Genomic DNA, 54,701 nt, shown 5'->3' with positions numbered 1-54,701 from the left:
AAGCCGCGGGCTTGGAGCCGCTGGTGATCGAGACCGACGCCGCCTACACATGGGAGTTCGAGCGCATCGGATACGAGCAGATGGACAGCCTGCTCCAGGCAAAAGCTCTGCCACGCAAAACCATCCTGTGTGCCAATGACCGTCTCGCCTTCGGCGTTATGTCGGCCGCCTTCGGGCACCGGCTGAAGGTCGGGCGAAAAAAGGGTGACGATCTGCGTGTCGCTGCCCATGACGACCATCCCCTGAGCCGCTACACCTGCCCACCGCTGACGACGATGGCACAGGATTTCGCCGCGATGACCGCAAACAGTGTCAATGCGTTGCTGACGCTGCTGGGCGACATGGATGAGCCGGTTCAGTCGATCACACACAAGGTCACCCTGGATGGGACATTGGTCATGCGGCAATCGGCTTGAAATGGAGCCGGCGACCCGTCTAGTTCGCATGTCCCCCGAAGGAATGCCAAGCCGCCACGGCTCCTGACGCACCTTATGGGCTCGCCGCGCCTCGACGCAATCCGAACCATGGCTCACGGTTGAGTTAAAGCATCTTATTTCTTGACGCGCGATAAATTTTTATGAAACATGTGCGAATTCTGGCGCGGAAGTATGGAGGATGCCAGTCTTTCCTGGGAGGGAAATCATGAGCGACCGATGGGCGATGCTCGGCAGGGGCATTCTCGATATGCCAGCCGTGATCGACCTCGTCTCCGCCGCCCCACGCTTCAACGGCTGGCTGGTGCTGGAAGAGGAATCCGAGACAGCGGCGGCCGATCCCGCCGCAGCGCTCAAGGCTAACCGCGCGAGGATGCGCGCCTACGGGGCATGAGGAAGCAGACCATGATCAAGAAGGAAAATCGCCGTCTTCGCGTCGGGGTGCTCGGATGCGGACCGATCGCGCAGTTCGCGCATCTGGAATCCTGCGTGAAGGCGGGGAATGCCGATCTCTACGCGATCTGCGACGCCGCCCCCGATCTGCTGGCGCGCATGGGCGCGACCTACGAGCCGCATAAGATGTTCAGCGACTATGACGCCATGCTGGCTGACCCCGAACTGGAGGCCGTGATCGTCGCGACGTCCGACGCCTATCATGTGCCCATGTCGATCAAGGCGCTCGAGGCCGGCAAGCATGTGCTCTGCGAAAAGCCGATCGGCGTGTCCGTCGAGGAGGGACAGCAGCTTGCCGATGCCGTCAAGCGCTCCGGCAAGATCCTGCAGGTCGGGCATATGAAGCGCTTCGATCCGGCGCTTGAAGCAGCGCGCGATTTCGTGCGCGACGATATAGGCCAGATCTTCGCGATGAAGGCGTGGTATTGCGACTCCACCCACCGCTATACCAATACCGATGCCGTGCAACCGCTTCCGGTCACCAGCAAGCTTGCGCGCAAACCATCAGGCAATCCCAAGGCCGACCTAAAGCAATATTTCATGCTGGCGCATGGCTCGCATCTGGTCGACACCGCCCGCTTCTTCTGCGGTGAGATCGTCGCGGTTCGCGCCCGCTTATTGGAACGTGCCGGCGCCTATTGCTGGTTTGTGGAAACCGAATTTGCCAATGGTGCCCTCGGCCATCTCGACCTGACGGTGGCTGTCCGCATGGATTGGCACGAAGGCTTCCAACTCTATGGCGAGAACGGCTCCGTGCTCGCGAAGACCTTCAATCCCTGGTATTTCCGCGCAAGCGAGGTCGAGATCTTCCACGAGAAGGATGCAACCAGCCGAAAGCCACTCGGCGCCGACGGTCATTTCTTCCGCCGCCAGCTTGAAGGGCTGGCCGACACGGTTCTAAACGGCGCTCCCATGCGCGGCGCCGATGTCGAGGACGGCATCGCTTCCATCCGCGCAATGGTCGCAATCGCTCGGTCGGTGGAGACTGGTCAGCGCGTCGAGCTGGCATCCGTGTCGGGAGCGGTTTGATGCAGCTCGGAATCTTTGCGAAAACCTTTTCGGGAACCGATCCGTTGAGCGTGCTGTCGGCGGTGCGCGACAGCGGCTATGCCATCACCCAATTCAACCTCGCCTGCTGCGGGTTGCCATCCATGCCCGACTCGGTACCGGACGCCGTTACGGCCGCGATCCGCAAAGCGGCGGAGGCGACTGAAGTGTCTCTGGTCGCACTATCCGGAACCTACAATATGGCCCATCCCGATATGACAGTGCGGCAAACGGGGCTGCGCCAGCTCGCCGTGGTGATCGAGACCGCGGCGGCACTCTCCATTCCGCTCGTCACGCTTTGCACGGGCACGCGAGACGCCAACGACCAATGGGCCTATCATCCCGGCAATGCCGACTCTTCTGCCTGGGCCGACATGGCGACGGAAATGTCGAAGGCCTTGGTGCTGGCGGAAAAGCATGGGGTCGATCTCGGTATCGAACCTGAACAGGCCAACATCGTCACCTCGGCTATAGATGCCAAGCGGCTGATCGCCGAGATGGGGTCGGCGCGACTGCGCATCGTCCTGGATCCGGCCAATCTTTTCGAAAAGGCAACACCATTCGAGGCGCAGGCTGTTGTCGAACGGGCAGTCGAGACCGCGGCCGGGCACATCGCAATGGCGCACGCCAAAGATCGTTATGCCGACGGACGGTTTGCGACCGCCGGTCGGGGTGTCGTCGATTTCCCCGATTTCATCGCCCGGCTGAGATCGACCGGCTTCGATGGCGCGCTTGTCACCCATGGCCTATCGGCAACGGAGGCCCCTGAGGTTGCCCGCTTTCTGCAGGAGCTGATTTAGTGGACGCAACGGCATTTCATGCGCGCGACGATGCAAATCTCGCCGTCTTCGACAGTGGACAGGGATTACCGGTGCTCTTTCAGCATGGCTTGGGCGGCGACGAGGCTCAAGTTGCGCAGACTTTCCCCGAGATAGGAGAAACGCGGCGGATCACGGTTGAATGCCGTGGACATGGAATGTCGTCGCTCGGCAGTGCGCGACCCTTTTCCATCAAGATGTTTGCCGAGGATATCATGGCTGCCGCCGCCGAACGCGGGCTCGAACGTCCCGTCGTCGGAGGCATTTCGATGGGCGCTGCCCTTGCCCTGCATCTCGCCCATCATCATCCGAGCCGCGTCACCGCGCTCATTCTCGTACGCCCCGCCTGGACTTTCGAAGCGGCACCGGACAACCTGGCGCCGATCCGGGAGATAGCAGCCTTGATCCGATCGCATCCGATCGAGAAGGCCCGCGATCTATTTGCCGGTTCCGAGATCGGCCGGGACATTCAGGTGAACGCCCCCGACAATTTCGCTTCCCTGCTCGGCTATTTCGACCGGCCGGACGCCATTGCTTTCGCATCGGTGCTGGCCGACATCGCCGCTGACGGGCCTAATGTATCGCAGGCCGCAGCCGCCGCCCTTGCCGTCCCCACACTCGTCATCGGCAACCGGCAGGACGCGATCCATCCGCTCGCCTGCGCGCAGACACTCGCCAGCATCATGCCGGGCGCAGAATTCGTCGAAGTCACCCCCAAGGCAAGCGACAAGCAGCGGCATTTTGCCGAAGTCCAGGCCGCGATCGCGCATTTCCTTGCATCCAAAACAATCCGGAGCCTCGTTCCATCATGACGTCCAAACCCCTTTCCGGCCGGGCTGCCATTGCAGCTCTTCCCCGCAACCGGCTTCTGGGCGAATTCTCGCTCTGGTCGGCCGATCTTGCCAATATGGAGACCGACCTCAAGCGCATAGAACCCTATGTCGACCTGCATCACATCGACGTCGCCGATGCCCGCTTTACGCCGGGATTCCTGTTCTTTCCGGATTTTGTCGCGCGCATCGCCAAGTCCACGGCAAAGCCCATCCATGTCCATCTCATGGTCGAGGCAGAAATCGTCGAGGAGCAGACGCGCCAATTCATAGAGGCGGGCGCCGATCTGATCAGCGTCCATGCCGAAAACGGCGCTGCCGGCTTGCGCGCCATTGCGCTTGCCAAGAAGCTGGGGGCTGAAGCCGGCGTGGTGCTGCGGCTCGAAACGCCCGTTTCGGCGATCGAGCCTTTCATCGATCATGTCGCATTCGTGACGCTGCTTGGCACCTCGATCGGCGTCAAGGGACAAAGCCTTTCCGAAAAAGCATGCGACCGGCTGATCGAGGCGCGTTCGCTCCTCAAAAAGGCAGGCCGCGAGGATCAGATCATACTCGCCGCCGATGGCGGCATTCGCGAGCAGACCGTGCCGCTTCTGCGCGCGGCCGGCGCGCAGACGGTCGTTCTCGGATCGCTGGCATTCGGCGACAAGAACCTCGGCGACCGGATCGCCTGGCTGCATGGATTGGAGAGCCGTATTTCGTGAAAAAGGTCGCTCTTGCATTCGATCTCGGGGGAACGGAGCTGCGGGCCGCACTTGTCGATGACGAGGGATGCCTTCTGTCGTTTTCGGCGGTGTCGACGCATGCGGTCGGAGGGCCTGCGGCCGTCATCCAGCAGATCGAGCTTCTGGCAGCCACGGTGCTGGCGCAAACGCCTGATCTTTCCCCGGTCGGGATCGGCATCGGCGCACCTGGCCCGCTCGATCCGGAAGCCGGTATCGTCATTGCGGCGCCGACCCTGGTCGGATGGCACGAGGTTCCTCTGGCGGACATTCTCTCCAGCCGCTTCCAGCTGCCGGTACGGCTCGAAAACGATGCGAACGCGGCTGCCCTCGGCGAATGGCGATACGGTGCCGGTCGCGGTGCAGGGTCGATGGTGTTCGTCACCGTATCGACGGGTATCGGCGGCGGCGTGATTGCCGATGGCCGGATTCTGCATGGCAGACGCGGTCTGGCCGCGGAGATCGGCCATATGACGATCACCAATGAAGGTGAGCGCTGTTTTTGTGGCGCAATCGGCTGCTTTGAAGCCGTCGCCTCGGGAACGGCACTTGGCAGACGGGCGACCGCGCGCACCCGCCCGTCCGACGGCTCGATGCTGCGGACGCTGTCGAACAACGACGACGTCAGCGGGCGGCATGTCGTCGAGGCCTCGCGAAAAGGCGACGCGGCGGCCCTGGAATTGCTTGATATCGAGGCGCGGTGGCTGGGGATCGGTTTCACCAACCTACTCCACCTCTATTCCCCTGACGTGCTCGTCATGGGCGGAGGAATTTCGCATGGCTTCGACCTTCTGCATGATCAGATGGTGGCCATGGTGCGCGAGCGCGCCATGCCGGCCTATCGCGAGGTGCCGATTGTTGCCGCACAGCTTGGACGACATGCCGGTCTGATCGGCGCTGCCAGTCTGATCTTTGGCAGCGACGGCGATCGCAGAATACCTTGATATGCAATGACAGCTCGTTGATATGATGCTTCGAACAAGTCGAAGCGCGCCATCGATGATCTGTTCGAAGCGTTAGCACAGGAGGTCGATCTTGACTGGGTCTCGATCGATTCCGCCTCCGTCGGTGCCCAGCCCAAAAGCGCGGATCTCACTTTCGGAACTCCGTCGACGCTTTGCCGCTTGCGATCCTCATAGTGGTCGTCAAAGGCAGCGCTCATGGCTCCTACGCCTTGCGGCCTCTTGCAGAACTCGATCTGGGGCGACCGGTCTTTTCCGGCGCCTCCACCACAGTCTGGGCTAGACGAAGCGCACGAAGTCTCTCCGTCTTCTTGTCCCTGACGGCAGCTTCAGCGTCCAGGATGTTCCGCGCGTTGGCATCGGTCTGCGCCAACTTCGTTTCGGCCGTGGTCTTACCCGATTTGAAAAACTGGTCTTTTGTGGCAGTCATGGTTTATCTCCCGAGTGAAGGGTCCACTGCGTGCGCAGGGAGTTACCAAGAGCGGGACGCTCAGCGCGCACTTCCAATTGTCTTCTTTTTGGACGCAGGAAGAAGGCCCTCTCGCTGTGCCTGTTTGCGGGCCAGCTTGCGGCTCCGGCGGATGGCATCGGCTTTCTCTCTCGCGCGTTTCTCAGAGGGTTTCTCATAAGCGCTGCGAGCCTTCATTTCTCGAAATAGGCCTTCCCGCTGCATTTTCTTCTTTAAGACACGAAGTGCCTGGTCGACGTTGTTGTCTCTTACATCTACTAGCAAGATTGCTCCTTCGGTTAGCGTTTTCTGATGCAGATTGCGCTCGAATTGACCCAGCTGGAGAGCTTCCCCTCTGGCATGGAACGCGTTTCCTGTGTCGGTGACGCCGATGCCGCAACGTCAATGTCAACCTGGAGTATGCGGCGTTCGAAAGTCTCGGCTTCGAACTGAACACGATATTGTGCAGTGCCCTGGGCCTCGGGCAGACATGAGAGAATTCGACCGCGTCCCGAAGGACCGGAACTTCCGAGAACGCCAGTCTTCAATAGGATTGTGTCGCCGATCCGATAATGCCACCTTTGCATATCGTTCTCCTTTGGGCAAAATAAAAGGCCGGGCATTACCCCGACCTCTCAGCACCATTTACCTTCGCTGCCAGTACATCCGTGGTCAGCGCTAGCGAATGACAAATTCAAGCAGCCTGAAGATTATCGGCCGAACTCTTGCCGGACTTGCGATCCTGCACAATATCGTAACGGATTTTCTGACCGTCACTGAGCGAGCGCATACCAGCGCGCTCAACGGCCGACACATGAACGAAGACGTCCGTGCTGCCATTGTCGGGTTGAATGAAGCCGAAGCCCTTCGTGGCATTAAACCACTTAACTGTACCAGTATTCATAACGATTTCCTTTCGAAGCAATCGTTGTTGCTCCCGCGATACCTTGCGGGATTAGATCGATTATTTGAGAGGGAATCCGAGGAAGAACGCGAAGGCTCTCGAGCGACGTCACAAGCAATGGTCGATGAAGCCAATATAGGCTCTATTTCTGATTTTGCAATGGATGTTCAGCAGTAAACAGATGGAGATGTTTCCCAGTCACGGAACTCCATCGCCGGACGAGCGGAAAGCAGCTCGCGAAAACCGGCGGCATGACCTCGACGCGCCCCTCGTCGAAATCAGCTTTTCAGATCCATCTTTAAGCCGACGGAACAACTTGCGCGGATGATGATTTTCAAGTCATGATCAATACGCTGCGCTGTCTTGCGATCTCTATCGCTTTGATATTCTCAGGCCCGGCTGTCGCCGCTCCCATAGCCGCTCAGGATGTCAATGGCGCTGCGGTGGCGTCCATACAAACGGAAGTGCCGGTCGAGAAGCCGAAGAAACCTGATGCGGCGATCGTCAAACTCCAGGTCCTGCTGGATCGAGCCGGCTCTTCTCCTGGGGCTATCGATGGTTACGCCGGAGAGAACCTCAGCAAAGCAATCGCGGGATTTGAAGCTTTGCAACGGCTTCCCGTCGATGGAAAGCTCGATCCAGCGGTGCTCGGGCGGCTTGAGGATCAGGCTCCCGCCATTCAGGCGTATGCCATAACAGCGGACGACGGGAAGGATCTGGTGAAGAGCATTCCCAAAGACTATGCCGAGCAAGCCAAGATGGATCGTCTCGGCTATACGAGCATCGGCGAAAAATTAGCCGAACGTTTCCATATGAACATCGCTCTCCTGAAAGCGCTCAATCCGGCAGCGTCTTTCGTCCCCGGAGAAACAATCATGGTTGCGATGCCTGGCGAGGTAAAGACCGGCGTGGTGAAGCGGATCGAGATTCACAGGAAGTTGAGCCAGGTGTTCGCTTTTGCGGAAGATGGGTCGTTATTGGCGGTTTATCCTGCCACTATCGGCAGCGAGGAATCGCCCTCCCCTTCCGGCATACACAAGGTCAAGGGTGTCGCTCGACTGCCGCCATACACCTACAATCCGAAGATCAACTTTCAGCAAGGTCACAACAAGAGGATCCTGAAGCTGCCAAGCGGGCCGAACAATCCCGTCGGCACAGTCTGGATCGATTTGACAGAACCCACTTACGGCATCCACGGAACGCCGCAGCCAGACCTCATCGGCAAAGTCGGCTCCCATGGATGCGTCCGCCTGACAAACTGGGATGTGGAAGAGCTGGCAAGGATGGTGAAGCCGGGCGTGGTCGTTGAATTTGTCGATTGACCATCGGCGGATATTGACCCTTGGGTGACAGGCTAAAGTCTACGCCCAGCATCAGCTATTATCCGCTCGATTTCGGAGAATTGCCCGATCCCAGTCCTGGAATTTTCAATGCACTCCGTCCGATACAACTCGGCCATATTTGCGCCGCGATCGGTGAAGAATGCTGACGCGGAGCGGACGAGGAAATGAAGGGCGGGCGAATAATCTTTCTGCGACGGCCGTGATTTTCCATCTCCGTTAGCTCGTCGTTCAGCAAAGCAGCGCACAATTATGATTTCTGGATCCGAGTACATGGCAGCCGGGCTTGTGTGGGCAGGCGGACTGCCAAAATCGCCGTTGCCGGCAGCGTCGCATAAAGATCCGGAATATTTGACAGGAGATTTAATTTCGTGCGGTTGAGATATGCCCTTCGAAGCGTCGCCCAGATGCTCAGCCTTTGCTCTCTTACCATCATCATCCCTTCGACATCGCAATCTCTTGCTGCTGAGCGTCAGTCAGATCTTCCGGTGTGGCTGAATGCCTATGTCGGCGAAGGCGACGGTCAGATTGCCCGACCGATTTTGCAAAGGGCACGTGCGCTCTACATGCAGAAGATAAGCGAAGGCACGATCAGGAACCCCTGCTATTTCGCGATGGATGCAACCCGCCCGAACGTTCCGGCTGACGGCAAGTCCGCGGGCCGTTTCTACATCGTCTGCGAGGCGACACAGACGTTCCGTGTGGTTTCATCGGGCCACGGCAGCGGCCGCGATCTCAAGGGCGTCGTCGACTTCGGCAACGGCCGGATGTGTGCCAAGAACTTCGGCAATGCGATGGATTCGAACCTGACGGCCGGTGGCTCCTATGTGACGGAAGAAACGAAAACGACCTTCAAGGGTTACTATCGGGTTTCCCAGACCAAGGATGCCGCTTTCCTTCGCACCTTCGTGCAGTTCGACGGCGTTGGCGAAGCCGCCAATGCACGCGCCCGGGCGATCGGCGGCCATGCGGCTGCAAAGGTCGCCGGCATCTGCATGAAGAAGGATCCGCAGAGCCCTTATGCCAATCGCGACGGATACGTTCCGCTCGGAAAGCTGGTGGAATATGCCGGCGGCCGCAGCGACGGCTGCACGAGCTGGTCGGCATCGGATGCCAATCAGATCATCTCCATGGTGAAGGACAATCCGACGACCCTCTACATCTATCCGGAATCCTCGGACATCAAGGCGGTCGCCAAGGCCGTTGCAGCCGGGCGCTCTCCCGCGCAGTCCGGATTGTATTGGAGCCAGTCCTGCCTGAAGGAGATCGGCGCTCCGAAGTTTTGGCCGAAGGAAACCCTGGAGCCGATCATCACCCAATACAAGAACGATCATCCGGCACCTCCGCCGCGGCCGATACCTATTTGCGATCAGCAATGACGTCAGCGTAACAGCAAGTGCGGAAATCTGGTACGGGATCGGAGGCCACGGGCATGGGGCTGCTCCGTCCTGTTCTGAAACGATTGGGCATGCTGACGAACAGCCTATTCCGTCGCTACAGGTGAGAAGGCCGTAGCGGTACGAAAGGCCGACATAGCTTCCGACGGCAGATTTACTTCAATGAAATCAATCTGCTAGCAAGTGATGAAATTCAGTCGAAACGATCGAATTCGCGAAAGGAGATACCCTTACTGCCAGCAGATTTCCGTGTTTTTATGCCCTTTTTGCCGGCAAATGTCCACCCTTTCCGGCTCCATACTCATGGCTGCGATGTCCTCCACCTGAGTGATCCGATACAGAGTAAATTATCGCTCGCTGCGGAGGCGTCGAGATATTCTGAACTACACGCGACGCCAGAGCTAATTCGTCGTGGTGCCAACTGAAACCGAACATCAGAGCCTCAGTGCCGTTTACGGGACATGCTAAGCGATCTTCCGCATGGCTGGGGCCATATTCGCCCGCAGAAGGCTCATGAGCATGGGACCGATGGCAAACTCTCCTTTCTCCGTGCGTCGCGTCAGATCGCGAAGATAGGCGCCGGCGGAATTGATGTGGGAGCTACGTTGAAGGATGCAGGCGATAACGGTTGCGGCATTTTCCGCGCCCATGGCGGCACAGGCCTCCCCGTAAGCTCCCGGACTAATATCGAGCATCGATTTGACGATGAGCGAAGCAGCGAGCAGATCGCGCCAGCTCTTGATCTGTCCTATCGGGCCGTAGCCGGTAATTTCCGGGCATGCTCGTAAAATGAGGTCGAGCGGGAAGGACTTCAACTCTCTTCCCGTGCTGGTCTCCGGGTGGCTGTTGTCAGGCGTAGAAGACACCGGTGCTCGAGCTTCAGAAGCTGGGGGAGTGTTGACGAGAACTGGAGTTGTCCGCGGAGCGGAGCTTCCTGGGCAGGCGTTTTCGGTGGACACGGCTTCAGATTCAATTTGGGATTCGGAGTCTGAATTCTGTATGTGCCGCTCATTTTGATAGGGATTGGCGCTTAGTTTCGTAGTTTCTGCATGCATTTCCAATCGGTTGACGATTTCATCGCGCAGGCGGCCGAGCGTCTCCAGCAGCGTTTCCAGCTGCACCATATTGGGCGAACGCGGAAGGTCATCGATGAGCGCGCGAAAGCCCGAATGAACGGCTTCCCAGGGACCCTCAATATTCTCGGCAATGGCGGTTTCGATGAGTTTGGCGATATCACGCCGGTGGAGGCTGATGCGTTCCCGCAGGCCCTGCATCCGCAATCGTTCGGCAACGACCTCGGCCGCGAGATGCTCGATTTCGTCGGCGCGGGATAAAAGAGGCGCCAGGGAGAAGCCATAGGCTTCATTGAGGGCCCCTGCCCTGCTCCGACGAGCATAGCGCTTGCCGTTGGGGCTATCCCTGCGGATAAGCAGCCCGGCGGCGATCAGCACGGCGAGGTGGCGGCGGATTGTCTGTTCCGCCATGCCATGGGCGCGCAGCGATAATTGTGCGTTCGAGGGAAATACGATCAGGTTGGCATCATCCGAGAGTTCATTCTTCGGATAGAAGCTCAAGAGCGCATTCAGTACGGCCAGCGCTCGATCCGTTACGCCCAACATAGGCTTGGCTTCGCAGAGCGCACGATAAATCTTCCATTTGTCGACGGACCTGATGGACTTCCCATGATCGGCTCTTCTTTGAGCTATCAACATGGCAAGCGTCATCGGCCGCCGCCCAAAAGGCGTCGTCACATGTTCGGCTTCCATTTTCTTTCACCTACGTTGTGGCAAAAGAAATCTGCTCACCAAAACGATGCCAAAGACTCTTGACTGTGATTCGGGGAAATGCGATTCTCGATTTGCTTAAGATCAGAGAAGGGCTTCCACGACGGCGTCGTTTGGGGGCCTTTTTCTTTTGCGGGTTACGTATCCTTTCCTTCCTGAAACTCGTTGAAGAGAGATTGCAGTCTCTCCTGTACGAACTGATCGAAACCGGGCGCGACCTTGCTGTCGAAAACAAAGGTTGCGCGCGCCGGCGTTCGCTTAAACGTCACCGGAACACCGGCGATCGATGATGGCGTAACCGCCGCCTTGGTGGATGTGGGCTTGCCGATTGCAAGAACCATTGCCTGCTGGAAACGCTCGTCACTGGACAGCAGGCGATAGTTGTCCGCGGACAACTCCGTGACGATCGGTTCCGAGGCGACGCTCTCGAGACGTTCTCCCAGCTCCAGCCAGCGCCTGCGGCCGATGTCGGGGGCAGGGCCGATCGCGCTGATGAGAGCGAGAGGCACCTGTCTGGTAACGATGAGCATCTTCGAAAGAGCCGCCTTGTCTACGCCGAGTGCGGCCATGATGACATCACGACCGAAGCCGCGCTGCTCGAGGCGCAAGGCGAACAGCGCGCGCTCGATATAGGATAGGTTCGTGCGGGCACTATTCTCCTGGCCTTGGCTGACCACCAGCTGATCGTCGGTGAGCTGACGCACGACGGCGCGCACCTTGATGCCGAGCTCTTTCGTCGCCGCCAGTCGACGATGGCCGTAGGCGACCTGAAAACGCCCGCGGGATTCCGGGTGCGGACGCACGAGGATCGGCACTTGCTGGCCGTGTTCGCGTATCTGCTCGACAAGCTGAGCAAGCTCGATCGGATCTATTTCGAGGCGATCGGTAACGAACGATCCGTCGACAAGCTCGGGATCGATATCGACGACCGTCTGACCTTCCGCCAGCTGCCGCTCGAGGTCGCTGGCTCGTTCCATCTTCTCGGTGATATTTCCGAGCGTCCTGGTGATGCCGCCCACCGGAGCGGAGCCTCTTGCCTGCGGCAGGAAGCCGGCGATCGGGCGATTATCCTTCGCGACCGGTGTCTCCGGGCGGCTTGTATTCGGCGCTGAGATTTCAAGAAGGTTTTTGCGCGCCATCTATCTATTTCCTTCCCCAGGTTAGGCGGATATGCGTCTCGATCTCGCTGTTGACAAGATTGAGCGAATCCAGAGCGCGGTCATAGGTGCCCCTGGTGAACTGGGCACGCTCGACTTCATAGAGGGTCTGCTTGGTGACGCCGGCATCGGCAACGGCCGTCGACTTGACCATCGCGTTGTGGAGCATGCGGTTGCCGAAGATCGCCTTCATGAAACCGGTCATCTGGCTCTGCGGTCCGTCGTTTGGCTCGAAGCGCGTGACGAGGTAACGCATCCAGTCATAACTGGTGCGTCCCCCTGCTCTCTCGACAACGGACATGAGTTCGCTGGTCATCGTCAGAAACTGCGACATGGACATCACGTCGAGCATCTGCGGATGAACCGTAATGAGGATCGATGTCGCGGCGCAGAGCGCCGACATCGTCAGAAAGCCGAGTTGCGGCGGGCAATCGATGACGACCACATCGTAGAAACTTTCGATCTCGGTCAGGACTTCGCCGATGCGGGCAAAGAACATCGTCTCGGCCCTGCCGGCCGCCATCGCGCGCGGCGTCTCGTGCTCGAATTCCATGAGCTCGAGATTTCCGGGGATCAGATGCAGATTTGGCGTATAGGTCGAGCGAACGATATCGGTAATCGGGCGAGGGCCTTCATAACGGATCGCGCCATAGAGGGTTTCGTTTTCACCGACGTCGATCTCGGGCTGGTGCCCGAACAATGCGGATAGGGACGCTTGCGGGTCGAGATCGATGGCAAGTACGCGGTAGCCCCTCAACGCCAGATATTGCGCGAGATGGGCTGCGGTGGTCGTCTTGCCGGAACCGCCCTTGAAATTCATCACCGAGATAATCTGCAGCTTTTCGGCGCCTCGGCGCCAGGGCACATATTTCGGCGTCCCGTTTCGTTCGTCGAGAACCCTGCGGATCCGATCCATGTCTTCGGCCGTATAGAGCCGCCGCCCATTGGCAAGCGGATCTGGCCCATGGCCTTCGGCTGCGATCTGGCGGAGGTAACCTTCCCCGATGCCGATAAATGCGGCGGCTTCGGCCGGCGAAAACATCCGCATAGTTTTCTGTGACTGAGGCGGAAAGAGCTTTGCCTGATGTTGCTGGAGCTGGTAAGACAGCTCTTGCGCATCTGTTGCCAGAAGCGTTGGTAGATGCTCTTGATCGTCTTGGAGCACGAGACTCGGCTGCATGGTTGTTTTCCCAATTAACTGCGCAATTGTGACGGAATGCCGCTGAACTACGCAGTTATAATATGCTCCGATTCGTGGCCGTTTTACAAATGCTTAAACAAAAGGCAGTTTTTGGCTGCTTTTTGCGCATTCGCAGAACGTCTTTCAGTTTGAGCGGCCATATTTTCCCCATCGATACTCTTGCTGCGCGCACCGTTGACGACGTGTTCGGAGGCGGGCGCCGAGCAGCCTTCTGCGGAAGTAGTCCGCGGACTACTTCCGCCATTCACTCTATGATGCCGCGATGGCAGGTGGGGATGAGAAGAAGGGAGCGCTGCACTCTAAGGATCCGTAGTCCGCGGACTACGCCGGTCGATGGACAAGTTCCGGCGCTCAGCGGCATCCAGGTGGATGGCATTAGAAGCGAGCGGTGCCGTGGTAAATTTACGAGGAAGTAACGGGAGGCCGTCGAGGATGCGGTGGCCCCGCCCGGGGCATCAGCGCGCGAGATCCGAGCGCTTGCTGCGGCCGAGAAGGGATGCCCGAATTAGTTCGGCCTTGCTCAATGCCGGCGGTGGCGGGCTTGGTTCCTCATGATGAGGGCTTGTCTTGGTCTGCGTCTGGCGAAGCGTGATCAGGCGCTGCTGTGCCGCAAGCCTGTCTTCGTCCGATAGCGGTTCGACGGGGTTGCCGGCGAGATCGTGTCGCATCGAGCCCGGCTGCGCGCAGGCCTGGTAATATCGCTTGGAATGAAGAAATGCGCTGGTGGCGCGGCGAAGTGACATGACCGGCACGTCGGGCTTCAGCAGGGGGCGGATTTCATTCCAAAGGCCGAGGGCGAAAGGACGGATTGGGTCGCCGGCTTTGATGGGCAGAATGTCGATAGGGCGAAGCAGGAGCGCATTGATCGCGGCCGCCTTTTTGACATCGAGCTCGGTCGCAATGATCGGCTCGCGATCGGTCGTCCAGGGTTCTTCCATGAAATCGTTCCTCTGCGTGCAAATCCATTACGGATTGATTGTGAAGTGATTTTGACGAGACGGCAAAGAAATCCGCCTGCGTCTTCTCGCCTCATGCCAAGCTGTCGACCATATATGAGGTGGCGTCTCCCACAGCAAGTTTGGTTAACGGGATTTTTATGACTGGGAGGATAGCTTGCGTCGAGCCGCGAAAAGTACCGGGTACGCGGCGCACCTCTCTCCTAAATCAGTAATCCATGAGAACCGAGCTCCGCTTGAGAGGGGTTGGTCCTTGTCTTTCGCTCCCTCTTTATATGGCGACCGGCCTACGAGAGGAATGGGGCGATGTCGTCGGCTGGCCACGTACGCTCGATCGCTTACGGAAGGCTCCTTCGCCACTCCATCCTCTCCTCATCCGAGGTGCATCCTCGGGCAACTCCACCGACTTCAGGGGCGCCGTCTCTCGGAGCCGCATCGGCCAACGCGCAGACCATCGCCTGATCGGCGGGCAGGGCGCTGGCGGCTTCTTTAGCTACAGCGGCGTCCAGGGTCCGAAGTCAAGCCAGCATGAAGTCATGCGAGACGCACGCACAGGATCAGGCCACTTTTATGCCAGGCGCCGTCGTTACGCGGGAGCAATATCGAAAAACTGGAGATAACGACAATGGATGGCTTGGCGGCGAGTCAGCGTCGCGATACATATGGCGGCGCTGCCAGCGAAATATCCATGCGCGCTACGATGAGAGCCGCAGCCAAGCATGCCTGAATGGCGGAAGCAAAGCTTGATATAGCTTCAATTAAGTGAAGCATTAACCATGATCTCAAGCTATTGCTCGGTTCGATATTTGGATGCCTGGGCGCCGTGCTCCACAACGAACTTGAGCGGATTGGCTACGGCGGTTCGCATAATCTCGGTTTCCTGAAGCCGCAGGCTCCCGTTTTCCTCGAAAACGAGAAGGGCTGCCACGCCGCCATCGCTCGCAGACGGCTTCGCGCCTAAGGCTAGCCATTAGCTGTATCTCTTTCATCTTCGGGCGGTACGGCCCGGAAGGTCCGTTGATTTACCTGGCATGCCCCTTTATTTCTCACGCAGAAAGAAGAGGTCAGCCAGCCATGGATAATGAAACGAGCCTCCGAAACGAGCGCAAGCGCGGCTCCGGCGTGAAGGTGGTCTATGATATCCTGCGGGACGAGATTCTGGACCTAGAGCTGCCGCCCGGCAGCCCCATCGACGAGGTGCAGCTTTCCGAACGTTTCGGCATGTCGCGCACGCCGATCCGCGAAGCGCTGGTGCGGCTTGCGGGCGAGGGGCTGATCGATACGCTGCCCAACCGCTCGACCATGGTGTCGCAGATCGATTTCCTCAACATGCATAACTATTTCGATGCGCTCGTGCTCATGTATCGAGTGACGACGCAGCTTGCGGCGAAATATCATCGGCCAGAGGATCTGGAAGCCGTGCGCGCGCTTCAGGCGGATTTCGCCGCCGCCGTCGAGGCCCAGGATGCGCTCGCCATGATCTCCACCAACGCCGCGCTGCATCTCGCAATCGCCGAGTCCGGCCGCAATCCCTATTTCACCAGCCTTTTCTCGCGTCTGTTGAACGAGGGCCGGCGCATCCTTCGCCTCTACTATCAATCCTACAATGACCGCCTGCCGCGCCGCTTCGTCGAGGAGCATCACGAAATCATTGACGCCGTCGCGGCACGCGACGTCGAGCTTGCCGAGCGTCTGGCGCGCGAACACGCGGAACAGATCGTCACCCAGATCCAGAAATTGCTGGTGCGCGGAGACCGCCTCGATGTGCAGATCTAGTCTGCATATTTCTTGTCGACAAAATAAATACAAAGATATATTAATGCTGCAAAGACGGTGAGGCGCGGCGGCGGATGCGGCCGGTTGCCGATCCATCCGCAAGCCCAAGAGGATAGACAGATGGTATCAAGCATTTTCTCCGGCGTGATCCCCGCTTTGATGACGCCGTGCAAGGCCGATCGCAGTCCCGATTTCGATGCGCTTGTGCGCAAGGGCAAGCAATTGATCGCCGAGGGCATGTCGGCGGTCGTCTATTGCGGCTCGATGGGTGATTGGCCGCTTCTCAGCGATGCACAACGCATGGAAGGCGTCGAGCGGCTGGCCAAGGCGGGCGTGCCTGTTATCGTCGGCACCGGCGCCATCAATACGGCATCGGCCGTCGCACATGCCGCTCATGCGCAGAAGGTCGGCGCCAAAGGGCTGATGGTGATCCCCCGCGTGCTGTCGCGCGGTTCGGTGATCGCTGCCCAGAAGGCGCATTTCAAGGCGATCCTGTCGGCAGCGCCCGATCTTCCGGCCGTCATCTACAACAGCCCCTACTATGGTTTTGCAACGCGCGCCGACCTCTTCTTCGCACTGCGCGCCGAGCATGCCAATCTCGTCGGCTTCAAGGAATTCGGTGGGTCGGCCGACATGCGCTACGCCGCGGAAAACATCACCAGCCGTGACGATGATGTGTCGCTGATGATCGGCGTCGACACGGCTGTCTTCCATGGCTTCGTCAATTGCGGCGCGACCGGCGCCATTACCGGCATCGGCAACGTCCTGCCGAAGGAAGTCATTCATCTCTGCAACCTCGCCCAGGCTGCAGCCAAGGGTGATGTCGATGCGCGTCAGCGCGCGCTTGAGCTCGAGCAGGCGCTCGCCGTCCTATCGTCCTTCGACGAAGGTCCGGATCTGGTTCTCTTCTTCAAGCATATGATGGTGCTGAAGGGCGATAAGGAATATGAGCTGCATTTCAACGAAAGCGACGTCTTGAACGACAGCCAGCGCGGCTATGTCGAGGCACAGTTCAAGCTGTTCAACACTTGGTACGCCGAGTGGAACAAGCTTCCGGGCGCCGTGGAAAAATACAAGGCCTGAGACGGCTGCCGTCACGATTTACGTTCAAAATGTCAGAGGCCCCGGTGAGGGGCCTCTTTTGCTGTCTTACGTTGGCCTTCAATTACGTTTCGATGTCGCTCAAGTTACGGCGTCGAGGCCAAGCTCCTGCAGGCGGTCGAGCTGGCGGATTTCCTCCGCGGTCAGTGGGATGCCGTCCTTTTCCGCACGGGCGCGGGCGGCGAAGCGACGCTGCGAGGGCAGGCGCGCGCCTTGGCCGACGATCGCCTCGAACAGTACTTCGGCACGGGCAAGCGGATTTCCGGGCCGGCCGGCCGCGAAAGCCTCCGGCGAGAAGGCGACGATGAGTTCGCCGTGCCGGGGAGCAAAAGCCGTCGAACCGAGATAATCGAGCGCTTCGCGGCTGGTGAAATCGCCGATCATGACACCGGCCAGAAGCTCGATCATCGTGCCGATCGCCGAACCCTTGTGGCCTCCGAACGGCAACATTGCGCCAGCCAGCGCAGCCTCCGGATCCGTGGTCGGTTGGCCGTCAGTGTTGATCGCCCAGCCCTCCGGCAGCTGCTTGCCAGCGCGTCGGTGCAGTTCGATCTCACCGCGTGCGGCGACCGAAGTCGCGAAGTCGAAGACGTAAGGCGGATTGTCCAGGCGCGGCCAGCCGAAGGCGAAGGGGTTCGTTCCGAGGAGCGGCGCCGTACCGCCGGCGGGCGCCACCGTGGAATAGCTCGGGCACATGGCGAAGGCGGCGAGGCCCCGATTCGTCAGAGCTTCCACTTCCGGCCACAGGGCGGCGAAATGCGTGCAGTCGTTGATGGCGAGTGCGGCAATGCCGAAGCGGCGAGCCTGCTCGGCAAGCACCGGCATGCCGAGCTCGAAGGCGGCATTGGAAAAGCCGCTCTTGGCGTCCACCCGGACGATGGCGGAGTGGTCGTTCTGTTCCAGCACCGGCACGACATCCGGCCGCGCCTTGCCGGCTTTCACCGCGCGCAACACGCCTTCGATGCGGTAGACGCCGTGGGATTTGCAGGCATCTCGCTCACCGGCGACGATGACCCGCGCGATCGCGCCGGCCTGCTGCGCGTTGAAGCCGGCCTTCGAAAGGATTGCCACAACGCGGCTTTGCAGCGCATCCGGCGTCAGGGTGGTCACGTCGGTCAATTTTGGTTCTCCCATGTTATGCTCGCTTGCATCATAGACTTGGAAATTATAAATACAAAAAGAATACAAAAAATCGACAGACGAACCTGTCGCGGCGGCGGCAGGTTGGTGTTTCAGCTGAGGAAGGCCAGTGGATTTATCGTCACCTGCAGATACCAGGCTGCCGCAAGCCGAAGAAATGACAGTAAAGCAGATCCATGCCGGCATTGCCGAGGTGTTCTCGATCCATCCGGCAAGAGTGCTTGCCATGTCTCCGGAACATATGTTGTTTGCCAAAGCGATATCCGCGCTTGATCCAAGCCGGGAGGATGGGGTGACCATGATCTGCGTGACGCGTGAAATGGCCTTTGCCCGCAATGTCTCGGATCGCGCCGCCTATTTCCATCAGGACGTAGTGGTCGAGATTGGTAAGCCGGAGCATTCTGAAGCACAGAAACCTCTCGCGAGCGTCCATTGATGGCGAAACCCGACGTTATCGTCATCGGAGCCGGCGTGATCGGCCTTTCCGCCGCGATTGCGGCCCAGTCGCGGGGCCTTTCCGTCGTGGTCGTGGACCGTGAGGGACCGGCCGCCGGTGCTTCCGCCGGGAATGCCGGCGCCTTTGCCTTCACGGATATCCTGCCGCTTGCTTCACCCGGCATTTTGAAGAAGGCGCCGAAATGGCTTCTTGATCCGCTCGGGCCGCTGTCGGTGCCGCCAGCCTATGCGCTGCAGATTGCGCCCTGGATGTTCCGGTTCTGGCGCGCCTGCCAGCCATCGCGCGTCGCCCATTCCACGGCAGCGCAGACAAGCCTGATGGATCTTTCCAAGGCAGAGCTTGAGCGTTTCCTTGCCGCGACCGATACGCTCGCGATGTTGCGTAAGGAGGGCAACCTCCAGGTCTATGAAAGCGAGGCGGAATTCCGCGCTTCGCTGCCAGGCTGGGAGGTGTGCCGCAATCACGGTATCGAATTCCAGCATCTGAAAGCCGACGAGATGGCGGCGATCCAGCCAGGGCTGGCAGCGCGTTTCATCCTCGGCACCTTCACGCCCGGCTGGTACTCTATCGCCGATCCCAAGCTCTATACGCTGGCGCTGGCCGCGCATTTTCGCAGCCGTGGCGGCATTGTCGAGATGGCGGAGGTTTCGGCGCTCCGCCCTATCAACGGCGGCGTCGAAGTGGTGGCGACGGATGGAAAGCTGCGTCAGGCCGGCAAGGTCGTTCTGGCGGCGGGCGCCTTCTCGCACTGGATAGCCAGCACACTTGGCGAGCATATCCCGCTCGAAACCGAACGCGGCTATAACACGACGCTTCCGGCCGATGCTTTCGACCTGCGCACGCAGATAACCTTCGGCGGCCATGGCTTTGTCGTCAGCAAGCTCTCGACCGGTATCCGCGTCGGGGGTGCGGTGGAGCTGGGCGGGCTGGCGCTGCCGCCGAATTTCCGCCGGTCCGAAGCCATGCTGCAGAAGGCTCGCACCTTCCTTTCCGGTCTTAAACCAGAGGGTGGCGTGCAGTGGATGGGTTTCCGGCCGTCGCTGCCCGATAGCCTGCCCGCCATCGGCCGCGCCAAGGCGACACGGAACGTGATCTATGCCTTCGGCCATGGCCACCTCGGCCTGACCCAGTCGGCGGGCACGGCACGCCTCGTCGCCGACCTTTTGACGGAACGGACGTCGGCGATCGATCTCACGCCTTTCTCGCCGCAGCGCTTCTGAGGCAACAGACACGCCGATGCGGTTTTTCGCATCGGCGCCCATGACCCACTCGCGCGCGGCGTGCCAGTCGCCGTTGCTCCATCTCTCGCTAAGCGAAGTTGACGGTTGAATTTCCTGAGCCGATTAGTCGGCTCGTGGGATCGGCTGCAGGAAAAAGCGCTCGTAGCTGGCAAACGGCGGATTCTCTTTGAAACGCGCGTTCGCGGCAATGCCATCCGGGTCTTTTGCAACCTGTTCACGGTACTGCAGATAGGTCGTTTCATCCGGAAAGGTGAATAGTGCGATCGCCATGTCGCCGGCTCCGTTCTCGCCAACGCCGGGAAAGCTTATTCCACTCTCGGCCGGCTTGTCGCGGGGTATGAAATAGCCATGGTGTTTTCCCCCATAGCGCTCGATGAGCTCGATCCAAATCCGAGCGTAAGCTTCGAACTCCGAAATCCGGTTTTGATCGACGCGGTAGCGAACTTCGCAGGTGACGGGGCTTTTGGGCACGCCGGATTCATCCCTTTATATCGCAGGCAGACGCGAGGATTCCTGCGTTTGATTGGCCGCAATATCTTATGCCATGGCCAATCTTTCCGGAACAGGCCGCCCGCAACTGCTGCTTCCGCCGGAAGCGGTTGATGATTACGTGGCTAGACGACCGTTTCACCGCCATCGACGACGAGGATCTGTCCGGTCATGTAGGAGGATCGGTCGGAAACGAGAAAGAGGATCGGGTCGGCGATTTCCGAAACATCGGCCCATCGTCCGAGAGGGACCTTTTCGGCGATATAGTCTTCGATGGCGCTGCGGCCGCCCATCTGCGCAATGAACGGCGCGTTGAAGGGCGTATCGACCCAGCCCGGGCAAAGCGCATTGACCCGGATACCGAAGCGGGCATAGTCCCCCGCCATCTGCCGGGTCATGGCGATGACCGCATGCTTGGAGGTGGTATAGGCGATCATCTCGCGATCATAGAGCACGCCTGACGATGACGAGGTGTTGAGGATGACGCCCTTGCCGGCTTTCTTCATGATCGGCATGACGAAGCGCGAGGCCATGAAATGCGCCCGAACATTCAGGTTCCAAGACGTGTCGAAACCAGAAACCGCGACCTCTTCCAAATTGCCCGCCACCTGGGCGCCAGCGTGATTGTGGAGAATATCGATGCGGCCATGCCGCGCTGCGATCTCTGCGATGCCGGCCTCGAGCGCCTGGTCATCCATGACGTCGACAACAAGACTTTCTGCGTTGTCGCCGGCCTCGGCAATCTGGCTCACGGTTTCCTCGGCGTTTGCCAAGTCGATATCGGCGACGATCACATGCGCGCCTTCGCGCGCCATGATCAGCGCGCCGGCGCGGCCGATGCCGGAGCCGGCTCCGGTGACGATTGCGACCCGATCCTTGAGTATCATGATTTTTCCCTGGTCAGTTTGTCGTTGTCTTTTCGCGCATCAGGAAACGCGCGATGAGGATGAGGAAGAGCGATGCGATCAGCACCATGGTCGCGATCGCATTGATCTCCGGCGTGACGCCGCGACGGATCGAGGCGAAAACATAGATCGGTAGCGTCGTGTTCGATCCCGCGACGAAGAAGGCGATAATGAAATCGTCGAAGGAAAAGGTGAAGGCGAGCAGGAAGCCGGCGAGGATCGACGGCATGATCTGCGGAAGCACGATCTGCCGGAAGGTAGTCAGCGGCGTGGCATAGAGATCGCTGGAGGCTTCGACGATATCGCGCCCGAGGCTGGCGATGCGCGCCTTCACGATCATCGTCACCAGTGCCATGGTGAAGAGGCCGTGCGCCGCGATGATCGAGCCGTAACCGAGCGCGAATTTCGGCGGTTGATCGCTGGGCCAGACGGCTGCGATCAGCGGATTGATGATGCCGAAGACCTCGACGAGTGCGACTAGCGTCGCAATGCCGATGACGACGCCCGGCACGACGATCGCTGCCGCGAAGAGCCCGTCGAAGACGGCGCGGGTGCGAGGGCCGAGCCGCTCCAGTCCGATCGCGGCCATCGTGCCGAAGATCGCCGCCAGCGCTGCGCTGGTAAACGCGATGATGAGGCTATTGCGCAGCGCTTCCATCAAGAAGGTGTTCGACAGCGCCCGCCCATACCATTGCGTCGAAAAGCCGGTGAACTCGCTCGCATTGCGTCCCGCATTGAAGGAGAACAGGACGACGAGCGCGATCGGCGTATAGAGGAACAGATAGACGAAAGTGACGAGCGCGCGCATCAGACGAGATCCACCTGACGAGTGCCGGCAACGCGCCAGGCGATGCGCATGGCAACGAGCAGCACGATGACGACGACGGCAACGAGCGTCACGGCAATCGCCGATCCGAACGGCCAGTTGCGCGATTGCAGGAAGAGATCGACGAGCGCATTGCCGATGAAGAAGACCTTGCCGCCGCCGAGCAATTGCGGGATCAGATATTCCCCGAGCAGCAGGATCGTCACCAGCGCCACGCCAGTCATGACGCCGGGCAAGGATAGCGGCAGCGTAATGCCGAAAAAGGTCGAGACGGGCTTGGCGCCGAGATCGGCGGATGCCTCCAGCAGCCGGCGGTCGAGCTTTTCAAGGCTGACATAGATCGGCATGATCATCAGCGGCAGATAGCCGTAGACGATGCCGAGCAGTACCGCGCCTGGCGTGTTGATAAGCCGGACATTCTCGATGCCGAAGAATTCGAGCAGATGTGGGATTCCGCGCGCGCCGAGCAGGTACATCCAGGCATAGGTGCGCACCAGCAGGCTGGTCCAGAAGGGAACGACGACGAGCGAAACGAGCAGCAGCCGGCGCTGCGGACTAGCCTTGACGGCGAGATAGTAGGCGACCGGATAGGCAACGAGCAGGCAGGCGGCAGCACCAATCGGGGCCAGGATCAGCGTATTGATGAAGGCTGCCGAGCGCGAGCCGAGGTTGGCGAATTGAGCGAAGGTGAAGGCTGCCTGATAGCCACCCTCCGGCGCGCGTTCGCCAAAGGCAAAGACGATGATGGCGATGAAGGGCAGCACCAGGAAGACGAACAGCCAGACGCTTGCCGGGCCGATAAGGGCAGCGGTGACGAGGCGCCGTTTGGTGGCAGGGGTGAGGGGCATCGAAAGGTTCTTTATCCGCCGGTTCTAAGCGCGAGGCCGGCCCCTCGCCGTCAGGACGACGGGGCCGGAGTTGGGCAAGGGCGATCAGGCTGACTTGAAGCGTGCCATCAGTTCGGCGCGGCTCGGATCGGTGAGTGTGACGGCGGCGCCGAATTCCAGCGGCGTCAGCGCGGCCTCGTCCGGATAGACGATCTTGTTTGTGGTGATCTCCTTCGGCAGCATCGTGATGACGCGGCTGTCGGTGGTCGGCGCGCCGTTGGCGATGTGTTCCTTCACCGCATTCTTCGGGTCCATGAGATAGTTGAGAAGCGCATAGCCGGCCGCTTTGTTCGGCGCATCCTTCGGGATCGCATAATAGTCGGTCCAGATCTCGCCGCCGTCCTTGCCGAGCACATAGTCAAGCTCGGGCATGTCGCGGTTCAGCTGCGCGCCGTCATTGGTCCAGCACATCGTCAGCCAGGCGTCGGTCGAGCGCATGGACGGCTGATAGTCGGAATTGATGGCGAAGAGATGCGGCTTGACCTTGATCAGCAGCTCTTCGGCCTTGGCGAGCTCTTCCGGCTTGATCGAATTGAAATCGTAGCCGAGGGAAACAAGCGCGCTGCCGATGGTCGTCAGCTGATAGTCGTGCACCATGGCGCGGCCATCGGCCTCCGTCTGCGCGACCTCGAAGAAATCCTTCCAGCTTGAAAGCTTGGTCTTGATCTTGGTGGTATTCACCGAAAAGCCGGTCGTGCCCCAGTTCTTCGGCACGGCATAAGTTTTTCCGTCGATCTGGCCTTCTTTGGTGAAGCGTGGGCTTTCCGTCGCCTGGCTGAAGTTCGGGATCTTCGAAAGATCGAGTTCCTCGATGAGGCCGAGCTTGTGATGGGTCGAGATCGTGTAGTTGGTCGGCACGAACAGCGACCAGCCGGAGGCGCCGGCCTGGAGCTTTGCGAGCATTTCCTCGTTCGAGCCGAAGACATTGACCTCGACGGCGACGCCGGTTGCCGCCTTGAAGTTCTCGAAAGTCGCGGGATCGTGATAGTTCGGCCAGGTCGCGATCGACATCTGCGTGCCGAGTTCGCCGGCGGCATAGGCGGGCGTCGAAAGCGCGCCCGGGACGCGCGACAGGACGGCCGTCGCGAGGCCGAGGCCGGTGATGTTCAGGAAGTGACGACGGCTGATGGAGCCGCGCTTCAGGCGCATGAATTCATCCATGAAGCCTTCGGCTGAAATCGGAAGATTGTCCTTGTAATCCTTGCTCATGATGCTGTTCCCTTGTTTTGGCTTATGCATTCGATGCTGGAAAGACATGTAAGGCTTTAGGGTCGAAGCCGAGGAAGACCTCTTCGCCCGGACCGACAAGATCGCTTTCGTTCATGCTGCGGCGATTCGACGTAATCAAGAAATCGCCGAGACCTGGAACGGTGACCGCATATTCGGTTGATGAGCCCAGGAAAATGCGATGCGTCACAGTGCCCTTGAAGGACATGCCTGAAACAGCCATGTCGCGGCTGAGATGGATCGCCTCAGGGCGCAGTGCCGCAATCGCCGCTCCCGGTGCGAGCCGCTTGCCGGCTGGCAGTGCCGAACCGTCCGCGAGGCGAAGCGTTTCGCCATCGGCCTCCATCGTCGCCTCGATGCGGTTGGTCTTGCCGACGAAATCGGCGACGAAAAGGTCGGTGGGCTGGTCATAGACTTCCTGAGGCGTCCCGAGCTGGCGGATGCGGCCGGCGCTCATCACGCAGACGATATCGGCCATCGACAGCGCCTCTTCCTGGTCATGAGTGACGAGAACGAAGGTAATGCCGAGTTCGCGCTGTAGCGTCTGAAGTTCGATCTGCATGGCCGAACGCAGCTTCTTGTCGAGTGCTGCCAGCGGCTCGTCGAGCAGGAGGACGGAGGGACGGTTGACGATGGCGCGCGCCAGCGCGACGCGCTGCTGCTGCCCGCCGGACATTTCATGGATGCGGCGTTTCGCAAAGCCGCCGAGGCGAACCATCTCGAGCGCTTCGGCAACGCGCCTATCAATCTCGGCAGTGCCGACCTTCGGGCGCATCTGCTTCAGCCCGTAGGCGACGTTCTGCGCGACATTGAAATGCGGAAACAGCGCATAGTGCTGGAACACCATGTTGACCGGACGCCGGTAGGCAGGCACGCCGTTCATCTCGCGCCCGTCGATCAGCACCGTGCCTTCGCTCGGCTGTTCGAAGCCGCCGATCATGCGCAGGCACGTCGTCTTGCCGCAGCCGGAAGGTCCGAGAAGCGCCAGAAATGCGCCCTTGGGCACATTGAGGTTGATGTCCGTTACGGCGGTCACGGCGCCATAGTTCTTCGTGACCGAACGGAATTCGATATCGTTCGTTGAAGCGGATGCCACGTCTGTTCCCTGCGGTTGGTCGGCAGTCTTTGATCTGCCTTATTGCCACCGTCGTTAAGGAAAGAGTAAGCCCGGGCTTCCCGCGAGGTATATACCCCGAAAGAGGTATTTTCGTGCACATTGCTTCGTGGAAGGTGTATATAGGGCTGCGCTTGTTAGCGCGGGGCGGCAGAGGGGATCAGTCGAATGAGCACCGACCTTGAAGGGCTGTTTACTGCCTTCAATGCCACGATCGGCCGATCGACGATGGCGGATGCCGAGTTTGGGGAGACCTTCCGTCAGATGATGGCGGCGCTGGTGCGGTTCGATTACGTGGTCGTCTTTGCCTATCGCGGCAAGGAGCGGCCGATCGATCTCTACAGTACCTTCGACCGCGAGGAGCATGTCGTCTTCGTCACGCTCTATCAGGCCGGTCCCTACCTGCTGGACCCCTTCTACCACACGGCGCGCGAACGCCGCGAAGGCGTGCTCAGGATGCGGGAGCTGGCGCCGGATCGCTTCTTTTCCAGCGAGTATTACCGGACCTATTACGTCCAGACCGGGCTTGCCGAGGAAATCGGCTTCTTCGTCAATGCCGATGAGGACGTCACCATCGTCCTGTCATTGATGCGGCGTGAGAAGACCGGTGTTTTCCCGCCTGCGGAATTCGCGACGCTGAAGAAGGTCGAACCGCTCGTTGCAAGCATGGTGAGGCACTATTGGTCCGACCTCGCCTCGCGCTTCGATGCGCAGTTGGCCGCCGGCGGCAGAAGCCGGCGCCGACAGGGTCAGAACGGGATTAGCCCGCCAGCCGAAACCGTCTGGCGGGATCTTAATCTGACAAGCCGAGAGACTGCCATCGTCGAGCTCGTCTTGCAGGGGCATTCGTCGGAATCGATCGGGCTGAAGCTCAATATCTCGACGGGCACGGTGAAGGTCCATCGGCGCAACGTCTATCGCAAGCTCGGCATTTCCTCGCAGACGCAGCTGCTTTCCCTCTACCTTAAGAATCTCGCATAGCCCGGTGGAGATTCTGGTCGGGCATGCGAGCGCCATTTCCATCCCTTGCAAGCAGCCTTAGCCAGGGGCCGCAGTGGAAGAAGGTCATGAGCAGATACATCGGCACCATCCCGGCGAAGACAGAGCTGCCCTGTGAGGAACAGATCATGTCGCCGGCGGAACCATAAGCGGATAGCACCGTCATCAGGGCGAAGCTTGGCGCGGCCGCTAAAGCCAGCAGGCGGCCGGCGATGATGGGCAGGGCAGGGGCGGCAGTATGGCCGCCGCCCCTTTCATCGATTTCCGACGAGACGGACATCAGTTTGCTCCGTAACGATCGTGATGCTTCCACCACACGCCGGTCTCGTTGCGGCCAAGCGGCGCGCGATCGAGCCACTGGTACATGCCCCAGAGACCGTCGAGCCCGCGGGCATAGGATGAGTAGGTGTGATAGATCTCGCCATCCTGCATGGCGAAGGCGCTGACACCAGGCCGGTCGCGCGTGTAGGTCGGGACATCCGTCCCCGTCATTGACGCCATCAGTTCGACCGGGCCTTCGCTGCCGCGCAGTTCCCATTGCTGCATCGTCTTGCCCACTTGAGCGTCGGGTATTGGCGGCTCGCGGCGATAATTATATTCGATGCCGCCGCCGCGCTGTTCCTCCGGCGTGAACCAGACATTGAAATCATGGTTGAAATCGCTGTTGGCCGAAGAGGCCCAGTCGAAGGTCCAGCCCATACGCCGCTTGAATTCCTGCAGCTTCGCGAGCGGTGCGCGGGAAATGGCCGAGAAGGCGACGTCGTGGTTTTCAAGGTGGACTGCAATGCCGTTGAAACCGTCGGCGATCGACGAGCAGGATGGGCAGCCAGCCGTATAGTCGGTTCCGAACATGAAGTGATAGACGAGAAGCTGCGAGCCTCCCTTGAAGAGGGCCGAGAGCGGAACGACGCCCTTCTCGGTCTCCAGTCGATAGTCCTTCTCCACCTTCACCCAGGGAAGTTCCTGACGGCGGGCGGCAATCTCGTCGCTGCGTCGCGTCAGTTCCTTTTCCTGCTCCAGCAGCGAAAGCCGTGCCGAAAGCCATTCCTGGCGCGTTCCTGTCCTATGCATCGTCATGGTTCATCTCCTCTTGTCAGGTTGCCCTTGTCGGCGCTGCATCTTGCTTGCCGATATGCGATACCTTACCGCTGGAACCTCAAGGGGTGGGAGTTACAAGTGTGACGGGATTTCGATGGACTCGCTGATCGTCGCGGCAGCTCAGGCACTTGCCGGCGGCGACGTGCTGGGTGCGCTGAAACGCGTGGCGCTGCGCGAGGATGCGCCGGCGCTGGCGCTGCGCGGCATTGCCATGGCGCAGCTCGGAGACCTTGCCCGCGCCAAGATGCTGTTGAAGAGTGCTGCGCGCGCCTTCGGTCCGCGCGAGGCTGTCGCCCGTGCGCGGTGCACTGTCGCCGAAGCCGAGATTGCCCTGGTGTCGCGTGACCTCGGCTGGCCGGAAAAGATGCTGGAGACGGCAAGGGCCGCCCTGGAAAAACATGGCGACCACATCAATGCGGCCCATGCCCGCAACCTGCAGATACGCCGCCTGCTGCTTGTCGGCCATCTGGACGAGGCTGAACGCCTATTGGCGAAACTCGATCCATCACCGCTGCCAGCGGCCGCAAGGGCGAGCCATGAACTGGCTGTCGCCGGTATCGCCATCCGCCGCCTGCGGATCGCGACGGCCCGCGCCGCCCTTGCGCGTGCCGCGGAAGCGGCCGGCAAGGCGGCGATCCCGGCGCTTGCGATCGAGGTGCGCGACGCGGCACGGGCTCTCGATGCCCCGGCTGCGCGTCTGGTAGCCCAGGGCGAGGAACGATTGCTGTCGCTCGACGAGGTCGAAGCTTTGCTGGCGTCCGGAACATTGGTCGTCGATGCCTGCCGCAATATTGTGCGCGGCGGCGGCGAGATCGTGCCGCTTGCGAGCCGGCCGGTGCTCTTTGCCCTGGCGCGCGCGCTCGCCGAGGTCGCTCCCGCCGATGTGCCGCGCGCTACCCTGCTTTCCCGTGCATTCCGCGCTCGCCATGCCGACGAATCCCATAGGGCGCGGCTTAGGGTCGAGATCGGGAGGCTTCGCGCCGCCTTGGAGCCGCTGGCCGATATCAGCGCGACGCCGCGCGGCTTTGCGCTGACGCCGCGGGGCAAACGCGATGTCGTGGTGCTGGCGCCGCCTGTCGAGGTCGAGAATGGCTCGCTTCTCGCTCTGCTGTCGGATGGAGAATCCTGGTCGAGTTCGGCACTGTCGATTGCACTGGCGACAAGCCCGCGCACGGTGCAGCGCGCGCTCGACGCGCTTGCGGCGGCTGGGATGGTGCAAAGTGTCGGCAATGGGAGGGCTTGCCGCTGGATGATGCCGCCGGTCGTCGGCTTCCCGACAACATTGTTACTCCCTGGGCCGCTGCCGAGCGATTAAGTTCTCTCATATCGACACTCAACCAATCCCCACCGGAGGATGGAAGCATGAAAAAGTCCCAAGCAGAAATCATTCGCGAATACGGCCCCTTCGAGAACGTACCCCGCGTGAATGGGGTTACCTTCGACGGCCAGTACGTCTGGTTCGCCTCCGGCGAAAAGCTGCATGCCCTGAACCCGGAGAGCGGCGAACAGGTGCGCACGATCGATGTCGCGTCTCATGCAGGAACCGCTTTCGACGGGCGCTACCTCTATCAGATCGCCGAGGACCAGATTCACAAGGTCGATCCCGGGACGGGGAATATCGTTTCCACCATTCCCGCGCCCGGCAACGGCGGCGATTCAGGTCTCGCCTGGAGCGATGGCAGCCTGTGGGTGGGGCAGCATCGCGGCCGCAAGATCTACGAAATCGACCCCGAAACCGGCGCCATCAGGCGCACCATCGAATCCAACCGCATCGTCACCGGCGTCACATGGGTCGACGGAGAATTGTGGCACGGCACCTGGGAAGGCGACGAAAGCGATGTGCGCCGCGTCGATCCGGCGACGGGCGAAGTGCTGGAGCGGCTTGAAATGCCCGAGGGGACCGGCGTCTCCGGCCTCGAATCCGACGGCAAGGACCGGTTCTACGCCGGCGGTGGCGGCAGCGGCAAACTGCGGGCGATCCGCCGTCCGCGCTGAGTGGGCTGTACCAGTGTGCTTTGCGCCTGAGACCGGACGGTTGGTCTTGGGCGCACTGTGTCAGACATTTTCCGTCTATCGGCTGCCGGGGGCTGTTTCATAGAAGCGGCTGACCCTCTATCAGGAGGGGATATTACCCGATAGGCGACTGGTCCCATGAAACCCTTTTCCGAAGAAGCTTGGAATGCCTGGCATCCGGTCGATCTGATGAAGCGACTTGGCACGGACATTCACTGGTATGTCGTCGGGGGCTGGGCGCTGGATTTGTGGCATGGCCAACAGACCCGGGATCATGAGGATCTGGAATTTTCGCTGTTGCGGGATGATGTCGAGCGAGCTCGCTCGTTGCTCGGGGAGCTCGTATTCTTCTCGGTCGTCGATGGCCAAATAGACCATCTTCCTTCGTCGGCGCCGCCTGAGGCACACGTCGCCCAGCTTTGGGGAGCTGACCCGAAGGAGGGTTGCTGGCGTGTCGATATGATGCCGGAGCGCGGCACCCCTTCCACCTGGGTCTATAAGCGCGAACCGTCGTTCACCGTGCCGCGCGGCGATATCATTCGTAAAACCGTCGACGGTCTCCCTTATCTCGCGCCCGCCGCTGCCCTTCTTTTCAAGGCCAAGCATCGGCGAGAAAAGGACGATAGGGATTTCGCTCTCGCACTGCCCAGACTTTCGGCTTCGGAAAGAGGTGACTTACGTCTCTGGCTTGAAAGACTGCATCCGGATCATGACTGGATAGAACGGCTTTAGAACGTCCCAAGGACACGAAGTAAATCCACGAGCGCTGCCGCCGCCACATCGCGCCTGGTGAGCCAGCCGCAGTGCCATGCGCCCTCGGCATGGAAGCCATGCCTTGTAGCCTCGCGCCTTCATCGCCATATCTGGCTTACCAATCGCATTTTACTCACGTCCAGTTACAAGCTGCGCCGATCCGGCCGATGCCGGAGATATTCGTGCGCGCGGAGGAGACGTCATGAATGTCATCACCAAAAGCCTCGATGAAATGAACCTGCAGGAGCGCGCCGAGCTTATGACGGCCGTCGCGGACGTATTGCAGGCCGCCGCCGAAGAAGCGGAGGAGGAGGGCGATGCGCTGGCCGCCACCAATTCCCTCTTTCTGGCATGCAATCTTCGCGGCTGTTCGTCCGATCTCGGCGCGAACGGCCTGAAGGCCGCCGAGCTTCTGCTGGAGCAGGGCATCACCTTCATTCATCTGCTGAATAGCCGCAGGAAGAGCAGCACTTCGTTCCACTAGCGCCGGATGATTCCAGGTCGGACCGATCTAGCGCGTCAGCATCAGATCCTCACGGATGGCACCGTTTTGGCTTTATCCCGCATGAAGAGATGGAATGACGAGATCATGCCTTCCGTTCCTGAAAGGAAATTCCGATGGTGAAGCCGCCCGCACGGTCGCGGACGGCTTCGGCATCGGTCATGGCGCGATGGTGAATGTATAGGTGCCGTTGGTCTTGTGCCCATCCGTGGAGAGTACATGCCATTCGACCGTATATTTGCCAGGCGCAAGCTTGTCGGCGACCGGTACCGTCAATGTCGCGTCGCCGTTCGTCAGCGTGCCTTCGCCGGTCTTGACGGCTGCCTTGTCGGGGCCGGTCACCTTGATGCCGCTGAATTTCAGGTTGAGGCCTTCGGTAAAGGTGAGGTCGAGTTCCGAGGGTGCGGCCTTCACCGTGCCGTCGGCCGCTGGAGCGGCGGATTTCAGATGGGCATGGGCCATGGCCTGGCCGGCAAACGCGACGCTGATTGCGGCGGCGAGGAACGTTTTCTTCATCGGGAGCATATCTGATTTCCTTATCTTGTTGATGACCCGCGGAAGGCCCGCAGGCGTGCGATGGCGATCGGGTGATCGGCGATATTCGCCGGTGGGCGCGCCAGACGGAATTGTCTTCTTGTGGTGGTCGAGCGGCATGGACCTATTCCTGCTGCAGCAGATTTCGGATCTTCCGCAGCGCGACATCGGTATTTTCCTGATAGGCGATCGTGCCCCTCAAATTGCCGCCGGCATCGACGAGCAACACGGATGCGGTATGATCCATGGTATATCCGCCATCTGGACTGGGGACCTTCTTGGCATAGACGCGCCAGCCCTTGATGGCCTTCTGCATTTCCACGGGGCTGCCGGTAATGCCCGTGATCCGGTCGGTGAAATTGCTGGTGTAGCTGTGCATGATCTCCGGCGTATCGCGCTCCGGATCGACGGAGAAGAAATAGGCCCTCAGCCGATCGGCCTCCGGCCCAAGCGTCTTGAGCCAGCCGGCCATATCATAGAGCGTGGTCGGGCAGACATCGGGGCAATGCGTATAGCCGAAATAGACGAGTGAGGGGTGACCCGAAAGTGCCTTTTCGGTAATAGGCTGGCCGCGATCGTCCGTGAGCGTGAAGGCCGCGCCGAGACTGCCTGCCGCCCGAACCTGTGGCGTCATGGGAAATGTTGCGTAGACGATAACGCCGGCGCCGACGATAAGCGTCAGGGCGACGATCATTGCGGCGAAGCGTCGTTTATTTGACATGGGATGTCTCCTTATTCGCTGCCAACGATCCGACTGGGAAATCGACGTCGACCGAGCCGGCTTTTTCGAACTTGAGCGTTGCCCTCACCGTCTGGCCCTCGATAAAGCGGTCGGTGACTTTCATGAACATCACATGATAGCCGCCGGGCTTGAGCTCGATGGTCTTGCCGGCCGGTATGGGCAGGCCATCGGCAAGCTCGCGCATCACCATAATGTCCTTGTCCATCTTCATTTCGTGAATCTGAACCACATCGGCGCGGGGCGAGCTGGCCGCGACCAGCCGATCGTCGGTATTGCCCGTATTGGTGATGGTCATATAGCCGCCGCCGACGGGCGCACCCGGCACCATGGCGCGAACGTAGGGAGTGGAGATGGTGAGATTGCCGAGTTTGACATCGTCGGCGAAGACGATGGAGGAAAGCAGGGATGCCAGCCCGAAGGCGGCGAGAGCAAAAGCGCGTTTCAACATGATCGATATCCTTGATCCAGAAAGGGAAGGGCAGGCGGAACCGTCGGTCCCGCCTGATCTCGTCAGGAAAAGAAGCGCCGGAGCGGCGGCACGAAACGAACGACGAGCTGGTCGATCAGCAGCATCACGGCGATGGCGGCTCCCGTCAGCGGGAAGGCTGCGCCGAAAACGATGGCGATGAACCAGAGACCGACACAGACGGACTTTTGCGGCGGCATCGGCGGCACGCCGAGGCGGCCTGCCGGCCTGCGTTTCCACCACATGGTCGCGGCCGTCACGCAGCACAGGATGATGGCGAGGCAAGCGGCCAGCATCAGAAGCTGGTTGAAGAGGCCCCATTCCTGGCCCTGATGGACATTGATGCCCCATTCGATCGCCTTGCCGAGCGCCGGATACTGATCATAGGAGATATCGACGAGCGGCTTTCCGGAATATTGGTCGATATGGACGGTCCTCTCCTTGCCGAGATCGCCGAAATAATGGCTGGCGGTATAGACGCCGGTCTCATCCGTCGGGATGGCAAGGTCGGCGCCGGCAATCATGCCCAGGCCATGCATGGTCTCCACGGCCTTGTTCAGGCCGATCGGCTCTGCCGACTGCGCCGCCGCGATATCGGATATTGGAACGGGTGCGTTTTCGACCACCCAGCCGGGCCGGCTGACGATATCCTGCGTGACCTTCGTCGATTTCGGAACATCGTCCCAGACCGCTGCCGGTGTTCCGAAATTGTGAGCGGTCAGCCAGGCATTGACATTGGAGCCCCAGTAGCCGGACCAGGGCATGCCGCTGAAGGCGAGGAAGAAGATGAGGACGCCGGCAAGCGCCCCGGTCACCGCATGCAGGTCGCGCCAGAAGACGCGCCGCGACGGGTTACCGCGAACGGTGAGCACACCGCCCGCCTGCTGCCGCGGCCACCATAGATAGATGCCGGTCACCACGAGGACGAGGGCGAAGCCCGCGACGATCTCGATGATGCGATTGGTCCATTTGCCGAAATATTCGAGGCTGTGGATGCGCTTGACGACCCAGCCGAACTCCTGCTTCGAGCCGACCAACCCTAAAATGCTGCCGTCATAGGGATTGACGTAGACGATGGTCGATTGGCCGTCCTTGGACAGCGTCACCCAGGCCGAGCGGTTTGGGGCCGACGCTTCGTGGTAGGAGATCGCGCGGGCGCCCGGAAAGGCCGCAAGTGCCGCGTCGGCGATCCGTTGCGGCTGTAGCATCGTGCCGCTCTCGGCGACGAGGTAGCGGTGCGAGTAGAGCGTGTCGGCGATCTGATCCTTGAACAGGTAGAGCGATCCGGTGATCGCCAGATTGAGCAAGAAGGGAATGACGAGAAGACCGGCGAAAAAATGCCAGCGCCAGATCGCGCGATAGAGCGAGATATTGTGGGTTGCTGCGGCTGCAGGCTCTGCAGCGGTAAAGGCAGACATGAAATCCTCCGAAGATCGGCAGGCTGCCACAAGCGGTCGATCCGAGGAGGGGCGGCGATGGTTCGCCGTTGGGATAAGCTTAGTTCCGATGACCCGCCGGACCAATCAGCCCGCCACGGTCGGCAAAGTACAGCTAGGAACACCCATCCTCAGATTTCACGACGCGAGGGTCGCGCATGCGGCAGCGTTGACGGGGGCATCACGGTCAGAGCCGCAACGCCGGTTCAGCCAACGATGTCGAGGATGGGTGGTGCTCTTGGGCCTGTGTTCGGCGGATAAAGCTGCCGGTGGAAGGCCTCGGATCTTGCGACGACCGTCTCTCCGCGCGAAGAGGCAAGGCGCTCGCAAATATCGGTCGGAGGTGCGGGCAGCATCGCAACCGATCCGATCCGGCATGCCTCGCATCCGGGCGCATAGGCTTTCCCGTGCACCTTGCCGTCGGCATCCTTATAGGTGATGCAGAGAATGGGCAGCGATCCGTCCGGCAGCCGGTATTGGGCAAGCTCGAGCGGGGATATCTCATCCGCCGTGGCGACGACTGGCTGATGGGCGAAGCCGACAAACAACAGCGCCACGGCGCAAAGGATGCGCGCGCTCCACTGCCATGTTCGCGAAATCGTCTTCCGCATTCCTGTCCCCACCACCGCATCTCGCGGATAAGACCCGCAGTCATAGGGCAGGGCCATCGCAAGCGCAATGCGTCAATTCGTGCCGTGGTCCTCAGCTCCATTTCATCCCGCCAGCGGCAGGCGATTGAAGCGCGGCTATATGTTGTTTGCTACCTGTTGGCGGAAGCCGGCGCCGTGATCGGCGAGGGCTCCCGAAAACAATGCCTGCAGATTGCGGTCTAGCCTCGCGCAAGGTCTGGTTGCGATAGTCGACTCTGGGGCGAATACCGGTGAATTGCGCTGTGGGGGCGATCGATGATTACAACGTATCTCGGCTATGTGACCGCGACAAAGGATATGGCGTCGACGCTTGCGCGCGTCGCCAAGCAGGCAACGGTCAAGAGCGATCAGCAATATTATGATGCGCACATCGGCAAGATCAAGAATGTCGATGAGTTCCTCGCCGACCACAAGCTCTACAGCTATGCAATGAAGGCCTACGGCCTTGAGGACATGACCTATGCCAAAGCCTTCATGAAGAAGGTTTTGACAAGCGACCTCAGCGATCCCAGCAGTTTCGCAAACAAATTGACCGATAACCGCTACCGGCAATTTGCCGCGGCTTTCAACTTCGGTGGCAAGTCAAAGAATCAGACTGCTCAAACCGATGCCCAGAAGAGCGATACGATCGGCCTCTATGAGCAATCTTTCGCCAATGAAGCAACTTTGGCAGCGAAGGAGAGCAAGTTCTACGACAGCTGGATCGACAAGGTGTCGAATGTCGACGATATCGTCAACAGCAGCAGGATGAGAGACTACATTCTGCGGGCGCATGGCATCAATCCGGACAATATATCGAAGTCGTTTCTCAAGTCGGTCCTGACCAGTGATGTCAGCGACCCCAACAGCTTCGTCAATCAGGCAGGCAACTTCTCCTCGGCATCGGCACAGGCAACCTATAAGCTGATCGCATCGCAATTCAATTTCAACGATGATGGAACGCTTTCTGCCGCGTCAGCGCAAACGACGCAGCAGAAGGAAGCGATGATCTCTCGCTATAACAATACGGTCCCGAGTCTGCTGACCCCGACGATGGCCATAAGCAATGATGACTATTATCGCCAGGCAATCACGAAGGTGACGTCGCTGAGCGACATCACCGGCGACAACAGGCTTTTCTCCTATATCAAGGAGGCTTTCGGCCTCAGCGCCAAACTCACGCCGGCTCAATTCAATCTCGCTTTCGCCAATCCTACCTATGCTGATGTCTCCGGCATGAAGGATATGGTCGCTCATTTCAATTTCGCCTCCGACGGAACGCTGCCGGCGGGGCAGCCCGCGCAATCGGCGCAGGCCATAGACGATATCTCCATCAAATATTTGCAGCAGGCCAAGGGTGCCAAGCAGGCCTTGTTCAATGATGCGGAGAAGCACTACAAGTCGGCGGTCGGCAAGATCAAGACGATCGAGGATTTCTTCGCCGCCAATGACATTAAGAGCAAGGATCTGCCGACGATCGAGGACATGGCGCTCCGTGCCTTCGGGATCGACAAGAATGAGGTCTCGCGGGACCAATTGCGTAAGATCCTGGAAAGCAATCCTTATGACAGCAAGAGCTATGTCAGCTCCCTGAAGGATGAGAGATATGTTGAGCTTGCCAAGGCATTCAACTTCGACGGCAAGGGCAATCTCCGAGATCCTGTCACGGCCCTGTCGCAGAGCTCGATCAACAGCTTCATCTCCGCCTATTCGAAGGCGAAGACGTTCGGGTTGACGGGCGAGATGCGGGACAAGGCGATCAAGGATGCGAAGGACGCGGCAACCGAGTTCAGTAAGTCGATTGCCAAGGTCGATACCGTCGATGAGCTCCTGGCCGATAAGAAGCTGACGGAATTCATTCTCGTCGCCAATCATATCGACCCCAAGACGGTCGACAAGGCGACCTTGAAGAAGGCCTTTACCGCCGACCCCGAGGATGCCAAGGGATTCCTGAATACGCCAGCAGGCCAGAAGTTCAAGGCCATGGTGAACGTCTTCAACTTCGACGCCAAGGGTAACTTGACGACCGCCAAGATCGGACCAGGGCAGAACAAGGGGCCGCGCCTTGCCACGGACGATCTCTATCTCCATCAGACACTGGAGACGCAGCAGGGCGCCTCCAACGATGGTGTCCGCCTTGCGCTTTATTTCCAGCGAAAGGCGCCGCAGATCAATTCCGTCTACGACATCATGTCCGATCCGGCGCTCTACAACGTGATCAAGACGACCTATTCGCTGCCGGCATCCATGTCGAACATGGATGTCAGCCGCCAGGCGAAGATGCTGGAGAAGCTTTTTCCGATCAAGGATTTGCATGATGCCGGCAAGGTGAACAACCTGCTGAAGAGGTTCTCCGCCGTATATGACACGGCAAACGGCACAAATACCGGCTCGCCCGCATCCGCCATCCTAAACCGTGGCTCCGGAGTCGGCATGAGCGCGGACCTCATGCTGTCGATTGCCCAGCTCAGGTCGCGATAGCATATTCCGTGTTTGCAGCATTCGACCGGGCCGGCGGCGGTAGTGTGCGGCAAGGCCTTACCGATGCTGCAGCACGCTCAGGCCGCCTTCGACGGTGGCATTCATGAAGGGGCATTCATCCGAGATCATGAAAACAGCGGCAAGCGCAATCTCCCGTGGCGCGGCAATGCGCCCGCCAGGCGGATCTGGAGTTTCACACAGCCATGCGCGCAGCCCTGCTTGCAAGCTTCCGTCTGACCAATCGGGCCAGCCAATCGCACGAATATGCCATCGCCCGGCATCAGAATGTTCTGGATGCGATCCGCATCCGCCGTCCAGACGCCGCCCGTTTTGCCATGGAGCAGCTGATCGGAACGGCCAGAATGGAGCTCAGCGATGCTTTGCGCGCCGCCAAGCCCAAGGACGAGCCGGAATAGGCCGGTTCGTCCGCAGCAAGGAAGCCCCGCTATCTGCTATGTCCGGCATGATGGAGCGCGCTATATTGTTAATCCGGATATTGAAACCTGGCCGGATGATTGAGCATACGTCGTGCCGACTTTCTCCGTCCAATAATTCTCGCCTCATGAGTTGAAACGCAGCCGCTGTTGCTATGCGCGTTGCCTATGGAGGAGATTCGCAATGACCGAGGATGAAAAGGCAATCCGGAACGTCGTGAAAACCTGGATTTCCGCGAGCAAGGCGGGCGATACGGCCACCGTCCTAGGGCTGATGGCGGACGATGTCGTCTTCATGGTGCCGGACCGAGAGCCGTTTGGCAAGCAAGCCTTCGCTGCAGCCTCCAAGGGCATGGACGGCGTAAAGATGGATGGCACCAGCGAGATCGTCGAATTGCGGGTGCTCGGCGACTGGGCCTTCATCCGCAACCACATCGACATCACGATGACACCGCCAGGCGGCGATGCCATCCATCAATCGGGTTACACACTCACGCTTCTGCGCAAGGAGGCCGATGGCCAGTGGCGCCTTGCGCGCGATGCGAACCTTCTCACCGTACACGGCTGATCTATCTCGCTAGGCCGCGTCGAGAGCAGCCGCCAGATCGGCAATCAGATCGTCGGGATGTTCGATGCCGATCGACAGGCGGATCGTCGATTCCAGCACGCCGATGCGGTGGCGCACGTCAACCGGAACACCGGAATGCGTCGTCGTTGCCGGATGAGAGGCAAGCGATTCGGTGCCGCCGAGACTGACGGCGAGTTTGAAGATCTGCAGCGCATTCAGGAATTTGAACGATGCCGGCTGGCCACCCTTGATATCGAAGGAGAAGGTGGAGCCTGCGCCGCTGCATTGGGCGGCGAAAGTTCGGCCCGTGGCAGATGAAGGGTCGGTATAGGGCAGGTAGTGAATCTGCTCGACCTTGGGGTGATCCCGCAGAAAATCCGCCACGGCCCGGGCGTTGCTATCGGCCCGTTCCATGCGGATCTGCAGCGTTTCCAGCGAGCGGCCGAGCATCCAGCAGGAATGCGGATCGAGCTGCGTGCCGATCGCGCCGCGCAGCGCCTTGACCTGCTTGATCACGGCTTTTGAGCCAATTGCGGCGCCGGCGATCAGATCGGAATGACCGCCGACATATTTGGTCAGGGAATAAAGGGAAATATCGGCGCCATGCTCGATCGGCCGCTGGAAGACCGGACCCAGCAAGGTATTGTCGCAGGCGATGATCGGCGTGTGGCCCTGCTCCTTGCCGATCGCATCGGCCACGCGACGGATCATGGCGATATCGACCAGGCTGTTCGTCGGGTTGGCGGGCGTCTCCACGAGAATGATAGACACTCGGCCCTTGGCCAATGCTTCCTCCGCACTCGCCATCACCGAACTCTCGCTGACACCATCGGCAAACCCGACCGCCGAAACGCCGAGATTGAGGAATGTCTTGGCGATAAGCGTTTCGGTGCCGCCATAGAGCGGCTGGGAATGCAGGATCGCATCGCCGGGGCGGACGAAGGCCAGCAGCGTGGTGGCGATCGCCGACATGCCGGAGGAGAACAGCGCGCCGCTTTCCGTCCGCTCGTAGACGGCGAGACGGTCTTCGACGATTTCACTGTTGGGGTGGTTGAAGCGCGAATAGACGAGGCCGACGCCTCTGCCGGCCGGCGGCTCGTTGCGGCCGGATATGTAGTTGAAGAAATCGCGCCCATCTTCGGCCGATTTGAAGACGAAGGTGGAGGTCAGGAAAACGGGGGGCTTGACCGCGCCCTCGGACAGCTCCGGATCGTAGCCGTAATTCAGCATCTGGGTTTCGGGATGCAGGGCGTGGTTGCCGATATGCGTTTTCGAGGGATGCGGCGCAGTCATGACGGTCTCCTCGGCCGATGATGAGAATTTTAGACTCACATTATACAACACTTAAGGTGCCGGCTCGCTATTCGCCATTGTCTGCGATGCGGTTTCGATACAGGGGGCTGTTATGGGCCGGAACTATCCAATCCGCGCATCACTATCCGAAACACGACAGAAAGGGCGCGATATGCGTTAGCAGCGCTCGTCTTGACACAGTCCCATCCCAGTTTTCGGAAGCTCACGAGTTCGCGGCGCGCGGTTCGTGCAGAAACGGTGCATTTTTCGACCGACTGCTCCCTATCGATGAGGGCGTTCGGTGGCGAAATACACGAAGAAAACCAGTGAGGTTCACATTTGAAATCGGGCGTTCGAAAATTTGTATTTCGGGATCTTCAGAAAATCGATGGTTATATCGACCCGCCGGATGCGCTTGTCTTTCTGTCGTTGATCGAAAAGCAGAGGCAGGAGAAACTCTACGGCGGCCTCGCCGAAATCGGGGTCTATTACGGGCGGTCTTATTTTTTGCTGCGCAAGATCAGCGCACCCGATGACAATGTGCTTGCGATCGACCTTTTCGACGTAGAAGCGGATGGTGCGCAATATCAACGCTTCCTCGACAACGGAAGATCACTGGGCATTCCTGTCGATGAAGATCTCGTCATAACCGGCGACAGCACAAGGCTCGATCCGCAGGCCATCATCGACAAGGTTGGGCAGGTTCGGTTTTTCAGCATCGATGGAGGGCATTTGCTTCGCCACATCGTTGCCGACAGCCGGCTGGCGAAGAGTGTGCTGGCCGATCACGGCATCATCGCCTTCGACGATACGTTCAATCCCGCCTGGCCGGAGGTGACGATCGGCGTCTCGGATTTTCTGCGCAGGAACAGCGATACCTTTGCCGCCTTTTGCATGACGAAGTACAAGACCTATGTCTGCCGGCGGGATTTTCATGAGGTCTATCGAGCCGCACTCGGCAGGGCACGGCATCTCATGCCTTTCGAGCATGCCGAGATGGATTTTCTGGGCTCGAAAGTCCTCAGGCTGCACAATCCCATCAACCGAAGAGTTGCATATGAGCTCCTGCGGCGGCTGGGCTTGGGCGCCATATCCGAATGGGCCTACCGCCCGGTCTGACGTTGAGCCGGCCTTGCTTGCCGACGGCGGAGCTGGGAATTGAGGGGCCTGCCGGAGACAGGCCCCTCAACATTCCCGGTCAGTAGACTTCGGGCACGTACATTTCCGGCGGAACCGGAATGCGATGATAATCTATATGCCGCAGGCGCTCGGGCAGAACGATTTCCGGCTTCGGTACGTTTTCGTAGGGAATCTGGTTCAGGAGATGCGCGATACAGTTGAGACGCGCTCTCTTCTTGTCGACGGCATGGACGACCCACCACGGCGCTTCCGGAATATGCGTGCGATCAAGCATTTCTTCCTTCGCCTTGGTGTATTCTTCCCAGTGCACACGGCTCTGTAGATCCATCGGCGAAAGCTTCCACTGCTTCAGCGGATCCTGGATGCGCATGTTGAAGCGGAATTCCTGCTCCTCGTCGGTGATCGAGAACCAGTATTTCAGGAGAATGATGCCGGAGCGAACCAGCATGCGCTCGAAATCCGGCACGGAACGGAAGAATTCTTCCAGCTCCTCGGGCGAGCAGAAGCCCATGACGCGCTCGACGCCGGCGCGATTGTACCAGCTGCGGTCGAACAGCACCATTTCGCCTGCCGTCGGCAGATGTGCGGCATAGCGCTGGAAATACCACTGGTGCTGCTCGCGCTCGGTCGGAGCCGGGAGTGCGACGACGCGGCAGACGCGCGGATTGAGACGCTGGGTGACGCGCTTGATCGCGCCGCCCTTACCGGCGGAATCGCGGCCCTCGAACAGTACGACGACCTTGAGTTTCTTGTACTGCACCCAGTCCTGCAGGCGCACGAGCTCGTGCTGAAGGCGGAAGAGTTCGCGGAAATAGATGCGGCGGTCGAGCGCCGTTTCGCCTTCGCCGATAAGGCCCTCTGCGACCAATTCGTCCAGCCGGTCCTCTTCGAGCTGCATCTCCAGCTCTTCGTCAAAACTATCGACGATCTCATCCTTGATGCGGCTGAGCGGATCCTGTGTTTCATCGGTCATTATGTGCCTCCTGCTTAGTTTTCATGTGACTGCTGTCTGCGGCCACGGAAAGCTGGCGCGGTCTTCGAACCTGCGCCGGCTATGATCTAGGTATTATTCGGCAGTCCAGCCGCCATCGACGGAAAGCGTCGTGCCGGTAATCTGCTTTGCGGCCTCGCTGCATAGGAAGACCGCAATGGCAGCAACTTCGTCGACGGTGACGAATTCCTTCGTCGGCTGGGCGGCGAGCAGTACATCGTGCTTGACCTGCTCTTCCGTCATGTTGCGCGCCTTCATCGTCTCGGGGATCTGCTTCTCGACTAGCGGCGTCCAGACATAGCCGGGCGCGATGGAATTGACTGTCACGCCGTTCTGAGCGGCTTCGAGAGCGATGGTCTTGGTGAGGCCGGTAATGCCGTGCTTGGCGGAGACATAGGCCGATTTGAACGGCGAGGCGACCAGCGCGTGCGCCGAGGACGTATTGATGATGCGGCCCCATTTGCGCGCCTTCATGCCGGGAATGGCGGCCTTGATGGCGTAGAAGGCGGCAAGCAGGTTGATACGGATGATCGCTTCCCACTTGTCGTCCGGGAATTCCTCGATCGGGGCCACGAACTGGATGCCGGCATTGTTGACGAGAATATCGAGGCTGCCGAAGGCTTCCTCGGCATCGCGCACCATGGATGTCACTTCCTCGCCATTCATCATGTTGGCGCCGGAGTAGCGGCACTTCACGCCGAAATCGGCTTCGATGGCAACCCGTTCCTTTTCGATCGCATCGGCATCGCCAAGACCATTGATCGTCACATTCGCGCCTTCGGCGGCAAAGGCGCGCGCGATCGCAAGGCCGATGCCGCTCGTCGAACCGGTGACCAGCGCATTCTTCGAAATCAACGAACCCATAATGCTACTCCCGCAATCGCTATGACATGGTTGGGTAAAGGGAAATGCTCAAGATGAGCGCACACTGCCAGCCGGATATGTCGCTTTGATAACAGTGGCAGTCCGCTCCCGCGCAACCGTTTGGCAGCTGACACTTCACTGTCATGCAACCGTGCAAGTTTTCGCTCCGGCGCCCGGCAATTTCCTCCAACGACGGACAATAAGATGAAGGTCGAAGACATTCTGAAGCATGCCTATGCGATGCCGCTGACCAATCCTTCCTATCCTCCGGGACCCTACCGGTTCTTCGATCGCGAATATATCATCATCACCTACCGCACCACCCGCGGGGCGCTTGAGGCCGTCGTGCCGGAGCCGCTTGAAATCGACGAGCCGCTGGTGAAATACGAGTTCATCCGCATGCCCGACTCCACCGGCTTCGGCGATTATACCGAGACCGGACAGGTCATCCCCGTGCGATATCGCGGGCAGCGGGGCGGCTATGTCCACTCCATGTATCTGGATGACGATGCGCCGATCACCGGCGGCCGCGAGATCTGGGGCTTTCCCAAGAAGCTGGCCAATCCGAAGATCGTCAACGAAGGCGAAGTCATCGTCGGCACGCTGCATTACGGCAGCGTCCTCTGCGCCACGGGAACGATGGGCTACAAGCACAGGCCGGTCGATCAGGGGCCGCTTCTGGCCGCCCTGTCGGAACCCAACTTCCTGATCAAGATCGTGCCGCATGTCGACGCCACCCCGCGCATCTGCGAGCTCGTGCGCTACTATCTGGCCGAGATCACCATCAAGGAAGCCTGGACTTCGCCCGCCGCGCTCGATCTCAGGCCGCATGTCATGGCCGATGTCGCGCGGCTGCCGGTTCTCGAAGTGGTGTCGGCCGTTCATTTCACCGCCGATCTGACCCTTGGGCTTGGCGAAGTCGTTCACGACTATCTCGCCGAGCGCAGGTAACTGAAAGCCTCATTGTTACACCATAATGGAGACGGACCGTGCTCGAACGAAACACCAAGGCCGCAGCCCCGACCATCCCGGAAATCGCCGCGCAATATGATCGCGTCGCCCTGGTCTTCCAAGGCGGCGGCGCGCTCGGTGCCTATCAGGCCGGCGTCTACCAGGCGCTTGCCGAAGCGGGATGCGAGCCCACCTGGCTTTCGGGCGTCTCCATCGGTGCCATCAACGCGGCGATCATCGCCGGCAACGAGCCGAGCCGCCGCCTGCAGCGCCTCGAACAGTTCTGGCAGATCATCTCCGGCCGCAAGATCTGGGCCTATACGCCGGAAGGCGATTTCTTCCGCGATATCCGCAACCGCGCCAGCTCATGGGTGACGATGACCATGGGCCAGCCCGGCTTTTTCAAGCCGCGCTTCCCCAATCCCTGGCTCGAATTGCCGGGAGCCGAGGGTGCGACCAGCTTCTACGATTCGGCGGAGCTGAAGAAAACGCTGGAGATGCTGATCGATTTCGACCTGCTCAACGATGGCAAGAAGCGCTTCAGCGTCGGCGCGGTGAATGTCCGCACCGGCAATTTCGTCTATTTCGATACCGACAATCTTCGCATCGGCCCCGAGCACATCATGGCGAGCGGCGCCCTGCCGCCGGCCTTGCCGTCCATCCGCATCGAAGGCGAATATTATTGGGACGGCGGCATCGTCTCCAACACGCCGCTGCAATATCTGCTCGATCAGGAAGAAGACCGCAGCTCGCTGGTGTTCCAGGTAGATCTATTCAGCGCCCGCGGCGCGCTGCCGCGCAGCATGCCGGACGTGCTGTCGCGTCACAAGGACATCATGTATTCCAGCCGTACGCGGCAGAACACCGACAATTTCAAGCGCATTCACGGGCTGAAGATGAAGCTCCTGGGTGCATTGAAGCGTGTTCCGAAGGATCAGTTGACCCCGGAAGAGGAAGAGCTGATCGCCGATTATTCCGACGCCGGCGTCGTCAACATCGTGCATCTGATCTATCAGCACAAGAACTACGAAGGCCACGCCAAGGACTACGAGTTCTCCGGCACTTCGATGCGCGAGCATTGGGACATGGGGCTGGAGGATACCAAGCGCACGCTGCGCCATAGCGAATGGCTGCTGCCGCCCTTTACCGACGATGCCGTCGCCATCCATGATCTGCACCGGGAAGATCCGGTCTGAGCCGATAGATCGCTGTCGGCCTTCAGCAGTCGTTGCGCCGGAGCGAGCTGCACTCAGCTCTGTTTGAGTCGGTGCCGATGGGCTGCCTGTTTGGCGCGATTGCCGCACATCGCCATGCTGCACCAGCGTCTGCGGTGGCCGCGCGTGTGGTCGACGAAAAGCAAGGTGCATGCGTGGCCCTCGCAGGCCTTCACGTCAGAGAAGTCCTCCGTGCAGACAAAGCGTCCCAGCGCTTCGCCGATCGGCAATAGCAGCGCTTCGGGCGAGCGCCATTTCCGCATCGGCTGAAAGCTGAATTTGCCGTTTTCGTCCGCCTGACCTGCGACGATCCGGGCGAAGCCTTCGTCGCGTTCCAGCAGGCGGTTCAGCGGCTCCAGTTCGTTCAAGGCATCCGATGTCAGCGGCTTTCCCTTGCGGGCAAGCACGAAGCTCCTGAACCATTCACGTAGACTTCTCGCCTGGTCGGCGACCTTGTCGAGCTCGCCGGGCAGGGCCTGTTCGCGCATGGCTGCGAGCGTCTCCCGTGGGACGAGGCCGGCATGTTGCAGCCAGCGCAGCAGGCCCTCTCCATCGTCGATCCAGTCGATCGGCACATCCACAGGCGTTGCGACCGAATTGAGGAAATCCAGCCCCAGCGTGTCGCCAATGAAGATGGCGGGCGAGTGGTTGCCCATCGCTACTCCTTTCCGGCCGCAGGCATGCTGAACGGCCGCTCGAAAACATGATGGCTATATAACCTGTCAAAAGCCTCTTGACAAGTTACGCACATCAAGCGTAACCCTATTGACGTCATTGGAACGGTTACGCTTCGTTGCGGGGAAAGGCAGATGTCCTTAAAAAATGCAGATACTGTTCTTGCTCACGGCGTCTGCCCGAATGAACCCAGCCGAGAAAGATGATTTCCCGCTCGGTTGCTGGATGCTTGGCTGTTGCCATCGTTCGCACCGGGGTTGCCGCCGCCATCTAAAATCCTGGATTGATAACTCGAAAATTCGAATAGGAAGGTTACGAAAGGACCTTGTCATGGCTGATATCAAATATCGCACCGTCAACGTCGAAGGCGTCAAGGTCTTCTATCGCGAGGCAGGTTCGCCCGGCGCGCCCAAGCTGCTACTGCTGCATGGCTTCCCGACCTCCAGCCATATGTATCGCGACTTGATCCCGCTTTTGGCCGATCGCTACCATATTATCGCGCCGGATCTGCCGGGCTTCGGGCAATCCGATGCGCCGAAGGGCAGCAACACATTTGACAGCATCGCCGAGACGATCGACCGTTTCACCGAAATCGTCGGTTTCGATCGCTATGCCGTCTATGTCTTCGACTATGGCGCGCCGACCGGGTTCCGGCTGGCGGTGAAGCATCCGGAACGGATCACGGCGATCATCTCTCAGAACGGCAACGCCTATGAGGAGGGCCTAAGCGATGGCTGGAACCCGCTCCAGGCCTATTGGCGCGAGGCTTCGGAGGAAAACCGCAATGCGCTGAAGGTTTTCCTGGGGCCGGAAGCGACGATGTGGCACTACACCCACGGCGTTCCGGATACTGCCAGGATTTCTCCGGACAGCTATTCGCTCGACAGCTTCTATCTGGCGCGCCCGGGTGCGGAGAAGGTGCAGCTCGATCTCTTCGGGGATTACAAGAGCAATGTCGCGCTCTATCCGACCTTTCAGGACTACTTCCGCACTCATAAGCCGCGTCTGCTTGCGGTCTGGGGCAAGCACGATCCGTTCTTCCTGCCGCCCGGTGCCGAGGCCTACCGTCGGGACATTCCCGACGCGATCGTCAAATTCCTCGATACCGGCCACTTCGCGCTCGAAACGCATGCAGCCGAGATCGCAGCCGAAATTCGCGCTTTCCTCGGTTGATATCTGGCCTTGCCGCGCCGGCGAAAAGTCGGCGCGGCGGGCCGGCTCTGGCTTGAGTCGGTTAGGCTCCGGTCAATAAAGGTCTGGCCGTAGCCGAAGACTTCTCGATAGGTCGGGCGTTCGATGATGGGCGTCGACAGCACATGGACGCAGCTGGAGAGGAGGTCCTTCACGAACTGCAGCGCTCGCGTCGTTACCAATTGGACTGACGCGGATCAGCCGTGCGCTCTTTCCTGCTCGACGTCTTCAGGCAGATGGATTGTGACCATGGCGCCGCCCTCCGGCCGGTTTGCGAATTCCAGATGCCCGCCATGGGCGACTGCTATTGCCTGCACGACGGATAGGCCCAACCCCGTGCCGCCGGTTGCACGCGAACGCGAGGAATCGCCCCGCCAGAATGGATTGACGGCGACGGCGTCCATGTCCTGCGGAAATCCCGGGCCGCGATCGAGGACGCGGATGACGATGCTTTCATCCGGCAAAGTCTCGGTTTCGCATCGCAGCCAGCCGCCGTCGGCGGCATAGCGGCAGGCATTTTCGAGAAGCGCCAGAAGCGCCTGTCGCAGGCGGGGAGAATCCGCCGAGGTCCAGGCGGGCTGCAGATGCGTTTCAATTTGCAGCCTGCTTGCGTCCAGCATCGGCTTTGCCGAGGCAATGACCGTCTCGACCAATTGCGATGCATCGATACGCTGGCGCTCGACCACGAGCTTCTGACCGATGGCCAGAGACAAAGTGCGCAGGTCCTCGACAATCCGGCCGAGACCCTCGACCTGGAGGAGGAGGTCGGAAATGATCTTGCGATCCATCGGGAAAACGCCGTCGATCATGCTCTGCAGCGATCCTCGCAGGATCGTCAGCGGAGTTCTCAGTTCATGCGCGACTGCCATGTTGTTGAAGCGCAGCCTCTCTTCCATCGTCTCAAGGCTTGTTGCCAGCGCATTGAAGGTTTCGACAAGGCTCGCGACCTCGCGGGTGCTGTGGTGGGAGGTGGCAACGCGAACCGAGAAATCGCCCGATTTCAGCCCGTCGGCGACCGAGGTGAGTTCCTCAAGCGGGTTTGCAAGGCGCCGCGCTAAATAGACACCAATGAGGGCGCAGATCAAGGCGGAAAGCAGGCCGCCTATTAGCACGGAAAGCTGCACCTTGAAATCCGTCGGTTCGGTCAGCGAATTGAGGTGCTCAAACAGGAGCCTGAGGGAATCCCCGTCCGGAACCTTGTTCTCGCTGAGCATTGTGTAGGCCGCCGCGGCCCTTGGCGGCAGGGCGTCGGTGATGTTCTTTTCCAGATAGGAGGCATACCAATTGACCTCCAGATATGTCAGGCCGACGCTGAGGAGCAACATAGTGGCGGTGACGATGGCCGTGAGCGTGGCCAGCGGCAGACAAGGAAATCTTGGTATCTTCATCTCGGATCCGAAAAACGATAGCCGATGCCGCGCACTGCGGGAAAAAAGCCGTTCTGTCCCATTTCCTCCAGCTTGCGCCGAAGGTTGGAAATATGCGTGTCGACGGTGCGGACCAAGGCCTCGCTTTCGGGCAGGCAGGCATCGAGAATGTCGGCGCGCGCGAAAGCCTGCGTGGGGTGGCGGATCATGTAGGCGAGAATCCGAAATTCACTGAGCGTCAGGAGCAATGGAATGCGGCGCCCATCCTTGATGACGAAGACGGAATAGCTGCCGAAATCGACCTCGATGGCGCCGTAACGCCGGATGGTTTCGGCCCGGTCGCCTTGCGTCCGTCGCAAAACCGCCCTGACGCGGGCAACGACCTCCTGCGGGTTGAAGGGTTTGACGACATAGTCGTCGGCGCCGAGGCGCAGTCCGCTCAGGCGGTCTATGTCGTCCGCAACGGCTGTCACCATGATGACGGGTGTCGAGCCGGCCTGGCGCAGGCGACCAAGCACCCCGAAACCGTCCAGTTTCGGCAGGCGTACATCCAGGAGCACGATGTCGGGCTTTAAAAGCGCATGATGCTGAAGCGCGGTTTCACCGTCGCCGGCACGGACCGTGCGAAAGCCGTCCCGCGTCAGATAGCCTTCCAATATCTGTGCGATAGCCGGTTCATCCTCCACGATGAGAACGAGACTGTTGTCCACCCTAGCGCCCTATTTTTCTTTCGTTTTCGTTCGCGGCTTTGCCGCCTCATTCGCACTATCGCGGACAAAACTCACTTCCGCAATTTCCAAACAGTCTTCCGGCCGCCTGGCGGTCGATTCTGAACACAGCCTCGACGCGATCTTGGCCAATTCTTGACAATCGCGATTCACATTCCGGCCGTTCCGCCTCGGGAGATACGGTATGTGGAAATTTGCATTGCATTCTTGGAACTCCGCGTCCGGGCGCTCGAGTAGATCGGAGGCCGGCGCGGCCACGAATGGAGAGCTTGCGGTTATCGGCATGATGATCGTCTGGACCAGTTTTGTCTTCGTGGTCTTTCCCAAACTCGATCTGGCTGTCGCGCGCCTGTTCACTCATGGGCAGGTGTTCTGGCTTGCGGAAAACTCATTCCTGAAGGCGGTGCGGGACATCAGCCGCCAGAGCCAGCCTTATCTTCTCGGCATCATGGCGGTGATTGTCATTCTCCATGTCTTCCTGCCGAGGCGGCTTCGGTTCTGCTCTCCGCACAAGCCTTTGTTCGTGCTTCTGAGCTTCGCCGCCGGACCGCTGCTGATCGTGCAGACATTGAAAGTCGCAATCGGACGCGTGCGGCCCCGCGATCTCATCGAGTTCGGCGGCACTGCGGATTTCACTCCGGTATGGCAGTTCTCGGCCGCATGTTCGCGTAATTGCTCTTTCCCTTCCGGCGAGGCTGCGGCGGCTGCCGCCGGGCTCTCGCTGCTGGTTTTCGTACCCGCAGGAGGCAGATGGATTGCCGCGGTGCTTCTGACGCCGTGCCTGTTGTTCGTGGCGTTCAACCGCGTCATCTTCGGTGCTCATTTCCTGTCGGATGTGATGCTCGGCTGGCTTCTGACCATGTTGAGCATGGCGATGATCTGGCGCTGGGTGGAAGCAAATTCGCGGATGATCGATCGCTTCGTGACGCGCTTCATGTTCCGCTAAGCCGTCATTGACCGCCCTCTTTTGCTGTCCGGCAAAGGCCGGTGGGCGTTATTGGTCGCCGGAATGAGACGATACTGACCGAACGCATGTTACAAGCCTTAATACAACGTTTGTTCACCTTTCCATCAATCAGGGTTTACTTATCTACTGTTGGCCATGCCGCCGAATGCGAGGTCGAGCGTCGGATGGTTCAGGGGTCCCGGCAGGGTGAGAGTGATGGGATGGCGCTGGTAGATTGGGCATTGCGTGGAATGCTCGACATGGATAGCCGAAGGAGGGCGGGCGCTCGCAACTGCCACTTCGAGCCATGGGTCGTGCTTGCCGTGGAAAGTTTCGAGCGGGAAATGCTGGTTTTCTACAGGCGTTCGCAGCTCAAGGTCGTTCACACGGCGGCATAACGACCGCGATGCAAATGTTGTATACGATGTAAAAGCCGTCTCCCGCACCCGGCAGTGAACGCGGGGTGGATGTTGCAAGCGCGCCAGAAGCGCGCTTGCATTGTGAACGGCGTCAGCGGAGCCGCATGGACAGTTCGATATCATCCACGAAAGTTACGGACATGTATCCGTTTGCCGGCGAGCGCACCCAGGTCAGATAATCGGGGCAGAAGTCCGCATTGTCGGCAATCACGAGGGCTCCCGGCCTGAGACGGCTCTCCACCAGCTTCAGAATGTCTGGATAGAGCGCCTTGGCGCCATCGAGAAGAAGTAGGTCGATGGTATCGGGCAGATCGGAACTCAACGTCTGCAGGGCATCGCCTTCCCGAATCTCCACAAGATCGATGAGACCGGCGGCTGCTAGATTTCCCCGTGCCCGGGCCACCTTGGAAGGCTCGAATTCGGTGGTGATCAGGCGGCCGCCGCCATTGTCCCGCAGCGCGGCAGCAAGATGGAGGGTTGAGATACCGAAGGAGGTTCCAAATTCGACGATGGTGCGGGCACCGGTGGTTCGCGCCAGCATATAGAGCAAGCTGCCTGCCTCCCGCGAGATGGCGAGTGGTATATCCTTCAGCCGGGCATAGAGATCGAGATAGTCGGTTTTGCTGCGCACCAGGCGCGCGCGCTCTTCGTCGGAAAGGCCGCTCCAGTAAGCGGCAACCGATGGAGTTGTTGCCGGCGACGCCGCATCTGCTTCCTCGAACAGGCGATCGAGCAATGGAGCGAGCGGGGCATTCGTCAGTGTGGTCATGTTTCTCTCCGTTCAGGGCTGAAGTCTTTGTCGACGGCGAAAATACGAATAATTCATCGCATTTTCTAATCGCATCGAGGCATGTTGCGGGAGAGACGCGCGTATCGCATTGAAAATACGGCGAAAAGCAGACGAATCTGATTAGGCGAGTGCAATCACTTCGGCGCGGCCATTCGCATTTTCAGGGGACGCCGGAGATACCGAAGCCGACGATATCCACCGGATGGTCGAAGCCCCTCAGAGCGTGGCTGCCGAAAGACCTGCATGGGACGCCGGCCGCCTCGGCGATATCTGATGTCATCAGCATGACTGCGTCCAGTTCCTTGGCAAGCGCCTGCAATCGGGCAGAGCGGTTTACCGGCGTCCCGATGATCGTAAACGAAAATCTGCCCGCCGAACCGATATTGCCGTGAACGACCTCGCCGATATCGATGCCGATCCGCGCGCGCAACGGCGGAGCCGTCTCTCTCACCTGTATGGCATTGACCAGCTCCAGTGCCCGCAGCCCCTCCAACGCTGCTTCCACTGCGGCGGCACAGAGCGGCCGTTCGCTTCCGGCGTCCGGAATGGGGAAGAACATGATGACGGCGTCGCCGACATGACCAGACACCTGACCGCCGGCGCGGGACATAGGCCCGGTGATCGTCTCGAAGAACAGATTAAGGTGATCGATGAGAGACCGGGGGTCCAGCTGCTCGGTGAGCGAGGTGAACTGGAACAGGTCGCAATAGATCACGATCGCCCGAATTTGCTCGACCTCGCCAAGACCCACACGGCCGTCGAGTAAGGCGGCTGCAGCATTGCGCCCGAGATAGGTCTGCAGCAGGACGCGCGCGGCGGCGGCATTCAATCGGGCTCCGAGAGCAAGTGCGAAGACCGGCGTCACGAGGTGCAGCAGCTCTATCTCCGACATTGAAAATCCGCCGGGGCGTTCGGTGATGAGCAGGCTCATCACATCGTCGAAGAAACCAAGGGTGACATCGGGGGCAAGATGGTTGGCAAAGGCTATGGCGTCCGTTGCTCCATCTTGCGGAACGGATGCGAGGCGGCCGCCACCGGCATTAAGACGAAGAACCGTTGCATCCTCCTCCAGCATGTCAACGAAGATCTTGCCGCCAAGAATATTGTCTTCGGTGCCTTCGCCGTCTCGTCGCCAGCGAATGAAATGCTGGGCTCTCTCCGGATCGACGGCATCACAGGCAACCTCGATCGTCGAGATGTCGAGACCCACGGCATTCAGCGTGTGGCCGAGGAGAACAACGAGCTCGGCGTCGCTGGCGCCGACAAGCGCTGCTTCCACCAGGGCCTGGCTCACCTGCGAGAATGTTTTTGGTAGGGCTCCGGCTTCGATCGACCTGGTTACCGGCCCGCTGCCTTCATTGCCATGCTCTTCGGTTTGCATGGGACGCAAAATACGATTAATTCGTCAGCTTTCCTATTCGCATTGGCAGGCATCGATATGACGGATCGCCCAAGAGCCCGGATTTCCTCGCGAAAGCAGCCGAAGCAGGTTCGCTCGACGGAACTCGTTTCCGCGATCCTGAGTGCCGCGGCTCAGGTTTTGGCAAAGGAGGGCGCCCAGCGCTTCACCACGGCACGCGTTGCTGAAAAGGCCGGCGTCAGCGTCGGATCCTTGTATCAATATTTCCCCAATAAGGCGGCGATCCTCTTCCGCCTGCAGAGTGATGAATGGCGGCAGACGTCGGACCTGCTACGCCGCATCCTTGAAGATGCCGCGATACCGCCGCTGGACCGGTTGCGTTCCCTCGTCCACGCCTTCATCCGCTCCGAATGCGAGGAGGCCGCCATGCGTGTTGCGCTCAACGATGCGGCGCCGCTTTATCGCGATGCACCGGAGGCGCATGAGGTGAGGTCATCCGGAGACCGTATCCTGCGGCTGTTCGTGCGCGAAGCCTTACCAAAGGTCGATGAACCGGCCCGCATCCTGGCGGCGGACCTGATCGCCACGACGCTCAGTGCGACGGGAAAGCAGCTTTCGGAGAGCCCGCAAACAGCGCAGGAGACCGAAGCTTATGGCGATGCCATGGCGGACATGTTCTGCGTCTATCTCGAAAGCCTCAAGCTTCGGTGAGGGCGAGGCAGCGTAGCCTCCCGCTCCAGCACGCTTTTGTTGACACCCTTTCGACAAGCGCCTATTGGAGAGGCCAGCCGGTTCCGCCGGCCGTAAGCGTTTGACGTCAAGCAACGCACTCAACGATCCTCGATGGTCGGAGTGCGTTTTTTTATGCCTTCGCCGATCGAGGAAAGCCTGGAGACCATCATGGCTTTTCAATCGACATCTGATCCGGCGCGCGGTCGCCTTTTGCTGCTGAGCGCCATTCTCTTCATTTCCTATCTTTGTATCGGCATGACATTTCCGATTGTGCCAATCTACGTGGCCGAGCAGTTGAAGCTCGGGAATGTCTGGGCCGGGCTCGGCGTCGGCATAGCCTTTCTTGCGACCATTCTGACGCGCGGCTATGCCGGTGGTCTTTCGGACCATCGAGGCGCCAAGGTTGCGGTCGTTCGGGGGCTGGCTTTCTACGTGGCCGGTGCGGTGATATCGCTGGCCGCCGGTCTGGTCGTTGGTGCGCCGATACCGTCATTTCTGCTTCTTCTTGCCGGCCGCCTGCTTCTTGGCCTGGGCGAAAGCCTGGTCGCCGTCGGCGTGATTGCCTGGGGCATCGGCTTCGTCGGGCCTGCACGCGCGGGCAGGGTACTCGCCCTGGTGGGTGCCGCGATCTATGGCGCGCTTGCCGTCGGCGGTCCCATCGGACTGGTATTGCTCGATCGGTTCGGCTTTGCCGGGGCAATGGGGATCAGTGCGGTTCTTCCCTTCCTGGGCCTGCTGGCGATCTTGCGTATTCCCGGCGTTACGCCCCATCCCGGGGCGAAGAGGCCGCCGCTTTGGAGCGTCATCAATCGGATATGGCTGCATGGATCCATTGTATGCCTGCAGGGCATAGGCTTTGCGGCGATCGGCGCCTTTTTCACGCTCTATTTCCATGATCGCGGCTGGAGCTATGCCGGGCTGGGGCTGACCGCCTTCGGCGGCGGCTTCGTGCTGGTGCGCCTGTTCTTCGGCCACCTGCCGGATCGCATCGGCGGTCTGCCCGTGGCAGCCATGTCGCTTGCCGTCGAAGCGATTGGCCAATTCCTGATCTGGAATGCAAACGATCCCGTTCTTGCGCTGGTTGGTGCATTTCTGACCGGGCTCGGATGCTCGATGATCTTTCCGGCCATGGGGCGGGAGGTGGTTCGGCTGGTGGAACCGCATCTGCGTGGCACTGCTCTCGGCGGTTTCTCGGCCTTCCAGGATCTCGCCTATGGGCTGACCGGGCCGCTGGCCGGCCTACTGGCTGACAGAGCCGGCTATGGCAGCGTCTTCTTGGCAGGAACTGTCACCGCGGTTGCAGGCTTGCTGATCGCACTTGCGCTTCGCAGGACATATGCTTCCGTGTTTAACTAAGCCGCATCACGGTTCCCACTCTGGTGGGGACCGGCCCTTGCCAGGTGGGGCGGTTTCGCCAAGATCGAGGACGGTTACAAGGCGCGGAAAACGGCGCCGTAATGATAGGGTGGCAGCTCGACTGTGGCCTGCGATATGAAGCCGCAGGACTCGACGATGGCGGCAAGCCTTGCGGGCGACATGCGCATCTCGCTCTTCGGCCCACGTGGCTTTCCAAGCACCGTGGTTTCCTCGCGCGGCCGGGCTTCCCAGTTGACGATACCGAACAACCCCTGTCGAGCGAGCACGGAACGAACGGCGCGAACGAGGGCCGGCTGATCGGGAACGCCGTGGAACGTGTTTGCCATAAGGACATAATCGATCTTTTCGGGAAGGTGCCTTGCCATATCCAGCGCGTCGGCGTGGATCCATTT

59 protein-coding genes and 3 pseudogenes (2 of these 62 cut by a window edge) are annotated in these 54,701 nt (G+C 60.0%); 30 read left to right on the top strand and 32 right to left on the bottom strand.

All coding sequences use genetic code 11. The features are described 5' to 3' along the window. From ACPYOP_RS02580 to ACPYOP_RS02550, 7 genes and pseudogenes are all read left to right on the top strand, one after another. Positions 1-416, top strand: partial view of a LacI family DNA-binding transcriptional regulator gene (locus ACPYOP_RS02580; RefSeq protein WP_481408820.1) — the final stretch only. Its footprint begins 619 nt before the window's first position; the window shows 416 of its 1,035 coding nt (coding positions 620-1,035); its start codon lies beyond the left edge, outside the window; it ends in the stop codon at positions 414-416. Positions 417-654: 238 nt separating this feature from the next. Then, positions 655-828 (top strand): annotated as a pseudogene (locus tag ACPYOP_RS02575) (sugar phosphate isomerase/epimerase); the annotation flags it as partial. A gap of 11 nt (positions 829-839) precedes the next feature. Continuing rightward, entirely contained in the window at positions 840-1,916 is a 1,077-nt protein-coding gene (locus ACPYOP_RS02570) for a Gfo/Idh/MocA family protein (protein WP_481408819.1), read from the top strand. Beyond that, on the top strand, positions 1,916-2,734 hold the full coding sequence (locus tag ACPYOP_RS02565; RefSeq protein WP_481408818.1) for a sugar phosphate isomerase/epimerase family protein: 819 nt from the start codon (positions 1,916-1,918) through the stop codon (positions 2,732-2,734). The genes ACPYOP_RS02570 and ACPYOP_RS02565 overlap by 1 nt, the downstream gene beginning before the upstream one ends. Next, a complete protein-coding gene (locus ACPYOP_RS02560) occupies positions 2,734-3,564 on the top strand; it encodes an alpha/beta fold hydrolase (protein ID WP_481408817.1) in 831 nt (276 codons plus the stop codon). The genes ACPYOP_RS02565 and ACPYOP_RS02560 overlap by 1 nt, the downstream gene beginning before the upstream one ends. Beyond that, positions 3,561-4,286, top strand: a complete 726-nt coding sequence (locus ACPYOP_RS02555; protein WP_481408816.1) for a ribulose-phosphate 3-epimerase — start codon at positions 3,561-3,563, stop codon at positions 4,284-4,286. The genes ACPYOP_RS02560 and ACPYOP_RS02555 overlap by 4 nt, the downstream gene beginning before the upstream one ends. Further along, positions 4,283-5,248, top strand: coding sequence for an ROK family protein (locus ACPYOP_RS02550; protein ID WP_481408815.1), 966 nt, complete (start codon positions 4,283-4,285; stop codon positions 5,246-5,248). The genes ACPYOP_RS02555 and ACPYOP_RS02550 overlap by 4 nt, the downstream gene beginning before the upstream one ends. A gap of 223 nt (positions 5,249-5,471) precedes the next feature. Here the strand turns inward: ACPYOP_RS02550 and ACPYOP_RS02545 are convergent, their stop codons facing one another. From ACPYOP_RS02545 to ACPYOP_RS02535, 3 genes are all read right to left on the bottom strand, one after another. Next, positions 5,472-5,696: a hypothetical protein gene (locus ACPYOP_RS02545; protein WP_481408814.1), complete on the bottom strand. Its 225-nt coding sequence runs from the start codon at positions 5,694-5,696 to the stop codon at positions 5,472-5,474. A gap of 60 nt (positions 5,697-5,756) precedes the next feature. Then, positions 5,757-5,999, bottom strand: coding sequence for a 30S ribosomal protein S21 (rpsU, locus tag ACPYOP_RS02540; RefSeq protein WP_481408813.1), 243 nt, complete (start codon positions 5,997-5,999; stop codon positions 5,757-5,759). A gap of 409 nt (positions 6,000-6,408) precedes the next feature. Beyond that, positions 6,409-6,618, bottom strand: a complete 210-nt coding sequence (locus ACPYOP_RS02535; RefSeq protein ID WP_481408812.1) for a cold-shock protein — start codon at positions 6,616-6,618, stop codon at positions 6,409-6,411. Between the two features lie 341 nt (positions 6,619-6,959). Here ACPYOP_RS02535 and ACPYOP_RS02530 point away from each other — a divergent pair, with 341 nt between their 5' ends. Continuing rightward, entirely contained in the window at positions 6,960-7,940 is a 981-nt protein-coding gene (locus tag ACPYOP_RS02530; protein ID WP_481408811.1) for a L,D-transpeptidase family protein, read from the top strand. A 389-nt stretch (positions 7,941-8,329) separates the two neighbouring features. Then, positions 8,330-9,337 (top strand): hypothetical protein, encoded by a 1,008-nt coding sequence (locus ACPYOP_RS02525; protein WP_481408810.1) that lies wholly within the window; start codon positions 8,330-8,332, stop codon positions 9,335-9,337. 482 nt (positions 9,338-9,819) lie between these two features. Here ACPYOP_RS02525 and repC read toward each other — a convergent pair whose 3' ends face one another. The 4 genes from repC to ACPYOP_RS02505 all read right to left on the bottom strand — a co-directional run bounded on the left by repC (position 9,820) and on the right by ACPYOP_RS02505 (position 14,435). Beyond that, positions 9,820-11,121 (bottom strand): plasmid replication protein RepC, encoded by a 1,302-nt coding sequence (repC, locus tag ACPYOP_RS02520; protein ID WP_481408809.1) that lies wholly within the window; start codon positions 11,119-11,121, stop codon positions 9,820-9,822. Positions 11,122-11,276: 155 nt separating this feature from the next. Next, on the bottom strand, positions 11,277-12,278 hold the full coding sequence (gene repB, locus ACPYOP_RS02515; RefSeq protein ID WP_481408808.1) for a plasmid partitioning protein RepB: 1,002 nt from the start codon (positions 12,276-12,278) through the stop codon (positions 11,277-11,279). Positions 12,279-12,282: 4 nt separating this feature from the next. Then, positions 12,283-13,476: a plasmid partitioning protein RepA gene (gene repA / locus ACPYOP_RS02510; protein WP_481408807.1), complete on the bottom strand. Its 1,194-nt coding sequence runs from the start codon at positions 13,474-13,476 to the stop codon at positions 12,283-12,285. 476 nt (positions 13,477-13,952) lie between these two features. Beyond that, on the bottom strand, positions 13,953-14,435 hold the full coding sequence (locus tag ACPYOP_RS02505) for a ProQ/FINO family protein (RefSeq protein WP_481408806.1): 483 nt from the start codon (positions 14,433-14,435) through the stop codon (positions 13,953-13,955). An 841-nt stretch (positions 14,436-15,276) separates the two neighbouring features. On the opposite strand from ACPYOP_RS02505, the gene ACPYOP_RS02500 reads away from it, so the two are divergent. The 3 genes from ACPYOP_RS02500 to ACPYOP_RS02490 all read left to right on the top strand — a co-directional run bounded on the left by ACPYOP_RS02500 (position 15,277) and on the right by ACPYOP_RS02490 (position 17,312). Further along, positions 15,277-15,414 (top strand): hypothetical protein, encoded by a 138-nt coding sequence (locus ACPYOP_RS02500; protein WP_481408805.1) that lies wholly within the window; start codon positions 15,277-15,279, stop codon positions 15,412-15,414. 113 nt (positions 15,415-15,527) lie between these two features. Next, on the top strand, positions 15,528-16,229 hold the full coding sequence (locus ACPYOP_RS02495) for a GntR family transcriptional regulator (RefSeq protein ID WP_481408804.1): 702 nt from the start codon (positions 15,528-15,530) through the stop codon (positions 16,227-16,229). 120 nt (positions 16,230-16,349) lie between these two features. After that, positions 16,350-17,312 carry a dihydrodipicolinate synthase family protein gene (locus ACPYOP_RS02490; protein WP_481408803.1) on the top strand — a complete coding sequence of 321 codons (963 nt, stop codon included), beginning with the start codon at positions 16,350-16,352 and terminating at the stop codon, positions 17,310-17,312. A 99-nt stretch (positions 17,313-17,411) separates the two neighbouring features. Here ACPYOP_RS02490 and ACPYOP_RS02485 read toward each other — a convergent pair whose 3' ends face one another. Further along, positions 17,412-18,449 (bottom strand): Ldh family oxidoreductase, encoded by a 1,038-nt coding sequence (locus ACPYOP_RS02485; RefSeq protein ID WP_481408802.1) that lies wholly within the window; start codon positions 18,447-18,449, stop codon positions 17,412-17,414. Between the two features lie 178 nt (positions 18,450-18,627). On the opposite strand from ACPYOP_RS02485, the gene ACPYOP_RS02480 reads away from it, so the two are divergent. Both ACPYOP_RS02480 and ACPYOP_RS02475 read left to right on the top strand, forming a co-directional pair. Then, on the top strand, positions 18,628-18,906 hold the full coding sequence (locus ACPYOP_RS02480; RefSeq protein ID WP_481408801.1) for a hypothetical protein: 279 nt from the start codon (positions 18,628-18,630) through the stop codon (positions 18,904-18,906). Continuing rightward, positions 18,906-20,147 carry an NAD(P)/FAD-dependent oxidoreductase gene (locus ACPYOP_RS02475; protein ID WP_481408800.1) on the top strand — a complete coding sequence of 414 codons (1,242 nt, stop codon included), beginning with the start codon at positions 18,906-18,908 and terminating at the stop codon, positions 20,145-20,147. Before ACPYOP_RS02480 ends, ACPYOP_RS02475 begins: the two co-directional genes overlap by 1 nt. A gap of 123 nt (positions 20,148-20,270) precedes the next feature. On the opposite strand, the gene ACPYOP_RS02470 is transcribed toward ACPYOP_RS02475, so the two are convergent. The 6 genes from ACPYOP_RS02470 to ACPYOP_RS02445 form a co-directional block, all read right to left on the bottom strand. After that, positions 20,271-20,639, bottom strand: a complete 369-nt coding sequence (locus ACPYOP_RS02470; RefSeq protein WP_481408799.1) for an NIPSNAP family protein — start codon at positions 20,637-20,639, stop codon at positions 20,271-20,273. Positions 20,640-20,782: 143 nt separating this feature from the next. Continuing rightward, positions 20,783-21,544: an SDR family NAD(P)-dependent oxidoreductase gene (locus ACPYOP_RS02465; protein ID WP_481408798.1), complete on the bottom strand. Its 762-nt coding sequence runs from the start codon at positions 21,542-21,544 to the stop codon at positions 20,783-20,785. 13 nt (positions 21,545-21,557) lie between these two features. Further along, complete coding sequence (locus ACPYOP_RS02460; protein ID WP_481408797.1) at positions 21,558-22,370, bottom strand: ABC transporter permease; 813 nt, start codon at positions 22,368-22,370, stop codon at positions 21,558-21,560. Further along, entirely contained in the window at positions 22,370-23,236 is an 867-nt protein-coding gene (locus ACPYOP_RS02455) for an ABC transporter permease (RefSeq protein WP_481408796.1), read from the bottom strand. Before ACPYOP_RS02455 ends, ACPYOP_RS02460 begins: the two co-directional genes overlap by 1 nt. A gap of 84 nt (positions 23,237-23,320) precedes the next feature. Then, entirely contained in the window at positions 23,321-24,484 is a 1,164-nt protein-coding gene (locus tag ACPYOP_RS02450) for a polyamine ABC transporter substrate-binding protein (RefSeq protein WP_481408795.1), read from the bottom strand. A gap of 22 nt (positions 24,485-24,506) precedes the next feature. After that, the gene (locus ACPYOP_RS02445) at positions 24,507-25,598 is read right to left on the bottom strand and encodes an ABC transporter ATP-binding protein (protein ID WP_481408794.1); all 1,092 of its coding nucleotides are present in this window, start codon (positions 25,596-25,598) and stop codon (positions 24,507-24,509) included. A gap of 186 nt (positions 25,599-25,784) precedes the next feature. Here ACPYOP_RS02445 and ACPYOP_RS02440 point away from each other — a divergent pair, with 186 nt between their 5' ends. Then, complete coding sequence (locus ACPYOP_RS02440) at positions 25,785-26,597, top strand: helix-turn-helix transcriptional regulator (protein WP_481408793.1); 813 nt, start codon at positions 25,785-25,787, stop codon at positions 26,595-26,597. Here ACPYOP_RS02440 and ACPYOP_RS02435 read toward each other — a convergent pair. Further along, entirely contained in the window at positions 26,581-26,895 is a 315-nt protein-coding gene (locus ACPYOP_RS02435; RefSeq protein ID WP_481408792.1) for a hypothetical protein, read from the bottom strand. The two genes, ACPYOP_RS02440 and ACPYOP_RS02435, sit on opposite strands and share 17 nt — an antisense overlap. After that, positions 26,895-27,692 (bottom strand): DUF899 domain-containing protein, encoded by a 798-nt coding sequence (locus ACPYOP_RS02430; protein ID WP_481408791.1) that lies wholly within the window; start codon positions 27,690-27,692, stop codon positions 26,895-26,897. The genes ACPYOP_RS02435 and ACPYOP_RS02430 overlap by 1 nt, the downstream gene beginning before the upstream one ends. A 115-nt stretch (positions 27,693-27,807) precedes the next feature. Here ACPYOP_RS02430 and ACPYOP_RS02425 point away from each other — a divergent pair, with 115 nt between their 5' ends. From ACPYOP_RS02425 to ACPYOP_RS02410, 4 genes are all read left to right on the top strand, one after another. Next, entirely contained in the window at positions 27,808-29,028 is a 1,221-nt protein-coding gene (locus ACPYOP_RS02425; protein ID WP_481408790.1) for a helix-turn-helix domain-containing protein, read from the top strand. A 47-nt stretch (positions 29,029-29,075) separates the two neighbouring features. After that, on the top strand, positions 29,076-29,708 hold the full coding sequence (locus tag ACPYOP_RS02420) for a Vgb family protein (RefSeq protein WP_481408789.1): 633 nt from the start codon (positions 29,076-29,078) through the stop codon (positions 29,706-29,708). Between the two features lie 156 nt (positions 29,709-29,864). After that, positions 29,865-30,458 carry a nucleotidyltransferase domain-containing protein gene (locus ACPYOP_RS02415; protein WP_481408788.1) on the top strand — a complete coding sequence of 198 codons (594 nt, stop codon included), beginning with the start codon at positions 29,865-29,867 and terminating at the stop codon, positions 30,456-30,458. 223 nt (positions 30,459-30,681) lie between these two features. Next, positions 30,682-30,963, top strand: coding sequence for a hypothetical protein (locus tag ACPYOP_RS02410; RefSeq protein WP_481408787.1), 282 nt, complete (start codon positions 30,682-30,684; stop codon positions 30,961-30,963). A 177-nt stretch (positions 30,964-31,140) separates the two neighbouring features. Here ACPYOP_RS02410 and copC read toward each other — a convergent pair whose 3' ends face one another. The 5 genes from copC to ACPYOP_RS02385 form a co-directional block, all read right to left on the bottom strand. Next, positions 31,141-31,506 (bottom strand): copper homeostasis periplasmic binding protein CopC, encoded by a 366-nt coding sequence (copC, locus tag ACPYOP_RS02405; protein ID WP_481408786.1) that lies wholly within the window; start codon positions 31,504-31,506, stop codon positions 31,141-31,143. Positions 31,507-31,639: 133 nt separating this feature from the next. Beyond that, complete coding sequence (locus ACPYOP_RS02400; protein WP_481408785.1) at positions 31,640-32,236, bottom strand: SCO family protein; 597 nt, start codon at positions 32,234-32,236, stop codon at positions 31,640-31,642. Beyond that, positions 32,226-32,705 carry a copper chaperone PCu(A)C gene (locus ACPYOP_RS02395; RefSeq protein WP_481408784.1) on the bottom strand — a complete coding sequence of 160 codons (480 nt, stop codon included), beginning with the start codon at positions 32,703-32,705 and terminating at the stop codon, positions 32,226-32,228. The genes ACPYOP_RS02400 and ACPYOP_RS02395 overlap by 11 nt, the downstream gene beginning before the upstream one ends. Before the next feature lie 62 nt (positions 32,706-32,767). Continuing rightward, positions 32,768-34,141 carry a PepSY-associated TM helix domain-containing protein gene (locus ACPYOP_RS02390; protein WP_481408783.1) on the bottom strand — a complete coding sequence of 458 codons (1,374 nt, stop codon included), beginning with the start codon at positions 34,139-34,141 and terminating at the stop codon, positions 32,768-32,770. A gap of 224 nt (positions 34,142-34,365) precedes the next feature. Then, positions 34,366-34,770 carry a hypothetical protein gene (locus ACPYOP_RS02385; RefSeq protein WP_481408782.1) on the bottom strand — a complete coding sequence of 135 codons (405 nt, stop codon included), beginning with the start codon at positions 34,768-34,770 and terminating at the stop codon, positions 34,366-34,368. A 294-nt stretch (positions 34,771-35,064) separates the two neighbouring features. Here ACPYOP_RS02385 and ACPYOP_RS02380 point away from each other — a divergent pair, with 294 nt between their 5' ends. Beyond that, complete coding sequence (locus ACPYOP_RS02380; RefSeq protein ID WP_481408781.1) at positions 35,065-37,269, top strand: DUF1217 domain-containing protein; 2,205 nt, start codon at positions 35,065-35,067, stop codon at positions 37,267-37,269. A 57-nt stretch (positions 37,270-37,326) separates the two neighbouring features. Here ACPYOP_RS02380 and ACPYOP_RS02375 read toward each other — a convergent pair. Further along, positions 37,327-37,449 (bottom strand): annotated as a pseudogene (locus ACPYOP_RS02375) (SDR family oxidoreductase); the annotation flags it as partial. On the opposite strand from ACPYOP_RS02375, the pseudogene ACPYOP_RS02370 reads away from it, so the two are divergent. Together ACPYOP_RS02370 and ACPYOP_RS02365 are read left to right on the top strand one after the other, a co-directional pair. Beyond that, positions 37,446-37,685, top strand: a pseudogene (locus ACPYOP_RS02370) (FadR/GntR family transcriptional regulator); the annotation flags it as partial. The pseudogenes ACPYOP_RS02375 and ACPYOP_RS02370 sit on opposite strands and share 4 nt — an antisense overlap. 202 nt (positions 37,686-37,887) lie before the next feature. Further along, positions 37,888-38,271, top strand: coding sequence for a YybH family protein (locus tag ACPYOP_RS02365; RefSeq protein ID WP_481408780.1), 384 nt, complete (start codon positions 37,888-37,890; stop codon positions 38,269-38,271). 9 nt (positions 38,272-38,280) lie between these two features. Here the strand turns inward: ACPYOP_RS02365 and ACPYOP_RS02360 are convergent, their stop codons facing one another. Beyond that, a complete protein-coding gene (locus tag ACPYOP_RS02360; RefSeq protein WP_481408779.1) occupies positions 38,281-39,564 on the bottom strand; it encodes a cystathionine gamma-synthase family protein in 1,284 nt (427 codons plus the stop codon). A 339-nt stretch (positions 39,565-39,903) separates the two neighbouring features. Between ACPYOP_RS02360 and ACPYOP_RS02355 the strand changes: the two genes are divergently transcribed. Continuing rightward, the gene (locus tag ACPYOP_RS02355) at positions 39,904-40,683 is read left to right on the top strand and encodes a class I SAM-dependent methyltransferase (protein WP_481408778.1); all 780 of its coding nucleotides are present in this window, start codon (positions 39,904-39,906) and stop codon (positions 40,681-40,683) included. A gap of 79 nt (positions 40,684-40,762) precedes the next feature. On the opposite strand, the gene ppk2 is transcribed toward ACPYOP_RS02355, so the two are convergent. Together ppk2 and ACPYOP_RS02345 are read right to left on the bottom strand one after the other, a co-directional pair. After that, the gene (gene ppk2 / locus ACPYOP_RS02350) at positions 40,763-41,677 is read right to left on the bottom strand and encodes a polyphosphate kinase 2 (protein WP_481408777.1); all 915 of its coding nucleotides are present in this window, start codon (positions 41,675-41,677) and stop codon (positions 40,763-40,765) included. A 93-nt stretch (positions 41,678-41,770) separates the two neighbouring features. Beyond that, the gene (locus ACPYOP_RS02345; RefSeq protein WP_481408776.1) at positions 41,771-42,559 is read right to left on the bottom strand and encodes a 3-hydroxybutyrate dehydrogenase; all 789 of its coding nucleotides are present in this window, start codon (positions 42,557-42,559) and stop codon (positions 41,771-41,773) included. Between the two features lie 204 nt (positions 42,560-42,763). Between ACPYOP_RS02345 and ACPYOP_RS02340 the strand changes: the two genes are divergently transcribed. Both ACPYOP_RS02340 and ACPYOP_RS02335 read left to right on the top strand, forming a co-directional pair. Next, positions 42,764-43,510 carry an acetoacetate decarboxylase gene (locus ACPYOP_RS02340; protein WP_481408775.1) on the top strand — a complete coding sequence of 249 codons (747 nt, stop codon included), beginning with the start codon at positions 42,764-42,766 and terminating at the stop codon, positions 43,508-43,510. A 38-nt stretch (positions 43,511-43,548) separates the two neighbouring features. Continuing rightward, positions 43,549-44,706: a patatin-like phospholipase family protein gene (locus ACPYOP_RS02335; RefSeq protein ID WP_481408774.1), complete on the top strand. Its 1,158-nt coding sequence runs from the start codon at positions 43,549-43,551 to the stop codon at positions 44,704-44,706. 53 nt (positions 44,707-44,759) lie between these two features. Here ACPYOP_RS02335 and ACPYOP_RS02330 read toward each other — a convergent pair whose 3' ends face one another. Together ACPYOP_RS02330 and ACPYOP_RS02325 are read right to left on the bottom strand one after the other, a co-directional pair. Continuing rightward, positions 44,760-45,380, bottom strand: coding sequence for a CGNR zinc finger domain-containing protein (locus ACPYOP_RS02330; protein ID WP_481408773.1), 621 nt, complete (start codon positions 45,378-45,380; stop codon positions 44,760-44,762). 127 nt (positions 45,381-45,507) lie between these two features. Continuing rightward, the gene (locus ACPYOP_RS02325; RefSeq protein ID WP_481408772.1) at positions 45,508-45,669 is read right to left on the bottom strand and encodes a hypothetical protein; all 162 of its coding nucleotides are present in this window, start codon (positions 45,667-45,669) and stop codon (positions 45,508-45,510) included. A gap of 60 nt (positions 45,670-45,729) precedes the next feature. On the opposite strand from ACPYOP_RS02325, the gene ACPYOP_RS02320 reads away from it, so the two are divergent. Continuing rightward, positions 45,730-46,572: an alpha/beta fold hydrolase gene (locus ACPYOP_RS02320; protein ID WP_481408771.1), complete on the top strand. Its 843-nt coding sequence runs from the start codon at positions 45,730-45,732 to the stop codon at positions 46,570-46,572. A gap of 215 nt (positions 46,573-46,787) precedes the next feature. Here ACPYOP_RS02320 and ACPYOP_RS02315 read toward each other — a convergent pair whose 3' ends face one another. After that, entirely contained in the window at positions 46,788-47,978 is a 1,191-nt protein-coding gene (locus tag ACPYOP_RS02315; protein ID WP_481408770.1) for an ATP-binding protein, read from the bottom strand. Continuing rightward, positions 47,975-48,667: a response regulator gene (locus tag ACPYOP_RS02310; protein WP_481408769.1), complete on the bottom strand. Its 693-nt coding sequence runs from the start codon at positions 48,665-48,667 to the stop codon at positions 47,975-47,977. The genes ACPYOP_RS02315 and ACPYOP_RS02310 overlap by 4 nt, the downstream gene beginning before the upstream one ends. A gap of 301 nt (positions 48,668-48,968) precedes the next feature. Here ACPYOP_RS02310 and ACPYOP_RS02305 point away from each other — a divergent pair, with 301 nt between their 5' ends. Further along, on the top strand, positions 48,969-49,631 hold the full coding sequence (locus tag ACPYOP_RS02305) for a phosphatase PAP2 family protein (RefSeq protein WP_481408768.1): 663 nt from the start codon (positions 48,969-48,971) through the stop codon (positions 49,629-49,631). A 221-nt stretch (positions 49,632-49,852) separates the two neighbouring features. After that, positions 49,853-50,029 carry a hypothetical protein gene (locus tag ACPYOP_RS02300; RefSeq protein WP_481408767.1) on the top strand — a complete coding sequence of 59 codons (177 nt, stop codon included), beginning with the start codon at positions 49,853-49,855 and terminating at the stop codon, positions 50,027-50,029. Positions 50,030-50,141: 112 nt separating this feature from the next. On the opposite strand, the gene ACPYOP_RS02295 is transcribed toward ACPYOP_RS02300, so the two are convergent. Both ACPYOP_RS02295 and ACPYOP_RS02290 read right to left on the bottom strand, forming a co-directional pair. After that, positions 50,142-50,819, bottom strand: coding sequence for an O-methyltransferase (locus ACPYOP_RS02295; protein ID WP_481408766.1), 678 nt, complete (start codon positions 50,817-50,819; stop codon positions 50,142-50,144). Between the two features lie 181 nt (positions 50,820-51,000). Then, on the bottom strand, positions 51,001-52,221 hold the full coding sequence (locus ACPYOP_RS02290) for an adenylate/guanylate cyclase domain-containing protein (RefSeq protein WP_481408765.1): 1,221 nt from the start codon (positions 52,219-52,221) through the stop codon (positions 51,001-51,003). A 57-nt stretch (positions 52,222-52,278) separates the two neighbouring features. Here ACPYOP_RS02290 and ACPYOP_RS02285 point away from each other — a divergent pair, with 57 nt between their 5' ends. Together ACPYOP_RS02285 and ACPYOP_RS02280 are read left to right on the top strand one after the other, a co-directional pair. Then, positions 52,279-52,911: a TetR/AcrR family transcriptional regulator gene (locus tag ACPYOP_RS02285; RefSeq protein ID WP_481408764.1), complete on the top strand. Its 633-nt coding sequence runs from the start codon at positions 52,279-52,281 to the stop codon at positions 52,909-52,911. Between the two features lie 189 nt (positions 52,912-53,100). Next, entirely contained in the window at positions 53,101-54,288 is a 1,188-nt protein-coding gene (locus tag ACPYOP_RS02280; protein WP_481408763.1) for an arabinose transporter, read from the top strand. 74 nt (positions 54,289-54,362) lie between these two features. On the opposite strand, the gene ACPYOP_RS02275 is transcribed toward ACPYOP_RS02280, so the two are convergent. Continuing rightward, positions 54,363-54,701 carry the 3' portion of a class I SAM-dependent methyltransferase gene (locus tag ACPYOP_RS02275; protein ID WP_481408762.1) on the bottom strand. The gene runs 255 nt beyond the window's last position, so only the last 339 of its 594 coding nucleotides appear in the window; the start codon falls outside the window, past its right edge — the gene reads right to left on this strand; its stop codon occupies positions 54,363-54,365.

The sequence above is a fragment of the Rhizobium sp. KNZ2-6A genome (assembly GCF_056755475.1).
The sequence above is the reverse complement of the archived record's forward strand: the minus strand, read 5'-3'. Positions and strand labels throughout refer to the sequence as shown.

Excerpts from the sequence above, each read along its gene's own strand:
- ACPYOP_RS02315 (WP_481408770.1), bottom strand. The coding sequence starts at position 47,978 with ATGAAGATACCAAGATTTCCTTGTCTGCCGCTGGCCACGCTCACGGCC.
- ppk2 (WP_481408777.1), bottom strand. The coding sequence starts at position 41,677 with ATGACCGATGAAACACAGGATCCGCTCAGCCGCATCAAGGATGAGATC.
- ACPYOP_RS02360 (WP_481408779.1), bottom strand. The coding sequence starts at position 39,564 with ATGACTGCGCCGCATCCCTCGAAAACGCATATCGGCAACCACGCCCTG.
- ACPYOP_RS02535 (WP_481408812.1), bottom strand. The coding sequence starts at position 6,618 with ATGAATACTGGTACAGTTAAGTGGTTTAATGCCACGAAGGGCTTCGGC.
- ACPYOP_RS02425 (WP_481408790.1), top strand. The coding sequence starts at position 27,808 with ATGGACTCGCTGATCGTCGCGGCAGCTCAGGCACTTGCCGGCGGCGAC.
- ACPYOP_RS02285 (WP_481408764.1), top strand. The coding sequence starts at position 52,279 with ATGACGGATCGCCCAAGAGCCCGGATTTCCTCGCGAAAGCAGCCGAAG.
- ACPYOP_RS02385 (WP_481408782.1), bottom strand. The coding sequence starts at position 34,770 with ATGCGGAAGACGATTTCGCGAACATGGCAGTGGAGCGCGCGCATCCTT.
- ACPYOP_RS02340 (WP_481408775.1), top strand. The coding sequence starts at position 42,764 with ATGAAGGTCGAAGACATTCTGAAGCATGCCTATGCGATGCCGCTGACC.
- ACPYOP_RS02465 (WP_481408798.1), bottom strand. The coding sequence starts at position 21,544 with ATGATACTCAAGGATCGGGTCGCAATCGTCACCGGAGCCGGCTCCGGC.
- ACPYOP_RS02320 (WP_481408771.1), top strand. The coding sequence starts at position 45,730 with ATGGCTGATATCAAATATCGCACCGTCAACGTCGAAGGCGTCAAGGTC.
- ACPYOP_RS02395 (WP_481408784.1), bottom strand. The coding sequence starts at position 32,705 with ATGTTGAAACGCGCTTTTGCTCTCGCCGCCTTCGGGCTGGCATCCCTG.
- ACPYOP_RS02295 (WP_481408766.1), bottom strand. The coding sequence starts at position 50,819 with ATGACCACACTGACGAATGCCCCGCTCGCTCCATTGCTCGATCGCCTG.
- ACPYOP_RS02380 (WP_481408781.1), top strand. The coding sequence starts at position 35,065 with ATGATTACAACGTATCTCGGCTATGTGACCGCGACAAAGGATATGGCG.
- ACPYOP_RS02490 (WP_481408803.1), top strand. The coding sequence starts at position 16,350 with ATGGTATCAAGCATTTTCTCCGGCGTGATCCCCGCTTTGATGACGCCG.
- ACPYOP_RS02565 (WP_481408818.1), top strand. The coding sequence starts at position 1,916 with ATGCAGCTCGGAATCTTTGCGAAAACCTTTTCGGGAACCGATCCGTTG.
- ACPYOP_RS02530 (WP_481408811.1), top strand. The coding sequence starts at position 6,960 with ATGATCAATACGCTGCGCTGTCTTGCGATCTCTATCGCTTTGATATTC.
- ACPYOP_RS02390 (WP_481408783.1), bottom strand. The coding sequence starts at position 34,141 with ATGTCTGCCTTTACCGCTGCAGAGCCTGCAGCCGCAGCAACCCACAAT.
- ACPYOP_RS02455 (WP_481408796.1), bottom strand. The coding sequence starts at position 23,236 with ATGCCCCTCACCCCTGCCACCAAACGGCGCCTCGTCACCGCTGCCCTT.
- ACPYOP_RS02480 (WP_481408801.1), top strand. The coding sequence starts at position 18,628 with ATGACAGTAAAGCAGATCCATGCCGGCATTGCCGAGGTGTTCTCGATC.
- ACPYOP_RS02460 (WP_481408797.1), bottom strand. The coding sequence starts at position 22,370 with ATGCGCGCGCTCGTCACTTTCGTCTATCTGTTCCTCTATACGCCGATC.
- ACPYOP_RS02430 (WP_481408791.1), bottom strand. The coding sequence starts at position 27,692 with ATGACGATGCATAGGACAGGAACGCGCCAGGAATGGCTTTCGGCACGG.
- ACPYOP_RS02475 (WP_481408800.1), top strand. The coding sequence starts at position 18,906 with ATGGCGAAACCCGACGTTATCGTCATCGGAGCCGGCGTGATCGGCCTT.
- ACPYOP_RS02450 (WP_481408795.1), bottom strand. The coding sequence starts at position 24,484 with ATGAGCAAGGATTACAAGGACAATCTTCCGATTTCAGCCGAAGGCTTC.
- ACPYOP_RS02420 (WP_481408789.1), top strand. The coding sequence starts at position 29,076 with ATGAAAAAGTCCCAAGCAGAAATCATTCGCGAATACGGCCCCTTCGAG.
- ACPYOP_RS02505 (WP_481408806.1), bottom strand. The coding sequence starts at position 14,435 with ATGGAAGAACCCTGGACGACCGATCGCGAGCCGATCATTGCGACCGAG.
- ACPYOP_RS02435 (WP_481408792.1), bottom strand. The coding sequence starts at position 26,895 with ATGTCCGTCTCGTCGGAAATCGATGAAAGGGGCGGCGGCCATACTGCC.
- ACPYOP_RS02555 (WP_481408816.1), top strand. The coding sequence starts at position 3,561 with ATGACGTCCAAACCCCTTTCCGGCCGGGCTGCCATTGCAGCTCTTCCC.
- repB (WP_481408808.1), bottom strand. The coding sequence starts at position 12,278 with ATGGCGCGCAAAAACCTTCTTGAAATCTCAGCGCCGAATACAAGCCGC.
- ACPYOP_RS02330 (WP_481408773.1), bottom strand. The coding sequence starts at position 45,380 with ATGGGCAACCACTCGCCCGCCATCTTCATTGGCGACACGCTGGGGCTG.
- ACPYOP_RS02345 (WP_481408776.1), bottom strand. The coding sequence starts at position 42,559 with ATGGGTTCGTTGATTTCGAAGAATGCGCTGGTCACCGGTTCGACGAGC.
- repC (WP_481408809.1), bottom strand. The coding sequence starts at position 11,121 with ATGGAAGCCGAACATGTGACGACGCCTTTTGGGCGGCGGCCGATGACG.
- ACPYOP_RS02325 (WP_481408772.1), bottom strand. The coding sequence starts at position 45,669 with ATGGCGGCGGCAACCCCGGTGCGAACGATGGCAACAGCCAAGCATCCA.
- ACPYOP_RS02570 (WP_481408819.1), top strand. The coding sequence starts at position 840 with ATGATCAAGAAGGAAAATCGCCGTCTTCGCGTCGGGGTGCTCGGATGC.
- ACPYOP_RS02410 (WP_481408787.1), top strand. The coding sequence starts at position 30,682 with ATGAATGTCATCACCAAAAGCCTCGATGAAATGAACCTGCAGGAGCGC.
- ACPYOP_RS02495 (WP_481408804.1), top strand. The coding sequence starts at position 15,528 with ATGGATAATGAAACGAGCCTCCGAAACGAGCGCAAGCGCGGCTCCGGC.
- ACPYOP_RS02365 (WP_481408780.1), top strand. The coding sequence starts at position 37,888 with ATGACCGAGGATGAAAAGGCAATCCGGAACGTCGTGAAAACCTGGATT.
- repA (WP_481408807.1), bottom strand. The coding sequence starts at position 13,476 with ATGCAGCCGAGTCTCGTGCTCCAAGACGATCAAGAGCATCTACCAACG.
- ACPYOP_RS02415 (WP_481408788.1), top strand. The coding sequence starts at position 29,865 with ATGAAACCCTTTTCCGAAGAAGCTTGGAATGCCTGGCATCCGGTCGAT.
- ACPYOP_RS02300 (WP_481408767.1), top strand. The coding sequence starts at position 49,853 with ATGGCGCTGGTAGATTGGGCATTGCGTGGAATGCTCGACATGGATAGC.
- ACPYOP_RS02305 (WP_481408768.1), top strand. The coding sequence starts at position 48,969 with ATGATGATCGTCTGGACCAGTTTTGTCTTCGTGGTCTTTCCCAAACTC.
- ACPYOP_RS02290 (WP_481408765.1), bottom strand. The coding sequence starts at position 52,221 with ATGCAAACCGAAGAGCATGGCAATGAAGGCAGCGGGCCGGTAACCAGG.
- copC (WP_481408786.1), bottom strand. The coding sequence starts at position 31,506 with ATGCTCCCGATGAAGAAAACGTTCCTCGCCGCCGCAATCAGCGTCGCG.
- ACPYOP_RS02280 (WP_481408763.1), top strand. The coding sequence starts at position 53,101 with ATGGCTTTTCAATCGACATCTGATCCGGCGCGCGGTCGCCTTTTGCTG.
- ACPYOP_RS02400 (WP_481408785.1), bottom strand. The coding sequence starts at position 32,236 with ATGTCAAATAAACGACGCTTCGCCGCAATGATCGTCGCCCTGACGCTT.
- ACPYOP_RS02440 (WP_481408793.1), top strand. The coding sequence starts at position 25,785 with ATGAGCACCGACCTTGAAGGGCTGTTTACTGCCTTCAATGCCACGATC.
- ACPYOP_RS02545 (WP_481408814.1), bottom strand. The coding sequence starts at position 5,696 with ATGACTGCCACAAAAGACCAGTTTTTCAAATCGGGTAAGACCACGGCC.